This is a genomic window from Streptomyces sp. NPDC045778 (assembly GCF_056431945.1).
Window position 1 is genome coordinate 490,414 of the sequence record NZ_JBWKJZ010000001.1, and the last position, 56,604, is coordinate 547,017.

A 56,604-nucleotide genomic window follows, 5' to 3' on the forward strand; every position below is an offset into this window, starting at 1 on the left:
CGGGGACCGAGGTACCGCCCGGGGGCCGCAGCAACGCCCCCGCACCGACACGGCACCCCAAGGCCGGAGCAGCGCTCCCCGGACCGCCTCAGTGCCCGGGGCCCGCCGCAGCGCCCCGGAGCCGCCGCGCTCGGCCCCGCCCTGCGGCCCCGGCCCCCCGGCCGCACCGCGTTTCACCCTGCCCGCCCCATGGCGCAGATCACTTTCCTGCCCTACCGTCCTCCCGTCACCGCAGACACGCGACCGGGAGGACGGCCCGTGCGCACAGCCACCCCCAAGACCATCGCCCTCTGGAGCCTCGTCGCGCTGGTCGGCGCCGCGGGCTGGACCGTGCTCGCGCTCTCCCGGGACGAGGAGGTGTCCGCCGCCTGGATGGTGGCCGCCGCACTCGGCTCGTACGCCATCGCCTACCGCTTCTACGCGAAGTTCATCGCCCACAAGGTCCTGCGCGTCGACAAGCGCAGGGCCACGCCCGCCGAGCGGCTCGACAACGGCATCGACTACCACCCGACCGACCGGCGCGTCCTGCTCGGCCACCACTTCGCGGCGATCGCGGGCGCCGGACCCCTCGTCGGACCGGTGCTCGCCGCCCAGATGGGGTACTTGCCCGGCACCATCTGGATCATCGCGGGAGTGATCTTCGCGGGGGCCGTGCAGGACATGGTGGTCCTGTTCTTCTCCACCCGCCGCGACGGCAAGTCGCTCGGCCAGATGGCGCGGGACGAGATCGGCCCGTTCGGCGGCGCCGCCGCCCTGCTCGCCACCTTCGCCATCATGATCATCCTGCTCGGCGTGCTCGCCCTGGTGATCGTGAACGCCCTCGCCGAGTCGCCCTGGGGCACCTTCTCCATCGCGATGACGATCCCGATCGCCCTGTTCATGGGCTTCTACCTGCGTGTCCTGCGCCCCGGCCGGGTCAGCGAGGTCTCGCTCATCGGCATCGGCCTGCTGCTGCTCGCCCTGGTCGCGGGCCGCTGGGTGGCGGAGTCCTCCTGGGCGGAGGCCTTCACGCTCGCCCCGTCGACGCTGGTGATCTGGCTGGTGGCGTACGGCTTCGTCGCCTCGATCCTGCCGGTGTGGATGCTGCTCGCGCCGCGCGACTACCTCTCCACGTTCATGAAGATCGGCACGATCGTGCTGCTCGCGCTCGGCGTGCTCGTCACGCTGCCGACGCTCAAGATGGACCCGGTCACCGACTTCGCCTCGCGCGGCGACGGGCCGGTCTTCGCCGGCTCGCTGTTCCCGTTCGTGTTCATCACGATCGCCTGCGGCGCGCTCTCCGGCTTCCACGCCCTGATCTCCTCCGGTACGACGCCGAAGATGATCCAGAAGGAGACCCAGGTCCGGATGATCGGCTACGGCTCCATGCTGATGGAGTCCTCCGTGGCGGTCATGGCCCTGGTGGCGGCGAGCATCATCGACCCGGGCCTGTACTTCGCGATGAACGCGCCCGCGGGCGTGGTCGGCGACACCGTCCAGGAGGCGTCCCGTGCGGTCGCGAACTTCGGGTACACCATCTCCCCCGAGGACCTGGCGCGGGCCGCCAAGGACGTCGAGGAGAGTTCGCTGCTCTCGCGCACGGGCGGCGCGCCCACCCTCGCGGTCGGCGTGTCGGAGATCTTCTCCAAGGTCACCGGGGACTCGCTGCGGGCGTTCTGGTACCACTTCGCGATCATGTTTGAGGCGCTCTTCATCCTCACCGCGCTCGACGCGGGCACGCGCGTGGGCCGATTCATGCTCCAGGACATGCTGGGCAACGTCTACAAGCCCTTCAAGAACGTGAGCTGGAAGCCCGGCCTGGTGCTCACCAGCGCGGCCGTGACCGGCCTGTGGGGCTACTTCCTCTGGGTCGGTGTGCACGAGCCGCTCGGCGGCATCAACCAGCTCTTCCCGATCTTCGGCATCGCCAACCAGCTGCTCGCGGCCGTCGCCCTGGCCGTGTGCACCACGCTCCTGGTGAAGTCGGGACGGCTCAAGTGGGCCTGGATCACCGGGGTTCCGCTGGTCTGGGACGCGACGGTGACGCTCACGGCGAGCTGGCAGAAGGTGTTCTCCGCCGACCCGCGCGTGGGCTTCTTCAAGCAGCGCTCGATCTACCAGGACGCCATCGACGAAGGCAAGGTCCTGCCGCCCGCCAAGACCATGGACGACATGCACACCGTCGTCACCAACTCCACGGTGGACGGCGTGCTTTCGGCGGCCCTCGCGGTCCTCATCGTGATCGTGCTCGTGGACGCGGCCCGCGTGTGCGTCAAGCACGTGCGCGACCCGCTGTCCTCGCGCCTGAGCGAGGCGCCGTTCGTGGAGTCGAGGACCGTCGCGCCCGCGGGCCTCATCGCCACGAAGGAGGAGAAGGCGGAGCTGGTGGCCCACGAGCGCGCGAAGGCGGGCCGGCCGTGACCGGGCCGCTGCGCCGCGCGCTGCGCGCCCTGCGGTGGTACGTACGGGAGTTGACGGACGAGTCCGCGTACGAGCGGTACGTGGCACACGTCCGCAAGGAGCATCCGGCCGCGGCCGTGCCGACCCGCAGGGCGTTCGAGCGGATGCGGACTGACCGCCAGGAGTCGGACCCGCGGCAGGGCTTCCGCTGCTGCTGAGAGGCCCCTCGGCCCCTCTGTGGCCCGTCCGTTATACGGACAGGGGTTCCGTAGGCCAAGACCGTCGCTTAGATTTCCCGCACGTTAAACACGGGATAAGTGAGCGAACGGAGCCGCGGTATGCCAGATGCGCCTGAAGTGCCGGTTGCGCCTGAAGTGAGACAGCCGGTGGTCACGCCGGTCCGTGTGATCGTCGCCCTCTGTCTCGTGGCGCCCTTCGTGGCCATGCTCTGGGTCAGCTCCTACGCGAAGGCCGACCCGGCCTTCATCGGCATCCCGTTCTTCTACTGGTACCAGATGCTGTGGGTGCTGATATCCACCGCGCTCACGATGATCGCGTACAAGCTGTGGCAGCGTGACCAGCGCGACCGGAAGGCCGCCCGCGGCCAGGGAGGGGCGCGGTCATGAACGACGGCGTGAACGGCGTCGCGCTCGCCGTCTTCATCTTCTTCTTCCTCGCGGTCACGGTCATGGGCTTCCTCGCCGCCCGCTGGCGCCGGGCCGAGAGCGAGAGCCTCGACGAATGGGGCCTCGGCGGCCGCTCGTTCGGCACCTGGGTGACGTGGTTCCTGCTCGGCGGCGACCTCTACACGGCGTACACCTTCGTGGCCGTCCCCGCGGCTATCTACGCGGCCGGCGCCGCCGGGTTCTTCGCGGTGCCGTACACCATCCTCGTCTACCCGCTGATCTTCACCTTCCTGCCCCGGCTCTGGTCGGTCTCGCACAAGCACGGCTACGTGACCACGTCCGACTTCGTGCGCGGGCGCTTCGGCTCCAAGGGGCTCTCGCTCGCGGTGGCCGTGACCGGCATCCTCGCGACGATGCCGTACATCGCGCTCCAACTCGTCGGCATCCAGGCCGTCCTCGACGTGATGGGCGTCGGCGGCGGCGAGGACACCAACTGGTTCGTCAAGGACCTGCCGCTGCTGATCGCCTTCGGCGTGCTCGCCGCCTACACCTACTCCTCCGGCCTGCGGGCCCCGGCGCTGATCGCGTTCGTGAAGGACACCCTGATCTACATCGTGATCGTGGTGGCCATCATCTACATCCCGATCAAACTGGGCGGGTTCGACGACGTCTTCCACGCGGCGGGCGAGAAGTTCTCGGCGACGAACGAGGCGACCGGCAAGCCCGTCGGGGCGCTCGTCCCCGGTGACGCGGGGACGTGGACGTACGCGACCCTGGCGCTCGGCTCGGCGCTCGCGCTCTTCATGTACCCGCACTCGATCACCGCGACGCTGTCCTCGCGCAGCCGGGACGTGATCCGCCGCAACACCACCATCCTGCCGCTGTACTCGCTGATGCTGGGCCTGCTCGCGCTGCTCGGGTTCATGGCGATCGCGGCCGGGGTGAAGGTCGACAACGGGCAGCTGGCGATCCCGCAGCTGTTCGAGGACATGTTCCCCGACTGGTTCACCGGCGTGGCCTTCGCGGCCATCGGCATCGGCGCGCTCGTGCCCGCCGCGATCATGTCCATCGCGGCCGCGAACCTCTTCACGCGCAACATCTACAAGGACTTCCTCAAGCCCGACGCGACGCCTGAGCAGGAGACCAAGGTCTCCAAGCTGGTCTCGCTGCTCGTGAAGGTGGGCGCGCTCGTCTTCGTCCTCAGCATGGACAAAACGGTCGCCATCAACTTCCAGCTCCTGGGCGGCATCTGGATCCTCCAGACCATGCCCGCGCTCGTCGGCGGCCTGTTCACACGGTGGTTCCACCGGTGGGCGCTGCTCGCCGGCTGGGCGGTCGGCATGCTCTACGGGACGGTGGCCGCCTACGGCGTCGCCTCGCCGACGCAGAAGCACTTCGGCGGGTCCTCCAAGGAGATCCCCGGCATCGGCGAGATCGGCTACATCGGCCTGACGGCGTTCGTCCTGAACGTGGTCGTCACGGTCGTCCTCACCTTCGTCCTGAAGGCGTTCAAGGCCCCCGAGGGCGTCGACGAGACCTCTCCCGAGGACTACACGGCCGACGCAGGCGACCAGGGCGTGTCCGTGGAGCTGCCCAAGGTGGGGGCGGGCCACTGAGTTGAGGCGGTCCTGACGGACGGGGCCGGCCGGAGCGCGGCGTCGGACGCATGCGAAAGGATGTGCGCATGAGACGTTCCCGCCGCCTCCTGCCGGCCCTGTTCCTCGCCCCGCTCGCCCTCACCGGCTGCGGCTCGGACGACCTCACCGCCGGGTCGCCGCCGGACCGCGCCGAGCTGAAGGCCCGCGCCGAGGCGGCGCAGACCGTCGTGGAGCACGTGTACGTGACGGAGGCCGACGGCTTCGAGCTGGCCCGGCAGTCGGTGGGCGTCATCGGCGACGACGGCTTCCAGTCCACGTACGTGCGGGACGAGGGCGGCGGGCAGCTCACGCTCTCCGTCGACCGGGGCACCGTCACCGACGCCAACTGCCGTACGGTCCCGCCCGCCGCCAGGAGCTGCGAGAAGGACGGCAAGGGCTGGTACCGCGTCACGGGCTCCCGGCACGAGTACGTCCGCACGGAGAACGGGCTGCGGATCCAACTCGCCGCCGACCGCGGCGCCGTGAGCCGCGAGGTGCTGCGCGCCGCCGCCGAGGACGCCCACCGCGCCGACGACCGCGAGCTGGACGCGGCCCTGCCCGAGCAGGCCGACCCCGAGGGCCTGCCCACGGACGGCGGCGACACGGGCCGCCCGGCGGAGCGCGGCGACCTGCCGCCGAACGGGGACGGCGCCCCGCAGGACCCGCCGGGCGCGGGCGGCTGACCGACCGGGCCGGGCCCCCGGGCCGACCGGTCCAGCCCCCCCTGGGCCGACCGGTCCAGCCCCCCTGGGCCGACCGGTCCAGGCCGTCCGGCCGACCGGTCCAGGCCGTCCGGCCGACCGGTCCAGGCCCCCCCGCGCCGGCCCCCGCGCACCCCGCCCCAGGCCCGGGAAGCGGCCCCCTCCCCGGCCTCCCCCCTGGTGAGTTGACGCTCCGGCGCACCCCCGAGCGACCACCCCCCGTGAGGAAGCGGTCACCCCCTGACCAGCAACCGACACAACATCTAGGGGCGCCACCGAAACCCGGCACAAGATGTATGCTCGTCCTCGCTGTCGTCGCAGGGGAATCCGGTGCAAGTCCGGAACTGTCCCGCAACGGTGTACGTGTGCGCATTTGCGTACCCACAAAGTCCGAGGACCTGCCGACAGCGCGCCCGTGCCGCCCGGTCCGGGCGCAGACGTCCGGGCCTCGTGGACATGGGCTGATGGACGCGGTGTACGTACCGCTGCGCGCGGTCGCGCCCGTGTGCCCTCGCCTGCCTCGATGCCCAGAGCCGAGCGAGGGAGAGCACCACGTGACCATCGCGCCCGCCGAGCCCGCGTCAGCGCAGGCCGAAGCCGGTCAGCAGCACGCCGAGCAGTCCGCCCCGTCCACCGACGGGCCCGGCGCCGCCCTGCTGCGCACCCTGACCGACCTCACCGCCGACCTCCCCGACGCCGACCCCGGACGCGTCGCCGCGGCCGCGCTGCGCGGCCGCTCGGCGAAGGCCGACGAGGCCGAGCTGCGGGAGCTTGCCACCGAGGCGGCCGCCGGGCTCATCTCCGAGGACCCCGCCTACTCCCGGCTCGCCGCCCGCCTCCTGACGATCGGCATCCGCGAGGAGGCCGCGTCGCAGGGCGTCACGTCGTTCTCCGAGTCCGTCGCGGTCGGCCACCGCGAGGGCCTCATCGCCGACCGCACCGCCGCCTTCACGACCCTGCACTGCGCCCGTCTGGACGCCCTCGTGGAGGCCGCGCTCGCCGACGGCGCCGACCGCCGCTTCGGCTACTTCGGCCTGCGCACGCTGCACAGCCGCTACCTGCTGCGCCACCCGATCACCCGCAAGGTCATCGAGACGCCCCAGCACTTCATGCTGCGCGTGGCCGTCGGCCTCGCCGAGGACGAGTCGGTGCGGGCCCTGGACGAGGTCGCCGCGCTGTACGGCCTGATGAGCCGCCTCGACTACCTGCCGTCCTCGCCGACGCTCTTCAACTCCGGCACCCGCCACCCGCAGATGTCCAGCTGCTACCTGCTGGACTCCCCGCTCGACGAGCTGGACTCGATCTACGACCGCTACCACCAGGTGGCGCGCCTGTCGAAGCACGCGGGCGGCATCGGCCTCTCGTACTCCCGCATCCGCTCGCGCGGTTCGCTGATCCGCGGCACGAACGGCCACTCCAACGGCATCGTGCCGTTCCTCAAGACCCTGGACGCCTCCGTCGCCGCGGTGAACCAGGGCGGCCGCCGCAAGGGCGCCGCCGCCGTCTACCTGGAGACCTGGCACTCCGACATCGAGGAGTTCCTGGAGCTGCGGGACAACACCGGCGAGGACGCCCGGCGCACCCACAACCTGAACCTGGCGCACTGGATCCCCGACGAGTTCATGCGCCGGGTCGCCGCCGACCAGGAGTGGTCGCTGTTCTCGCCCGCCGACGTGCCCGAGCTTGTCGACCTGTGGGGCGAGGAGTTCGACACGGCGTACCGCGCGGCCGAGGCCAAGGGCCTGGCGCAGAAGACCATGCCCGCCCGTGATCTGTACGGCCGCATGATGCGCACCCTGGCGCAGACCGGCAACGGCTGGATGACCTTCAAGGACGCCTCCAACCGCACCGCCAACCAGACCGCCGAGCCCGGCCACACCGTGCACTCCTCCAACCTGTGCACGGAGATCCTGGAGGTCACGGACGACGGCGAGACGGCCGTGTGCAACCTCGGCTCGGTGAACCTCGGGGCCTTCGTGGCCGACGGGGACATCGACTGGGAGCGCCTCGACGCCACCGTGCGCACCGCCGTGACGTTCCTCGACCGCGTCGTCGACATCAACTTCTACCCGACCGAGCAGGCCGGGCGCTCCAACGCCAAGTGGCGCCCGGTGGGCCTCGGCGCCATGGGCCTCCAGGACGTCTTCTTCCAGCTGCGGCTGCCCTTCGACTCCCCCGAGGCGAAGGCGCTCTCCACGAGGATCGCCGAGCGGATCATGCTCGCCGCGTACGAGGCGTCGACGGACCTCGCCGAGCGCCACGGGCCGCTGCCCGCCTGGGAGAAGACCCGCACCGCGCGCGGCGTCCTGCACCCCGATCACTACGCGACGGAGCAGGCCTGGCCCGAGCGCTGGGAGGCGCTGCGGGAGCGCATCGCCAAGGTCGGCATGCGCAACTCGCTGCTCCTTGCCATCGCCCCGACCGCCACCATCGCGTCCATCGCGGGCGTCTACGAGTGCATCGAGCCGCAGGTCTCCAACCTCTTCAAGCGCGAGACGCTGTCCGGCGAGTTCCTCCAGGTGAACTCCTACCTGGTGCAGGACCTCAAGAAGCTCGGCGTCTGGGACGCGCAGACCCGCGAGGCGCTGCGCGAGTCCAACGGCTCGGTGCAGGGCTTCACCTGGGTGCCCGCGGACGTACGCGACCTGTACCGCACGGCCTGGGAGATCCCGCAGCGCGGCCTGATCGACATGGCCGCCGCGCGCACCCCGTACCTCGACCAGTCGCAGTCCCTGAACCTCTTCCTGGAGACGCCGACCATCGGCAAGCTCTCCTCGATGTACGCCTACGCCTGGCAGCAGGGCCTCAAGACCACGTACTACCTGCGCTCGCGCCCCGCGACGCGCATCGCCCGCGCCGCGGGAGGCTCCGCCGCCGCGGCCGCCCCCGTCCCCCAGCAGGTGACCGACCCCGAGGCGATCGCCTGCTCCCTGGAAAACCCCGAGTCCTGCGAGGCCTGCCAGTAATGTCCCAGTCCGACCTGCACACCACCACGACATCTGGTGAGAAGAACCTGCTCGACCCGGGCTTCGAGCTGACGCTCCGCCCGATGCGCTACCCGGACTTCTACGAGCGCTACCGGGACGCGATCAAGAACACCTGGACCGTGGAGGAGGTCGACCTCCACTCGGACGTGGCCGACCTCGCCAAGATGACGCCCGAGGAGCAGCACCTCATCGGCCGCCTGGTCGCGTTCTTCGCCACCGGCGACTCGATCGTGGCGAACAACCTGGTGCTCACCCTCTACAAGCACATCAACTCCCCCGAGGCGCGGCTCTACCTGAGCCGTCAGCTCTTCGAGGAGGCCGTGCACGTCCAGTTCTACTTGACGCTGCTCGACACCTACCTGCCCGACCCGGAGGACCGCGCCGCCGCCTTCGCGGCCGTGGAGAACATCCCCTCCATCCGTGAGAAGGCCGAGTTCTGCTTCACGTGGATGGACTCGGTGGAGAAGCTGGACCGCCTGGAGTCCCAGGCCGACCGCCGCCGCTTCCTGCTCAACCTGATCTGCTTCGCGGCGTGCATCGAGGGCCTGTTCTTCTACGGTGCCTTCGCGTACGTCTACTGGTTCCGCAGCCGCGGTCTGCTGCACGGCCTCGCCACCGGCACCAACTGGGTCTTCCGCGACGAGACGATGCACATGTCCTTCGCCTTCGACGTGGTCGACACGGTCCGCAAGGAGGAGCCGGAGCTGTTCGACGACAAGCTCCAGGAACAGGTCGTCGACATGCTGAAGGGCGCGGTCGAGGCCGAGCTGCAGTTCGCGCGCGACCTGTGCGGGGACGGCCTGCCGGGCATGAACACCGAGTCCATGCGCGAGTACCTCCAGTGCGTCGCCGACCAGCGCCTGACGCGCCTGGGCTTCGCGCCGGTGTACGGCTCCGAGAACCCCTTCTCGTTCATGGAGCTTCAGGGCGTTCAGGAACTGACCAACTTCTTCGAGCGGCGCCCGTCCGCGTACCAGGTCGCGGTCGAGGGCTCGGTCTCCTTCGACGACGAGTTCTGATCCCGCGGCCCGGGCCCGCGCTCGGCCTCCCGCAGCTGCCGGTCGATCCGGCGGTCGTGGGCGTGGCCGATCAGTGACGGCAGGGCCATGAGCAGGAAGACCAGGAGGACGGCCAGCGTGTCGAGTGCGTCAGTCGCGTTCATGACGACCACTCTCGCGCCGGCCGTCCTCCGGCGTGAGTGGCAGGACTGTCGCCCACCCTCGATTTCCTGCCAGTGGCGCGGCACACTGGCCGCATGCTGAGAAACGTGGCCGCCGTCGCCCTCGACGGCGTGCACCCCTTCGAACTCGGCGTGGTGTCCGAGGTGTTCGGCCTCGACCGCAGCGACGAGGGCCTGCCGGTGTACGACTTCGCGCTCGTCTCGGCCGAGGGCCCCACGCTCTCCACCCACGCCGGCTTCACCATCTCCACGCCGTACGGCCTCGACCGGCTCGAAGAGGCCGACCTCATCACCGTCCCCGCGGGCGACTCCTATGTGACGCGGGACTTCCCGCCCGTGCTGCTCGACGCCCTGCGCCGCGCCACCGAGCGCGGCACCCGGGTGCTCAGCGTCTGCACCGGCGCCTTCGTGCTCGCGGCGGCCGGGCTCCTGGACGGGCGGCGCTGCGCGGTGCACTGGCGGCACGCCGATGAGCTGACGCGCCGCTACCCGCGCGCCGTCGTCGAACCGGACGTGCTGTACGTCGACGAGGACCCGGTGATCACCTCCGCGGGCACCGCGGCGGGCATCGACGCCGCCCTGCACCTGGTCCGCAGGGAGAACGGCGCGGAGGTCGCCAACGCCATCGCCCGCCGGATGATCGTGCCGCCGCACCGCGACGGCGGCCAGGCCCAGTACATCGCGCGCCCGCTGCCGCGCACCCGCTGCGACACCGTGGGCGAGGTCCTGGCGTGGATGGAGCGCCACCTCGACCAGGAGCTGACCGTCGACCAGCTCGCGGCCCGCGCCCATATGTCACCGCGCACCTTCGCCCGCCGCTTCAAGGAGGAGACCGGCACCACGCCCTACCGCTGGCTGCTGCGCCAACGGCTGCTCAGGTCCCAGGAGTTGCTGGAGGCCACGGACGAGACCGTGGACGTGGTCGCCTGGCGCTCCGGCTTCCCGAACGCGGCCGCGCTTCGCCATCAGTTCATCCGCGCGCTCGGCACCACGCCGAACGCGTACCGGCGGGCGTTCCGCGGCCCCGGGGCCGAGCCCGCGGCCTGACGCGCGTGCCCGCACCGGCCCTGGGGCGGTGCGGGCACACGGACCCCGGCGTCAGCGCGCCGTGGCGCGCAGCACCAGATCCCGCGGATGCAGCGTGATGCCGACCTTGGTGCGCGTGTCGGTCCGCGCCACCGGGGCGAGCCGCCACTTGGCGGCGATCGTGGCCAGGATGATGGTGAGTTCCGCCAGGCTGAAGTGATCGCCGGGGCACTTACGGTTGCCCACGCTGAAGGGCATCATGGCGAACTCGGGGACGTCCGCCGCGCGTTCCGGATTCCACCGGTCCGGGTCGAACTCGAGATGCCGCTCGAAGGAACGCGGATCGCGCTGCATCGCGTACACGCTGTACACGATGTCCGCGTCGGCCGGAATGCGATAGCCGCCGAGGGTGGTCTCGGCCACGGACCGCCGCGTGAAAATCCAGGCGGCCGGTCGTATACGCATCGCCTCCGTGACGACATTGCGTGTGTGCGACAGCTCGCCGAGATCGGCGAAGGCGACCGGGCGCCCCCGCGTCACGGCATTTACCTCTTCAACCAACCGCCTTTCGTGCTCCGGGTGTTCGGTGAGCAGATGGAAGACCCATGCCAGTGTCGAGGCGACATTCTCGGCGCCCGCCACAACGAGCGAGACGACGTGGTCATGGATCTCCTGGTCGGTCAACGCCTGCCCCGATTCATCGCGGGCGCCGAGCAATACGGCCAGCAAGTCCTCTTCCGTGCCGTTTCCGTACCGGCGGCGTTCGGCGATGATCTCGTCGACGAGCGCGTGCAGATCGGCGAGCGCGCGCTCGAAGCGCCGATTGGCGGGCGTCGGCAGGCGGTACAGCGGCCCGACGGAGAGGACCATGCGGCGGTACAGGCCCTCGAAGACGGTGTGCAGCGACGCGCTGATGCGGTCCGCCTTCTCGCCGATCGAGTCGACCTCCAGGAGCGAGCGGGAGACGACGCGCACGGCGGTGCGGAACATCTCCGCGCTGACGTCCACCGTTTCGCCGTCACTCCAGCGCGCCGCCGTCGCCTGGGCCTCCTGCTCCATCACGCGCGCGTAGCCGGCGATGCGCTCGGGCCGGAACGCGGGCTGCATCATGCGCCGCTGGCGCCGGTGCAGCGAGCCGTTGCTGGTCGCCACGCCCTTGCCGAGCAGCACCTCCAGGGTGTCCCAGAGCGGCCCGCCGACGACGTAGTCCGGGCTCTTGAGCAGGGCGCCGACGAGCTGCGGGGCGCACACCGCGTACGCCGTCCTCGGCCCCAGCCGGATCCGGACGAGATCGCCGTGGTCCCGCAGGTCGGCCAGGAAGCCGAGCGGGTCGCGCACCAGGTTCCAGGCGTGGCCGAGAAGTGGCGCTCCACCGGGGACCAGGGGCGGCGCGTTCAGCCGCCGGGAAGCGGCAGGAGCGGTTATGGCGGACGCTGCGGATTCGACGGTCATTCCTGGCCTCCTGCCAGTTCGGGGCCTGCCAATTCGCATTCCGGGAGTTCGGGTCCCGGGGCGTCGGACACGTACGGGGGCAAGGATCGGTCGTCCCAGTTGTCGACGCGATATCTGCCGGATTCGTGATGGAACCAGTAGACGGAACTGAACCAGTTCCGCATATTGAAGACGCATGATTGCAGTGCGGCGCTCACCTTCCGACCCTCGGCGCTGCCGTCGAGCAATTCATCCGCCAAACTCAGGACTTCCGGCTGCACCGCGAGAAAATCACTTACACAGTCACTGACACGCCGGTGCACTTCCGCCACCGCCTGCTGCAAGGAAAGGCCTTCGTGGTGGATGAGGGAAATTCCGAGGTTGTGCACCTCGTCGCCCGCCAATTCCTTCGGCAGCGAGCAGAGGTCGTTGTACCAGGCGGAGAAATCCTGGGTGGCGAGTGCCGCCGCGCGATAGGCGGGGTGTTTCCGCACCGCGTCCGGCAGTTCCTGGCGCGCGGTGGGTTCGAGCAGGTCGATCCAGACCCAGTGCGCGAAGGTGAGCCGGCGCAGCTCGACGTACGCGTCGACGCTCGGCACGGTTCCGGTACGGCGGTTGCCGAACTCGTGGTCGTAGGCGTCGATCACCGGGTGGAAGTGCCGGGCGAAGCGCGCGTTCCACCGCGGTCCGAGGTGCGCGTACAGTCTCAGGACGCAGTCTGCGAAGCCCGCGACCAGAGGGTCCTTGTGGTGCAGCTGTGCGCGCGGGTCCTGGAGGGTCTCGTGCAGCCCGGCGCACAGGCGCCGCCAGCCCGCGGCCCTGCCGTGCACCGCGTCCCGGTCGTGCCGGTCGTCCCAGCCGAAGAACCAGGAGCTGAGGTCCGCGATGGCGGCGAGCAGCTCGTCGGGGGCGCCGATGTAGTATCCGGCGACCAAGTCCGTGTAGCACAGGCTGTCGGCATATGCCGCGACCTTGTCCGGGGGCATGAGGCGCTTTTCCAGGAGCCATGCCCGGGACTTCTCCTGAAGCTTTGGCCAATACGGATGCAGATGCCGGGGAAACTCCGACTCCACCACCGGAAGGGCCAGTGCGGGCGGCACCGATACCGCCTGTCGAACTGGTGACTGCGTCGACTCGGACGGCTTCCGACGTTGCCTCGGGACGCGTTCCGCTGCATATGCCGGAACCCGTGCCGCGTCACGTGTCGCCCAGTCGGACTGTGAAGTGCTGTGTGAGGAAGCAGGCACGAACAAACCCCTCTCGACCGCGCTGAGGCCCACGCCCCTCTTGCCGTGCCGGGCGCGCGCCGTTGCGTATCCCCGCGCTTTCCATTCAGCACCACAACTGACCGTTCAGGGAACACATTTGCGCCATTCACTACCCCAGCGTGCCGAGAACATCCCCTTACGTGACTGAATCTGGATCACGGGCGGCTGATCGTGGGCTAGTCCTGTCCGGTTCTGAGCGGGTACGCCAACGGCCCCTGGTCAGTGGGGTGTTCCCGACCAGGGGCCGCTGTCGTCACGCGCTCACCGTGCGCCTCAGTTGTGGCGCAGTTCAGTCATTCGGCACCACGGGGTAGCGCGGCGTGCCCTCCGCCATCTGCCGCAGCGCGTCCTTGCGCTCCCGCTTGGAGAGGCGGTCGATGTACAGGTAGCCGTACAGGTGGTCCGTCTCGTGCTGGAGGCAGCGGGCGAAGTAGCCCGTGCCGCGCACCTTGATGGGGTTGCCCTTCTCGTCCTGGCCGGTCACGACCGCGTAGTCGGGACGGGCCAGGGGCGCGTACGCCGTCGGCACGGACAGGCAGCCCTCGCCGGAGTCGTCCAGGACCCGCTGGTTCGCGGGCAGTTCCTGGAGGACCGGGTTGCAGACGACGCCCACGTGCCGCACGCCCTCGTCGTCCATGCAGTCGTACACGAACACCTTCAGGTCGACGCCGACCTGGTTGGCGGCCACGCCGACGCCCTGCGCCACGCGCTGGCTCACGAACATGTCGTCGATCAGCGCGGCCAGCTCGTCGTCGAAGGCGGTGACGTCCTTGCACTCCTTGTGGAGGACCGGGTTGCCGACGACCGTGATGGGCCGGTACGTGCCGCGCTCGCGGTAGGCCGTCTCCCGCGCCTCGCAGTCCTCGGTGTCGATGACGAAGCCCTCGTCGTCGACCGGGAGCACCCCGTCCGCGTAAACCTGCTCAGTGTCCTGCGCCATGTCCGCCGTATGCCTTCTTCCTGGGTCCGTGTACTGCCCGTACAGGGTACGGGCAGCTCCCCGCCGGGGCATCGGCGTCCGGGGCTAGCAGACCTCTTCGAGGTCCCGCCAGTCCCGGGAGTCCGGGCTGTCGGCGACCCACCCGTCGAGCAGGCCCCGCACCAGGCCCGCGGGTGCGGCGAGGCCGCACTCCCGCTCGGGGACCCACAGCGCTCCGGGGCTGCGGTGGCCGAGCGGCCCGGGGTGGCCCGGCTCGCTGTGGTCGTGCGGGTCCAGGTGCTCCCCGTCGCCCTCGTCGCTGGGCATCCGCGACTCCGAGCACATGCGGCACAGCAGCCGCACGGACGACGACCAGTCCTCGGCGGCGAAGCCGGCGTCCGCGGCGAGCTTCTCCAGGGCGTCCCGGTCCTCCTCGGTCGCGGCCTCCAGGAGGACGACCCAGGTGGGCACGGGGGACGGCGCCCACAGCTCGATCTCGTCGAAGACGGGGTACGCGTGTCCGGCGGCCGTGGTCCGCTCCCCGTGCGGCACGCCGTCGTGCAGCACGACCTCGCCCCAGCGCCGCCCGGAGGACGGCAGCGGGATGGAGAGCACCTCGATGCGGGCCGGGTCCAGCCTGCGGCCCCAGACGACCTCCGCCTCGCCCTCCGGCGAGAGCCGCACGGCCGCGCTGCCCAGGTCCATGCCCGTGGGCTCGCCCGTCGCGGCGACGCCGCCGGGCACCTTGAGGCCGTACGCCTGCCAGGCCCTGCGGGCGAGGGGCCAGTCCTGGAGGGCGGTCGCCGCGATGCCCACGTTCCACCAGTCGGGGGCGCCCGCCGAGCGGTCGAGCAGCGCCACGGCCCGCAGGCCCGCGGCCCGCGCCTGCTCCCAGTCGTGCCGGAACTTGTGCAGCAGGGCGAGGTTGAACCAGGACTCGGACAGCCAGGGTTCGAGGTCTGCGGCGCGCGTGAGCAGCGCGCCCGCGTCCTCGTAGCGGCCGTCGCCGATGAGCGTGAACGCCCTGTCGGTGGCCTGCCGCCAAGAGGCGGAGGGCCGGTGCCGTCCCTTGCCGAAGATCCTCACGATTCCCGCCTGCCAGCTCTTGTCGGGATGTCCCCGCCGCCACGCTGCCGCGCGGCCCCGCTTCTCTTTCGCATCCAACCACGTACGGTCGGACGGCCGCTCATTACCCATGGGTTACCCAGTGGGGCCCGAGGTCAGACGACCCGGCCACAGGCCCGCGCGGGACGCCCGGAACGCGGCCGGCGGCGGCCTCGGCCGGGCCCCCCGAACGTGTGGGGGCCCACACCGGATCCAGCCCTTCCGCGCCTGGGGGCGAGCGCGCGGCGCGCTCAGCACGGGCCCGGGGGGCGCGGCACCCCGCCGCGCGACGGGGCGGGCCCCGGGCCGCCCGCGAGCACCCGCGCCAAGGCCTCCACGACCTCCGTCTGGTACTCGCGCCCCGTCGCGATCCGCAGCCGCTCCAGGGCGGCCAGTGGTCCTTGAGGCCCGTGTTCCCGCGCCATCTCGTCGTATGCGTTCGCGGTCCGGACGATACGCGCGGTGAGCGGCTGCTCGCGGTACGGATCGGCCTGGCGCTCCACCACCACGGCGACGCCCGCGGCCACCCCGGTCTGCCGGACGACGGCGCCGCCGAGCAGGGCGATGCGCCGCTGCTCACTGGTGGGAAGCCGCGCGGTGGCGCCCGCGGGCACGGGGTCGACGAGGGAGAGCTGCCCGATGTCGTGCATCAGGGCCGCGTACTCGACGACGGTGAGGTCCGCCCCGGTGAGGCCCAGCTCACGGCCCATGGCCCGGCTGAGGTCCGCCACCCGCCGCGCGTGCCCGGCGGGGGTGTACCCGGCGATCTCGGTGGCGCGGGCCAGCGAGGCGATGGTCTGCCGGTAGGTGGCCCGCACGGCCGCGTACCGGCGGACGGCCAGCTGGGTGAGCAGCAGCGGGCCGCTGAACACCGGCAGCGCCCACAGCCCCGCCACGGCCACGGCGAGCGCCATCACGGCCCCCGTGGCGCACACGGCCGAGCCGATGCCGGGCATGCGCCGCAGCTCGTCCCGGAGCAGCGGCCCGAACGGCCAGCCCCGGCGGGCGTGCGCCAGGGCGGCAGCGAGCACGGCGTCGCACAGCGCGGTCAGCGCGAGCAGGGCCACGACCACGGCGGCGTACCACGAGCCGTAGCCCGCCCAGTCCTCGATCCTGCCCGAGTTGTACAGCGGCTGGAAGCACACGGCGGCGAAGGCGACGGTGAGCACGCGCCGGGTGAGCGCGTCGGGCGCGGGCCCGCGCCCGAGCGCGACGTGCGGCACGGCGCCGACGAGCCCCGCCGCCACGACCACGGCGATCACCTGGAGCACCCCGTGGTGGGTCGGCCGCCCGCCGCTCTCCCCCAGCAGGGCGTACGCCAGCGCGCCCGCGGCCCCCAGGGGCGCGGGCTCCCGCTCGCCGCCGCTCCCCCACCGGGCCAGCTCGCCCACGGCCATGAGCACGCCGAAGGCGAGGGCCGTCCTGGGCTCCTCGACCCCGCGCCACAGCGTGCCGCCGAGCGCCGTGAGCGCGGCGAGGAGGGCGGCGGCCCGGAGCACCGCGGCCACGGCGGCGGCGAGCCGGCCCGCGGGCTCGCGCGTCACCGGGCGGCCGGGCCGCGGGCCGCGGGGGCGCCGGACACCACGCCGCCGGCCCGGCCCGGTGCGGCCTGACCCGGCCCGTCAGGCCCTGGCCCGCCCGCCGCGCCCACCGCGGCGTTCTCACCGCCCCCGGCCGTGACCTCCGCGTCCCAGCCGCACCGGTCGAGGGCCCGCGCGAGGGCGCCGACCATGGCCGGGTCGAACTGGGCCCCCGCGCACCGCCGCAGCTCCGCGACGGCGGCCGCGACGGGGCGGGCGCGGCGGTAGGAGCGCGAGGACGTCATGGCGTCGAAGGCGTCGGCGACGGCCACCACCCGCGCGCACTCCGGGATTTGACGTCCCGTCAGGCCGTAGGGGTAGCCGCTGCCGTCGATGCGCTCGTGGTGGTGCAGGATCGCCGCCCTGGCCTCCCCGAGGAAGCCGATGCCGCGCACCATCTCGTGGCCGTACTCGGGGTGCAGCTCGATCACGCGCCGCTCCTGCGGGGTCAGCGGCCCCTCCTTGCGCAGCAGCCGGGTGGGAACGCCGAGCTTGCCCACGTCGTGCAGGATCCCGGCGAAGCGGAGCAGTTCCACGCGCCCGTCGTCCATGCCCAGCTCGCGCGCGATCATCACGGAGGCGCGGCCGACGCGTTCGCTGTGGCCCCTGGTGTAGCGGTCCTTGATGTCGACGGCCTGCACGAGCGCGCGGATGGTGGCCTGGTGGGCGGTGCGCTCGCGGTGGTACTGCGCGAGGACCCAGCACGAGACGCCCATCGGGAGCAGCACGAGCAGCGCGGCCAGCGGGCCGTACCGGCTGTTCCACAGGACGGCCATCATCAGCCCGGCGAGGCCGTGCACGGCGACGGGCGCGAGCGAGCCCGGCAGCAGCCCGCGCCAGGCGTGCCGCGGCGGCACCCGCTCGGCCGCCACCAGGATGCCGCCGTCGAGGGCGGCGATGACCACGGCGAAGCACAGCACGGCGACCGCCGCGGGCAGCAGCACATAGGGGAAGTCGGGCGGCGCGGAGGCCGCCGCGGGCCCGCCGAGCACGGCGTACGTCCACCCCGCCGCCCAGGCGGCGAGGGCCAGCTGAGCGGCTCGCCAGAGGCGGCGCAGCCACCGGGGCCGCCGTTCGACGCGGGCGAGCAGGGCGCCCGGGACGGCGACCAGGGCGGCCGCCGCGGGCGGCAGCAGGAACACAGCGGCGAGCAGCACCGGGTAGAAGGCGGGCACGGCCGGGCCTCCGCGGACGACGGTGCGCTCCCCGCCCGCGTACAGCAGGGCGAGCAGTGCGACGACGGGCCACGCCGTGCCGGGGCCGAACGCGGGCGCCGCGCAGGCGGCCCCGCCGAGCGCGGCGCACAGGACGTAGCCTCGGGCCCACACCGGCACCGACCGCATAGGGGTTCTCCTCCCGATCCAGGTCGGGAGACTAGAACGGGCCATGACCACGCCAGCCGCCGCGGGCGCGAATTAGCACCTTCGAGTGAGAAACCCCAGAAGAAACAAAGAGAAACGTTCAACTAGCGAGTGAACAACGGCCCCTCGGGGCTCGCGAAGGGCCCGCCGGGCGCCCGCTCAGGCGCCGGGGGCGCGGAGGCGCGGGGGGCGCGGGGGCCCGGGGGCGCCCACGCAGACGCCGAGGCGCCCGCTCAGGCGCCGGAGGTCCCGGGAGTCAGGTCCACCCCGTCGTCCGGCACGGCCTGCCCGGAGCGGATCAGGTCGATCCGGCCCATGACCTTAGCCCGCAGGTCGGCGGGTACGTCGTCATGGCCGCAGCAGCGCTTGACGAGCTTCTTCACCGCCTGTTCGAGGCCGTACTTCTCCAGGCAGGGGGAGCACTCCTCGAAGTGCGTCTCGAACTTCGTGCAGTCGCTGTCCGGCATCTCCCGGTCCAGGAACTCATAGAGGTGGTCCAGGACCTCACTGCAGTCAGTCTCGTGCGGCTCTCCGCAGCTCATGAGCCCGAGCCTTTCGCTTCGTTCGAGTCTCCGGCACCGGCCGGGACCAGGCCGCGGTCACGCGCGTAGTCCTCGAGCATGCCGCGGAGTTGGCGGCGGCCGCGGTGAAGACGGGACATCACCGTACCGATGGGTGTACCCATGATGTCGGCGATCTCCTTGTACGCAAAGCCCTCCACGTCCGCGAGATACACGGCGATGCGGAATTCCTCCGGGATCGCCTGGAGCGCGTTCTTCACGTCGGAGTCCGGCAGGTGGTCGAGCGCCTGCGACTCGGCCGAGCGCAGTCCGGTGGACATGTGCGACTCGGCGCGCGCGAGCTGCCAGTCCTCGATCTCCTCGGCGGCGCTGCGCTGGGGTTCGCGCTGCTTCTTGCGGTACGAGTTGATGAACGTGTTCGTGAGGATGCGGTACAGCCAGGCCTTGAGGTTGGTGCCCTCGCGGAACTGGTGGAACGACGCGTACGCCTTCGCGTAGGTCTCCTGGACCAGGTCCTCCGCGTCCGCGGGGTTCCGGGTCATGCGGAGCGCCGCCGAGTACATCTGGTCGAGGAACATCAGCGCGTCCCGCTCGAAGCGGGCCGTGCGCTCCGCGGCCGTCTCGGAAACCTCATCGGGACGCTCCGGCTGCTCGGAGTGACCGTGCTCAGTGCCTGCGTCGGTCCCAGTGACCGGACCCACCTCCTCCAACGACGTGGTGGGGCCGTAGCCGGTCCCACTGGTTTCGGAGGATAGACGACGACCTGCTTTGCGCGCCGCTCGAATAGGGGTCGCCTTGGGCGCACTCAGCACGCTCCACTCCAGGTCAGCGGTGTTGGAGCGGTTCGGGCAGATGGTCGATCCCATGCGGGCGGCCCCCTCTTCTACGAACACTGTTTGCGGTCTGTTCGCGACAACAGTGGTCACGCACTCAACATTCCCCGCGCGCCCGTCCAGGCGACGACGGTGTCCGTGATCCGCTTCACAGCCTCCTCCTGGCCGATGTCCGCCCGCTTGGGCACGGCGAAGGAGTGGTCGCCGAAGGGGATCTCGACCAGCTCGTACGCCCATCCGTCCCCCACGACCGCCGTCGTACCGTCGGGCCGCGCGCCGCCCCTCTCGACGTGGGGGAACTCGGCGGGCTTGCCGAAGGGGTCGTTGCCGCCCTGCACCACGAGCGTCGGCACCCCGGCGCCGAGCAGTTCGTCCGCGCGGGACTTCTCCGGCCTGCCCGGGGGGTGCAGCGGGAAGCTCAGCGCGAGCACGGCGGCCGCGCCGAGGTCGGCGGCGGTGCGGCAGGCGACGCGGGCCCCGGCGCTGCGGCCGCCCGCGATCACCGGCGGGCCCGGCTTCGCCAGGGCGGGCCACACGCCGCGCCAGCCGGTGTCGAGCGTCTTCGGCGCGGGCGCCACCTTCTTGCCGGCCACCCGCCAGGGTTGCTCCACCAGGGCGACGGTCACGCCGTGCGCGGGCAGGACGGAGGCGAGGGCCTTGAGGTCGCGCGCCTCGATGCCGCCGCCCGCCCCGTGGCCGACGGCGAGCACGAGGCGGGCCCCGGGCGCGGGGTGCCAGGTGATCCGGGCGGCCCCGGCCTCGGTCTCGACGATTTCGCTGTAGGTCTCGCTGTGGATCTCACTGTGCGTCACGTCAGAAGAGTGTGCCCTCTTCGGGGCCGTCCAGTTCCTTCAGCAGCTCCGGACCGTTGTTGCGGACGTTGCTGACGGCCGTCGAGACGGGAAACGCGCGCATGAGCCCGGCGGGCGGCGGCTCCAGGAGCGGACGCACGTCCTCCACGTCGGTGCGCGCCGGGTCGAGCCAGGCGTCCCAGCGGTCGGGCGTGAGCATCAGCGGCATGCGCGGGTGGATGTCGGCGAGCGAGGCGGGGCCGTTCTCCGGGGCGACGGCGAGCGGCGTGGTCTCCGCCTCCGTGGTGATCACCGAGCAGGTCACCCACCAGGCGAGCGGGTGCTCGTCGGGCAGCGTGCGGTCCCGCCAGAACTCGTACAGACCCGCCATCGCGAACACCGACCCGTCGGCCGGCAGCACGAAGTACGGCTGCTTGCGGGGCCGCTTCTTCTTGCCCTCGACCTCCAGGTCACGCTCGGCGCTGCCGGTCACCCACTCGTAATAGCCGTCGGCAGGCAGGATGCAGCGCCGCGTGGCGAAGGCCCGGCGGTAGGAGGGCTTCTCGTGCACCGTCTCGGCGCGCGCGTTGATCATCCGCGCGCCGCCCTCCGGTGTCTTCGCCCAGGACGGTACGAGTCCCCACTTCAGCTTCCGCAGCTGGCGAACCGGGCTCTTGTCCTCGGCGTCCTTAAGGGGACGGTCGAGCACGGCGTAGACCTCTTTGGTGGGAGCGACGTTGTAGTCCGCCTCCAGTGCCTCTTCCGGCTCGAACTTCTCGATCTCAAAGATTCCTGCGAGATCCTCGGGCCCACGACTCGATGCATACCGTCCGCACATACGTGCCACACTGCCACGCCGTGGCCGATGACAGGGAGCCGACCGAGCAATGCACACCACCGCCTCCGCCAGCCTGAGCGACCTGTGGGACCGCGTCGTCGGCACGCAGTCCGCGCCCGAACAGTGGCTGGTGATCGCCACGGGCGTCGTCGCGCTCGCCGCCGTCGTCCCGCACGGCGTGTGGCGCGTGGCCCGCAACGCCATCACCATCGCCCACGAGGGCGGCCACGGCCTGGTCGCCCTGCTCACCGGGCGCCGCCTGGACGGCATCCGGCTGCACTCCGACACCAGCGGCCTGACCGTCAGCCGCGGCAAGCCGTCGGGCCTCGGCATGGTCCTGACCGCCGCCGCGGGCTACACCGCTCCCCCGCTGCTCGGCCTCGGCGGCGCGGCGCTGCTCTCCCAGGGGCACATCACGGCCTTCCTGTGGATCGCCACGGCCCTGCTCGCCGCGATGCTGGTGATGATCCGCAACGCGTACGGGGCGCTCACGATGATCCTGGCCGGCGGCGCCTTCCTGGTCGTCTCCTGGCTGGCGAGCACCGACGTACAGGCCGCGTTCGCGTACGCGGTGGTGTGGTTCCTGCTCCTGGGGGGCGTGCGCCCCGCCTTCGAGCTCCAGGCGAAGCGGCGGCACGGGGGCGCCGGGGACTCCGACGCGGACCAGCTCTCCCGCCTGACGCACGTGCCGGCCGGCATGTGGCTCTTTCTCTTCCACGCGGTGTCGCTGTGCTCGCTGATAGGCGGCGGCCGCTGGCTGCTCACCGTGTGACCTGGCGTTCGAGCCGTGTACGGCATGTGCGCTGCGGCGACCGGAGCGCCCCGAAGGGCGCGGGGCCGTGTCGACATGCGGCTCCGCCGCGCGGGCGCGACCAGCCACGACGGCCCCGCGGACGACCGGCGTCCCGGCACGGCGACCCGGCGAAGCGCTCGGAGCTTTGCTGTTTCGCCTGGTTTTCACCACTTTTGATCAAGTTCTGTGGTCGTCGCCAGCCACTAAAGTGAAGGGCATGACCGTGAACCCGACGCACACCGCCCTCTGGCCCGCCCCGCACGCGAGCGGAGCCGTCGCCGCGACGGTCCACGTGCCGGGCTCCAAGTCGGTCACCAACCGCGCCCTCGTCCTGGCCGCCCTCGCCGCCGAGCCCGGCTGGCTGCGCCGCCCCCTGCGCTCCCGCGACACGCTGCTGATGGCAGGGGCCCTGCGCGCCATGGGCGTCGGCATCGAGGAGACGGTGTCGTCGTCCAGCTCCGCCGCGGGGGCCCCGGACGGCTCGGGCGAGGCCTGGCGCGTCATCCCCTCGGGCCTGCGCGGCCCGGTCACGGTCGACGTGGGCAACGCGGGCACGGTGATGCGCTTCCTGCCGCCGGTCGCCGCCCTCGCCGACGGCCCGATCCGCTTCGACGGCGACCCCCGCTCCTACGAGCGCCCGCTGCACGGCGTGATCGACGCGCTGCGCGCCCTCGGCGCCCGCGTCGACGACGACGGCCGCGGCGCGCTGCCCCTGACGGTGCACGGCGGCGGCGCCCTGGACGGCGGCCAGGTCGAGATCGACGCCTCCTCCTCGTCTCAGTTCGTGAGCGCGCTGCTGCTCTCGGGCCCGCGCTTCAACCAGGGCGTGGAGGTGCGGCACGTGGGCAGCACCCTGCCCTCCATGCCGCACATCCGCATGACCGTCGACATGCTGCGCTCCGCGGGCGCCCAGGTCGACACCCCCGAGGCGGGCGGCGAGCCGAACGTCTGGCGGGTCACGCCGGGCGCGCTGCTCGGCCGCGACCTCACCATCGAGCCCGACCTGTCGAACGCCCAGCCGTTCCTGGCGGCGGCCCTGGTCACCGGCGGCCGCGTGACGATCCCCGACTGGCCGACGCGCACCACCCAGCCCGGTGACGCGCTGCGGCAGCTGTTCACCGAGATGGGCGGCTCCTGCGAGCTGACCGAGCACGGCCTGACCTTCACCGGCTCGGGCTCGGTGCACGGCATCGACGCCGACCTCAGCGAGGTCGGCGAGCTGACCCCGGGCATCGCGGCGGTCGCGGCCCTCGCCGACTCCCCGTCCACCCTGCGCGGCGTCGCCCATCTGCGCCTGCACGAGACGGACCGGCTCGCCGCGCTCACCAAGGAGATCAACGAGCTGGGCGGTGACGTCACCGAGACCGCCGACGGCCTGCACATCCGCCCCCGCCCGCTGCACGGCGGGGTCTTCCACACCTACGACGACCACCGCATGGCCACGGCGGGCGCGGTCATCGGCCTCGCCGTACCGGGCGTACAGATCGAGAACGTCGCGACGACGGCGAAGACGCTGCCCGACTTCCCCGACCTGTGGACCGGGATGCTCGGGAACTGACGGGCGGACTGGAACCATGCGCCGCTACGGCAAGCACACCGACGAGGACGACGTCCGGGTCCGCCCCAACCGCAAGGGCAACCGTCCCCGTACGAACATCCGGCCCAAGCACGAGGACGCGGCCGACGGAATGGTCCTCACCGTCGACCGCGGCCGTCTGACCTGCCTGGTCGACGACCGGGTCGTGGTCGCGATGAAGGCCCGTGAGCTGGGCCGCAAGGCCGCGGTGGTCGGCGACCAGGTGGCCCTCGTGGGCGACCTGTCCGGCCAGAAGGACACCCTCGCCCGCATCGTGCGCATCACCCCGCGCACCTCGGTGCTCCGGCGGACGGCGGACGACGACGACCCGTTCGAGCGCGTGGTCGTCGCCAACGCCGACCAGCTCGCGATCGTCACCGCCCTCGCCGACCCCGAGCCCCGCCCGCGCCTGATCGACCGCTGTCTGGTCGCCGCGTTCGACGGCGGCCTCACCCCGCTGCTGATCATGACCAAGTCGGACCTCGCCCCGCCGGACAAGCTCCTGGAGCTGTACGGCGACCTGGACATCCCCTACGTCGTCACCAGCCGCGAGGAGCTGGAGAACGGCACGGCGGTGGCGCGGGTGCGCGCCGAACTCGACGGCAAGGTCACGGCGTTCGTCGGGCACTCCGGCGTCGGCAAGACCACCCTGGTGAACGCGCTGGTCCCCGAGGAGCGCCGCCGCAGCACCGGCCATGTCAACGCGGTCACCGGGCGCGGCCGGCACACCACCACGTCCGCGCTCGCCCTGCCCCTGGCGGGCGACGAGGGCTGGGTGATCGACACCCCGGGCGTGCGCTCCTTCGGCCTGCACCACGTGGACCCCTCGCGCGTCATCCACGCCTTCCCGGACCTGGAGCCCGGCACCGAGAACTGCCCGCGCGCGTGCAGCCACGACGAGCCCGACTGCGCGCTCGACGCGTGGGTGGCCGAGGGCCACGCGGACCCGGCGCGGCTCTACTCGCTGCGCAGGCTGCTCGCCACGCGGGAGCGGACCGACGGCGACTGACCGCCCCTCTGGGCCGCCCCGCGGGTCCGCTCGCGCGGGCCGGCCCCGCGCGGGCGGGCCTCCTGGGAGTGACCCGACCTTCGCGTTGTTTACGCCTCCGCCGCTTCGGTAAGGGCATAATCGCACCAAGATTCTTCCAAGCTTTGGCGAAGCAGTCACGGAGCGTACGAGTCGTACGGATGCGGGAGGCACAACCATGGCGTGGCTGCTGGTCATCGTCGCCGGGATCCTCGAGACGGGCTTCGCGGTCTGCCTGAAGCTGTCGCACGGCTTCACCCGCGTCTGGCCCACGATCGCCTTCGCCTGCTTCGCCCTCGGCAGCTTCGGCCTGCTCACGCTCGCCCTGAAGAAGCTGGACGTGGGCCCGGCGTACGCGGTGTGGACGGGCATCGGCGCCGCGGGCACGGCCATCTACGGCATGATCTTCCTCGGCGACCTGGTCTCCGCCCTCAAGATCGTCTCGATCACGCTGGTGATCGCCGGCGTCATCGGCCTCCAGCTGTCGGGCTCGGCCCACTGAGACCGCGCAGCACGACGCGGCGGACCAGCTGGAGGGAGTCCTCGTCCCGGCTCCCGGGCGCCACGACGTAGGACAGCGCGACGCGCACCGCGCTCTCGCAGGCCCGCGCCAGCTCCTCCGTCTCCGAGGGCCGGCCCCGCTCGGTCAGCGCGGCCATGACCCGGTCGCGCACCTGGACGAGCAGCTCGGCCGGGCTCGGCACGCCGGCGTCCGCGCGGCGCTGCGCGGGCACCGGCGAGCTGGACACCACGGCCCGGCTCGGCGCGGGCAGGCGCTCGCTCCAGAAGCCGGTGAGCACCGCCCGCACCAGGACGTTGTCGCGGGCGGCGCCGATGGTCCACGCGCTCACGGCGGCGAGCCGGTCCACGGGGTCGCGGGCCTGCGCGAGCGCCCGCTCCACCCCCCGCAGATACCCGTCGGTCTCGCGGCGCAGCAGGGCCCGCGCGAGGCCGTCCTTGCTGCCGAACTCGTTGTACAGGGTCTGCCGGGACACCCCGGCCACCGCCGCCACGTCGACCATCCGCACACCCGCCCACGGCCTGCGGGCCAGGGCGGTGTACGCCGCGTCGAGCAGTGATTCCCGCGCTGCAGGCATCGTCGCCTCCCGCTGCCCAGGGCCGGGCGGCCCGTGCGGTTCTGCTGGCCAGGTTTGACGCGCCACGGGGCACTGTCAAGGGGTACGGCGGACGCCGCCCGATACGCGCTGTGGCTCGCGCGAAACGAGATCGATACTGTTCACCCATGCCCGAGTACCACGATGATCTGCGCCTCGCCCACGTCCTCGCGGACGCCGCCGACGCCGCGACGATGGAGCGGTTCAAGGCCCTCGACCTCCGGGTGGAGACCAAGCCGGACATGACGCCGGTCACCGAGGCCGACAAGGCCGCCGAGGAGCTGATCCGCGGACAGCTCCAGCGCGCCCGGCCGCGGGACGCGATCCTCGGCGAGGAGTACGGCATCGAGGGCACGGGCCCGCGCCGCTGGGTCATCGACCCGATCGACGGCACGAAGAACTACGTACGCGGCGTGCCGGTGTGGGCCACGCTCATCTCCCTGATGGAGGCGGGCGAGGGGGGCTACCAGCCGGTGGTCGGCGTGGTCTCCGCGCCCGCGCTCGGCCGCCGCTGGTGGGCGGCGAAGGGCGGTGGCGCGTACACCGGCCGCAGCCTGTCCTCCGCGACCCGGCTGCGCGTCTCGGAGGTGGCCGGGCTCCAGGACGCGTCCTTCGCGTACTCCTCGCTCAGCGGCTGGGAGGAGCGGGGGCGCCTGGACGGCTTCCTCGACCTCACGCGCGCCTGCTGGCGCACCCGTGCGTACGGCGACTTCTGGCCGTACATGATGGTCGCCGAGGGCGCGGTCGACATCTGCGCGGAGCCGGAGCTGTCCCTGTGGGACATGGCGGCGAACGCGATCGTGGTGACGGAGGCGGGCGGCCGCTTCACCGGCCTCGACGGGGCCCCCGGCCCGCACAGCGGCAACGCGGCGGCGTCGAACGGGCTGCTCCACGACGAGATGCTCGCCTACCTGAACCAGAGCTAGGCCCGGCCTCACCCCCGCAGCCGAACCAGCGCTCGGACCGGCCCTGCGGCCGCAGGCGAACCAGGGCTCGGACGAGCCGCACGGCCGTAGGCGGACCAGGGCTAGGACCGAGCCGCGCGACCGTAGGCGGGTCAGGGCTCGGACCAGCCGCGCGGCCGGAGGCGGAACAGGGCTCGGACCAGCCGCGCGGCCGCAGGCGGACCAAGACCCGGACCAGCCGCACGGCCGCAGGTGGACCAGGGCTCGGACCAGCCTCGCCGCCGGAGGCGGAACAGGGCTCGGACCAGCCGCGCCGCCGCAGGCGGACCAAGGCCGGGACCAGCCGCACGGCCGCAGGTGGACCAGGGCTCGGACCAGCCCCGCGGCCGCAGGCGAACCAAGGCCCGGACCAGCCCCGCGGCCGCAGGCGAACCAGGGCTCGGACCAGCCTCGCCGCCGCAGGCGGACCAGGCCGGGCCCAGCCCCGCGGCCGCCTGCTTTCGAACCGGGCGCACCCGCCCCCTTGTTGACCCTCCGTTTCGCTGCGACTCTGAGAGTCCCCCCGCTTGTGAACTTGTGAATCCTTTCTCTTGGCAATGCGCTCCCCTACTCCAGGCATGCCAGGGCAAAGGGCTCACCAAGGAGGTGGCTCAAGCCCATGCTCGTCCGTGACGCCATGAGCACATTGGTCCTCACCATCGGCCCCGCGCACACCCTCCGTCAGGCGGCCCGGCTGATGTCGGCGCGCCGCGTCGGCGCGGCCGTCGTCCTCGACCCCGACACCTGCGGCCTCGGCATCCTGACCGAGCGCGACGTCCTCAACTCCCTCGGCCTCGGCCAGAACCCGGACTTCGAGACCGCGAGCGCGCACACGACGACCTCCGTCGTCTTCGCGGGGCCGGCCTGGACCCTGGAGGACGCCGCGGACGCCATGACCCACGGCGGCTTCCGGCACCTCGTCGTCCTGGAACACGACGAGCCGGTGGGCATCGTCTCCGTACGCGACATCATCCGCTGCTGGGCGCCGGGCCGCCGCCGCCCCGCCCCGGTGGCCGAGTTCACGGCCGGCTGAGCACCGCCCGGACACGGCGAACGGGCCGGACCCCCGAGGGGATCCGGCCCGTCACCTACGGCAAGGGCCTGGGTGTTTAGCCGCGCAGGGCCTGGACCGCGGCCTCCAGGCGCTTGCCGAAGTCTTCGTCCGCCCGGCGGAAGTTGCCGATGGCGCGCTCGGCGATGTCGGCGCGCGAGACGCCCGCGATGGCGCCCGCGAGGTTCCCGATCAGCCGGTCGCGCTCGTCGTCCGACATCAGCCGGTACAGGTTGCCCGCCTGCACGAAGTCGTCGTCCTCGGCGTGCACGGGCGCCGCGTGGTTGCCCGTGCTCCCGGTGACGGCGGTCGGCTCCCACAGCGGCCGGTCTGTCTGGGCCGGACCGCCGAAGGAGTTGGGCTCGTAGTTCTTGGCGCCCTTGTGACGGCCGTCGTACAGATAGCCGTCGCGGCTGTACGAGCGGGCCTCCGTGGCGTGCGGACGGTTCACCGGCAGGTGGTCGGCGTTGATGCCGACGCGGTAGCGGTGGGCGTCGGCGTACGCGAACAGGCGGCCCTGGAGCATCTTGTCCGGCGAAGGCCCGATGCCGGGGACGAAGTGCGCGGGCGAGAAGATCGCCTGCTCGACCTCGGCGAAGACGTTCTCCGGGTTGCGATTGAGTTCCAGCTTGCCGATCTCGATCGGCGGGTAGTCCGCGTGCGGCCACACCTTGGTGAGGTCGAACGGGTTGAAGCGGTAGGTCGCCGCGTCGGCCACGGGCATGATCTGGACCTGCACGGTCCAGCTCGGGAACTCGCCGCGCTCGATGGACTCGCGCAGGTCGCGCTGGTGCGAGTCGGGGTCCTTGCCCGCGAGGACCTCCGCCTCCTGAGCGGTCAGGTTCTTGATGCCCTGGTCGGTCTTGAAGTGGTACTTGACCCAGAAGGCCTCGCCGGCCTCGTTGCTCCACTGGAAGGTGTGCGAGCCGAAGCCGTCCATGTGGCGGTACGACGCCGGGATGCCGCGGTCACCGAACAGCCAGGTCACCTGGTGCGTCGACTCCGGGCTGAGCCCCCAGAAGTCCCACACGTTGTCGGCTTCCTGGGAGCCCGTGTACGGGTCGCGCTTCTGGGTGTGGATGAAGTCGGGGAACTTGATGGCGTCCCGGATGAAGAAGACCGGGGTGTTGTTGCCGACGAGGTCGTAGTTGCCCTCCTCGGTGTAGAACTTCAGCGAGAAGCCGCGCGGGTCGCGCACCGCGTCGGCCGCGCCGAGGTTGCCCGCGACCGTGGAGAAGCGCAGGAAGACCTCGGTCTCCTTGCCGATCTCGGAGAGGAACTTGGCGCGCGTGTACGGAGTGACGTCCGCCGTCACCGTGAAGGTGCCGTAGGCGCCCGCGCCCCGCGCGTGCACCACGCGCTCCGGGATCCGCTCGCGGTTGAAGTGCGCCAGCTTCTCCAGGAGGTGCTGGTCCTGGAGCAGCATGGGACCGCCGACGCCCGCGGTCTCGCTGTTCTGGTTGTCGGCCACCGGCGCTCCGGCCTCGGTGGTGAGGGGTCCCTGCGTCACGTGCGCCTCCTGCGTCATTACCTGCGAGTCCTGTCCCGTGGCGGATGCCGATCCCTTGGCCCGCGCCGAACTCGATCCTACGATAGACATTGTCTAAGTCAAGTGGCCTTCCAAAGTCACACTCGGTCGGGACCTAGGTCCCCTGCCTGTTAGGCTGGATTCATGAGCGACCTGTTGGAACGACTGCGCGGACGCGGCTGGCGGATGACCTCGCAGCGGCGCGTCGTGGCCGAGGTCCTCGATGGGGATCACGTCCACCTGACGGCGGACGAGGTGCACGCGCGTGCCGTCGCGAAGCTGCCGGAGATCTCCCGGGCGACCGTCTACAACACCCTGGGCGAGCTGGTCTCGCTCGGCGAGATCCTCGAGGTCAGCACGGACCGCAGAGCCAAGCGGTACGACCCGAACGCGCACCGGCCGCACCAGCATCTGGTGTGCTCCCGGTGCGGTGCGATCCGTGACGTCCACCCGACGGGCAATCCGCTGTCGGTCCTTCCCGACTCCGAGCGCTTCGGCTTCACGATCTCGGACGTGGAGGTCACGTACCGGGGCGTGTGCCCCACGTGCGCGGCCGGCGCCTGAGCGGACGACGACGCGGGTGAGGCCCGGACGCCATGGCGTCCGGGCCTCACTCTTGCTCTCCACCCGCGCCCCAGGGGCGCGGAAACACCGAAGGCCCGGAACCTGATCGGTTCCGGGCCTTCGGCCTCTAGTAGCGGGGACAGGATTTGAACCTGCGACCTCTGGGTTATGAGCCCAGCGAGCTACCGAGCTGCTCCACCCCGCGTCGGTGAACCCAACAGTACGCCACGCCCACGACCAGCGCAAATCGCTTCCCGTACGAGGCGCAGGGCCCTTCCGGGCCCTACGCCGACAGCTCCTGCCGCAAGGCCTCGCCCAGCCGGGCCGCGCGCTCGGCGACCTCCGCGGGGCCCAGTTCCACCGCTCGCGAGGCCCATCGCTGCCCCTCCGCGAGCTGCCCCCGGCGGGCGTAGAGCAGGGCGAGCCGCAGCGCGGCCCGGCCGTGCCCGGCGTCGGCTGCGCGCGTCCACCACAGGGCCGCCTCCGGCTCGCTGCCCTCGCGGGCGAGGAGCAGGCCCAGATTGAACGCGCCGTTCCGGCTTCCGGCCTCCGCCGCGAGGCGGTACCACCGCGCGGCCTCGACCACGTCGCCGCGCCCGGCGGCGAGCATCCCGACCCGCACCTGGGCCCGCCGGTGGCCCTGCTGGGCCGCGCGCTCGTACCACTCCTCGCACTCCGACTTGCGCGCCGCGGGCTCCCCGAGCGCGGGCGCCGCCGCGGCCGGACGGCGCGCGTCGAGCACGGTGCCGAGCCGGTACGCGGCCTCCGCGCTGCCGCCGCCCGCGGCACACCGCAGGTGCCGCTCGGCCTCCCGCTCGTCGCCCTCGCGCAGCCGGGCCGTGCCGACCTGGAGCGCGGCGTCCGTGTGCCCGGCCGCCGCGGCCCGCTCGTACCAGCGCAGCGCCGCCGCCTCGTCGCCCCGGCTCGCGTACAGGATGCCGAGGTTGAACGCGGCGTCCACGCTGCCGGCCTCGGCGGCCTTGGAGAACCAGGGCTCGGCGCCGAGCGCGTCGCCGCCCTGGAGCAGCAGCACCGCGAGCGCGTTCGCCGCCTCGCGGTGTCCGGCGTAGGCGGCGCGGCGGTACCACTGGTCGGCCTGCGCGGTGCGCTTCTGCTCGGCGCACAGCAGGCCCAGGTTGTACGCGCCGTTCACGTCGCCCGCGTCGAGGGCCGCGCGGTACCAGCGCTCGGCGGTCTGGGTCTCGCCGCGCTCGGCGTGCAGCGCGCCGAGCGCGTTGGCCGCGTTGCCGTCGCCGTCCTGGGCGGCCTTGAGCCACCACACGGCGGCGTTCGTCTCGTCGCCCGCGTCGCGCAGCAGGAAGCCGAGGGCGCAGGCGGCCTTGGCCTCGCCGTCCTTGGCCGAGGTCAGATACCAGCGGCCGGCTTCCTTCAGCTCGCCGCGCTTCTCCAGGATGGCGCCGAGGTGCAGCGCGGCGCGCCGGTGGCCGCGCGCGGCGGCCTGACGGTACCACTGCTCGGCCTCGCGCAGCGGCGAGCGGCCGGCCGCGGTGCGGGCCTCGGTCTCGCCGGGGGGCTCCTGCTCGGCGCGCCGGTCCAGGGCGCGCGCCAGGCGGTAGGCGGCCTCGCGGTGCCCGCGCTCGGCGGCGGTGCGCATCCAGCGCTCGGCGCCGACGTCACCGCGGTGCTCCAGGAGGTCGGCGAGCGCGTACGCGCCGAGGGTGTGGCCCTGCTCGGCGGACTGGCGCAGCCAGTACTCGGCCGCGGGCTCGTCGCCGCGCTCGCGGTGGTGCCGGCCGAGCGCGTGGGCCGCGGCGGCCGAGCCCGCGACGGCGGCGATCCGCCACCATCCGGCGGCGTCGTCCACGTAGCCGCGCTGGTGCAGGAGGACACCCAGGTTGTTGGCCGCGGCGCGGTCACCGGCGGCGGTCGCCGCGCGCAGCAAGGATTCGGCACCGTCGAGATCACCGCGACGCAGCAACAGGCTCCCCAGGACGCTCATCGCGTCCACGTCCCCGGCCTCGGCCGCGAGCCGGTGCTGCATCTCTTCCGCGGCGGCCCCCGGGTCATCCCGGTCGGCCGACGGCGTAAAACGCCCAGTCTCCAACAGAGTTGCCTTGTCCCCCATAACGTCCATCGTCGCACCACCTGCAACCTGGGTACACCTGGTATACCGCAGCCAGTGAGGTCACTTCAGCGTTTTGTCGACATGCCCACAGAGAGATAAGTGAAACACAGCTTCCCTCAACTCCCCCCGCCCGGACCACTCTTCGCACGAACCCCACATCACTGGCATGGGACACCGGCATGGGTGCGGCGCGGAGGGGGCGCGCCGGGCATGACGAAGGCCCGGATCCTGTGATCAGGATCCGGGCCTTCGTCGTGAGTAGCGGGGACAGGATTTGAACCTGCGACCTCTGGGTTATGAGCCCAGCGAGCTACCGAGCTGCTCCACCCCGCGCCGTTGTGTACGTCACCGTATCACGGCGCGGGGCGGCCTCCGCGCGCTGCCTGCGCGCTCAGGGCGTCCCGGGCGTCCCGGGCCTGCGGCTATCCGCCGCCCTTGTCGCCCTTGTCACCCTGTCCGCCCTTGTCGTTCTTCTTCGAGGCGTCGGACTGGGCGTCCTCGGCGCGCTCAAGGGCCTCCTGGAGCTTGGCCTGGGCCTTGCCGTAGGCCTCCCAGTCGTCGTCCTTGAGGGCCTCCTTGCCCTCGTCGATCGCCTTCTGGGCGTCGTCGATGGCCTTCTGGAGGTCGGGGTTGCCCGAGGCCGGCGGCTTCTCCTTGTCGGGCTTCTCCTTGTCACCGCCGCCCGGTTTGTCCGGTGGCTCGACGGGAGTGGCCCCTTCGGTCCCGAAGACCACGTTGAGCGCCTTCTCCAGGGTGCTCTCGAAGGCGATCTTGTCTCCGTAGGTGACGAGGACCCGCTTCAGGAGCGGGTACTTGAGCCCACCGCCCTTGACGTAGACCGGCTCCACATAGAGCAGGCCGCCATCCAGGGGCACCGTCAGCAGATTGCCGTAGTCGACCTGCGAGTCGCCGCCCTTCAGAAGTCTGATCTGCTCCGCGATGTCCTTGTCGGAGTTGAACTGACTCTGGACGAGCTTGGGGCCGTCGACGGTTCTGTCGGTCGGCATCTTCAGGATCTGGATCTTGCCGTAGTCCGGTGATCCCGCGTCCGCGTTGACCGCCATGAAGGCGCTCAGGTTGTTCCGCTTGTTGGGCACGAAGGTCGTCGTCAGCGAGAAGTCCTGCTTCTTGCTGTTCGGCATCTTCATGCTCAGGTAGTACGGCGGGACGGCGCTGGACGTCTGGTTCGTCGGGTCGCTCGGGACCTCCCACACCTCGCTGCCGCTGAGGAACGTGTCGGCGTCCTTCACGTGGTAGCGGGTGAGCAGCTCGCGCTGGACCTTGAACAGGTCCTGCGGGTAGCGCAGGTGGTCCATCAGGGCCGGGGAGATCTCGCTCTTGTCCTTGACGGTGTCCGGGAACGCCTTGCGCCACGTCTTCAGAATGGGGTCCTTGGTGTCCCACTCGTACAACTTGACGTCACCGGTGTACGCGTCGACGGTCGCCTTCACCGAGTTGCGGATGTAGTTGACCTGGTTCTGCTGGGCCACCACCTGGCGCTGGTTGTTCCGCGCCGTCAGGGAGTCCGCCGTGGTGTCGCCGAGCGTGGTGCGCGACGCGTACGGATAGCCGTTCGTCGTCGTGTAGGCGTCGACGATCCACTGGATCTTGCCGTCGACCACCGCCGGGTAGGCGTCGCCGTCGATCGTCAGCCAGGGGGCCACCGCCTCGACGCGCTCCTTGGGCGTGCGGTTGTACAGGATCCGCGAGCCCTTGCCGATCGCGCCCGAGTACAGCATCTGGGGCTCGCCGAACGACACCGCGTACGCGGCCCGGTTGATGGGGTTGGAGAGGTTGACGCCGCTGCCGCCCTGGTAGCTGGTCGTCTTCTCGCCGCTGTCGTCGGAGTAGTCGATCTCCTTCTGGGGACCGCCGACGATCGAGTACTGCGTGGTCTTCTCGCCGTAGTAGATGCGCTGCTGGTACCGCGGCAGGCTGCCCTTGGACGGCAGGTCGGACTCGGTGAAGACCGGCTCGCCGGACCCCTTCGCCTCCGTGCCCTTGGCCGCGACGACGCCGTAGCCGTGGGTGTAGCGGAAGTGGTCGTTGATCCAGTTGTTCTTCTGGACGCCCTTGAGGTCGAGTTCGCGCAGGCCGATGACGGTGTCCTGCTCCTTGCCGTCCTTGTCCTTGTAGCGGTCGACGTCCAGGTTCGACGGGAAGCCGTAGTAGGCCTTCATCTGCTGGAGCTGCTGGAACGTCGGCGAGACGATGTTCGGGTCGAGCAGGCGGAAGCTGGCGGCGTCCGCGGCGGCGTCGCGCAGCTTCGACGTGTCCGCGGTGTTGCTCACGCCCGGGTACTTCTTCACATCGGTGCCGCCGATGCCGTACGCCTTGCGCGTCGCTTCCAGGTTCTTCTCGACGTACGGGGCTTCCTTCGCCTGCTCGTTCGGCTGGACCTGGAACTTCTGGACGATGGCCGGGTACAGGCCGCCGATCAGGATGGCGGAGAGCACCATCAGGCCGAAGCCGATGACGGGCAGCTGCCAGGTGCGCCGCCACAGCGTGGCGAAGAACAGCAGCGCGCAGATGACGGCGATGCAGAACAGGATCGTCTTCGCCGGCAGATAGGCGTTGGCGTCGACGTACCTCAGGCCCGTCCAGTTGTCGGTCGCCTTGAAGTCACTGGACTTCACCGCGAGGCCGTACCGGTCGAGCCAGTACGCGACGGCCTTGAGCGCCACGAAGATGCCGATGAGCACCGACAGGTGCCCCGTCGCCGCGGCCGTGGCCCGGCCGCCGGGGCTGGTGATGCGCAGGCCGCCGTACAGGTAGTGCGTCAGCGCCGCGGCGATCACCGAGAGGACCGTGGCCGCGAAGCCGAAGCCCAGCAGGAAGCGGTACCAGGGCAGGTCGAAGGCGAAGAAGGAGACGTCCAGGTGGAACTGGGGGTCCTTCTGGCCGAAGGGCACGCCGTTGACCCACATCAGCCAGGTGCGCCACTGTCCCGCCGCGGAGGCGCCCGCGATCAGGCCGACGAGCGCGGTGATGCCGATGAGGAGCCACTTCTTGTACGGCGCGATCGCCATGCGGTACCGGTCGAGGCTCTGCTGCTCCATCGACATGGCGCTCAGCGGCGGGCGCAGCCGGTGCGCCAGCCAGATGTTCACACCGACCGCGGCCGCCATGAGGAGGCCGAAGACGAAGAACAGGCCGATCTTGGTCGACAGGGTCGTCGTGAAGACCGATGAGTAGCCGACCGAGCGGAACCAGAGCCAGTCCGTCCAGAACCCCGCGAACATGACGAACGCCATGGCCAGCACGGCCAGGACGCCGAGCGTCAAAAGCAGGGTCCGGACACGACGGGACGGTCGGCCCACTCTGATCCGTGGCCCCGTCGGGCCTCCGCCGCGGTCCGGCATCTGGAAAGCCAAGGTGCGCACCTCGAAGTTCGCTGTAGCTGTAGCTCTGGCTGAATCAGGCCCCGCGATCGTAGAGCCCACTCATGCAACTTACCGACGCTTTACTCAGTTCCCGTTCCGGGGTCTGAACCAGGCAGGATATTGGGCATGCCCAACGTTTCCCCCTCCGGCCCTCCGATGGCCGCGAGCCCCCTGACCCGTGCCGTGCTCGAAATCGACGAATATGTCGCGACCCTCGGCTGGGATCAGCCCGCCCGTCTCTTCGCTCTCGTGGACACCGCGCGCCTGCGCGCCCAGGAGCCCGGCCTCGCCGACCGCCTCGGCCTTCCCGACGACGGCTCCGCCGCGCCGCTCACCCCCATCGAGCAGGAGGAACTGCCTGCCGGTGCCGCGCTCGACGAATTCCTCGGCACCATCGCCTGGCCCGATTCGGTGGCCGGCTGCGCCCTCACCGTGGAGCGTCTGATGCTCCCGCCGTCCGCGGAGGCATCCGTTCCGCAGGATCTGAGCGAGAAGCAGCTCGCCGCGTGGGTGGCGAAGCACCCCGAGCGCCAGGAGGTCCGCATGACGGTCGCGGTGCTGCGTGACGGCGCGCGCGAATCGGCCCTGCGGCTGCGTGAGAAGGACTCCGCCACGGAGGTCCTGACGGGCTCCGACCTGGTGCCGGGGCTCGCGGACGCGCTGACCGCGACGTTCGCGGAGTAGCCGCTTGGCGGACGCGTGACGGAATCCGACCGTGTACGTGGCCGGGGCCGGGGTCGAGGGCCCCGGCCGCGGCCGTTCCCGGGGGCTCAGCCCTTGGCGCACTGCGGCAGGCCCGCGGTGTCTCCCTTGCGGATCTTGTCGAGGGACTTCACGGCGTCGGCGATGGTGTCCACCTTGATCAGCGTGAGCCCGTCGGGGACGTCCTTCGCGGCGGTCGCGCAGTTGTCCTTGGGCGTGAGGAAGTACTCGGCGCCCTTGTCGCGCGCGCCCACGGTCTTCATCTCGATGCCGCCGATGGGGCCGACCTTGCCGTCGTCCTCGATCGTGCCGGTGCCCGCGACGAACTTGCCGCCGGTGAGGTCACCGGGTGTGATCTTGTCGACGATGCCGAGTGCGAACATCAGGCCCGCGCTCGGTCCGCCCACGTCGGCGAGCTTGATGTCGATGGTGAAGGGGAAGGTGTGGTCGGTTCCGGCCTGGATGCCGACGATCGCCCGGGCCTTGCCCTCGTCGTCGGACTTCGCCGTGGTGATCTTGATGTCCTCGGTCCTGGTGGGCTTCTTGCCGGCCTTCTCGGCGGCGGCCGCTTCCTTGACCGGTACGACGGTGAACGTGACGGTCTCGCCGGGCTTGTGCCGGGTGACGAGCTTGGCGACGTCCGTGGTCTTCTTCACGGCCGTGCCGTCCACGCTCCGGATGACGTCGCCCGCGTGCAGCCGGCCCTCGGCCGGGCTGTCCTTGACGACGCTGCCCACGACGACCTGGGACTTCACGGGGATGTCCAGCTGTTTCAGGGCGGCGACCTTCGCGCTCTCCTGGGACTGGCTGAATTCCTCGGCGTTCTCCCGGGACGACTCCTGCTCGGTCTTGCCGTCCGGGTACAGCGTCTCGTGCGGTACGACGATGTTGTCGTGCGAGAGCCAGCCGTAGACGGCCTCGGCGAGGTTCATCTTGTAGTCGGCGCTGGTGACGCGGACCGTCGTCATGTTCAGGTGGCCGCTCGTCGGGTAGGTCTTGCGGCCCGAGATCTGGAGCACCGGCTCGCCGTCGTGGTCACCCAGGGTGTTCACCGTCGGCCCCGGGGACATCTCCGAGTACGGCACTTTGATGAGCACTCCCGCGCAGAGCAGCGCGATGAGCATCAGGGTGGAGGCGAGCAGCGTCGCCGTGCGGCGTGGCATGGAACGACAGTACGGGACGGTCCTGTGAGGGCACCCCCGGGGCCGGTCCGTACGGGCCGGGCGGGCAGGCCGCTGGGCGGTCCCCCGGGTGTGGCGGGACCGCGGTTCAGACGGCGTCGGTACCCGAGTGGGTCTTCTCCATCGCCTTGCGGAACGCCGCGTAGCCGTTCAGCTCGCTGATGTCGCCGGTCTTTCCGCTCTCGCGGTTGCGATGGGCCAAAAGAGCCCACAGACCTGCGCCGACCGCCGCCAGAAGTGGAATGAGCAACCAGGCAAGTGATGCCATGTCGACCTCCCGACCCCATGAGCGACCACAACTGACTGATCAGCAGATTAACCCGCCGCTCCGACAACGCTCACGGCAGGGGTCCGGTTACGCAACCGGAGCTGTGCGGACGTACCACCCGCGGCGTTCCGTACGCGTACCCACCGGGAGGGCTAGCAGGCCCCGACCCACTCCTCCTGGCCGTCGCTGAACGTCTGGTGCTTCCAGATGGGCACCTCGTGCTTGAGGTCGTCGATCAGCTTGCGGCAGGCCGCGAAGGCCTCGGCCCGGTGCGGGCAGGAGACGGCGACGACGACCGCGAGGTCACCGACGGTGAGGTCACCGACGCGGTGCACGGCGGCCAGGGCGCGCACGGGGAAGTCCGCGACGACCTTCTCCGCCACCCGCCGCAGCTCGGCCTCGGCGGTGGGGTGGCTGGAGTACGCGAGCGCGTCCACGTCGGCGCCCCCGTCGTGGTCGCGCACCGTGCCGACGAACAGGGCGGTGCCGCCCGCGGCGTCGTCACCGACGGCCTGGAAGACCTCGTCGAGCGACAGCGGCGTGTCCCGGATCGCAAGCAGCCGGATCGGCGCGTCGGCGGCCTGCTCGCCCGGGTGGTCGATCGGAGTACGTGCCATGGGGCCATGGTGCCGCACGCGACGGACCCGACGGAATAGCGCTATCCCCCAGGGCCCCCGCGGCCCACTTGGCCATCCGTACGACCCGGCGCAGGGCCCTTGGCGGCTTCCCCTCGCCGGGCTGTGCCCGCGACGGCGAGCGCGGGGACAGGGGCGGCTCAGGGGCCCGGAGAGGCCGTCAGAGCCGCCGCCGCGCCTTCCGGGCCCGCCGCACCAGGGCGGCCGTACCCAGGAGGGCCACGGTGGCGCCCGCGGCCCCCGCCGCCGTCGCGTCCTTGCGCCCGAGGCGCCGCCCGGCGACGGTCCGCCGTCCCGCGACCTCCTCGAGCAGCTCCGCGAGGACCTCCTCGTTGGTCCACTGCGGCCGCCATCCCGCGTCGTGCAGCCGGCTGCCGCTGACGACCCAGGGGTACATCGTGTAGGCGAGGTCCCCGGCCGGGGACGGCGTGAGGCCGATGCGGTGCAGCCGCGCGGCCGCCCCGAGGGCGACGGCGGAGGGCAGCTCCATGCGCCGGATCCCGCTCAGCTCCTCGACCTCCTCCTGTTCCAGCCACCCGTCGCAGCCGACGGCCAGCTCGCCCTCGACCTTCTCCAGGACGGCGTACTCCAGGGCGCTGCACAGGTCGTCGACGTGGCAGAACTGCCACGCGGGCCGGGACCCGGCGACGACGAGGAGCCGGGGCGACTCGAAGTAGCGGGTCAGCGCGGTGTCGGTGCCGCCGACGAGGACGGCGGGCCGCACCACGGTGACGTTCAGGCCGGGGTGGGCGCGGGGCGCGCGCCGGGCGAGCCGCTCGATCTCCAGGAGGTCGCCGACGCCGGTCGCCTCCGCGGTCGCCCGCAGTTCGGCGTCTTCGGAGAGGGGCAGTTCGTTGTCGGCGAGTGCTCCGTAGACCATCGCCGATGTGCACAGGACGACCCGGTGCACCCCCGCGGCGGCGGCCGCGGTCAGCACGGTCTGCGTACCGCGTACGTTGTACGCCGTGCGGGCCGCCCCGTCGGTCTCCAGGTCGAGGTCGAGCGCGAGGTGCACGACGACGTCCACGCCGCGCAGCTTCTCGGCGATCGCCGGGTCGCGGACGTCCAGGATGTGCCACTGGGCGGCGGCGCACTCGCCGCGCCGCTCGTCGATGGCCACGACCTGCTTGATCTCGTCGGACTCGGCCAGGCGCTCGGTCAGCAGCGCGCCCACGCCCGCCGCGGCGCCGGTCACGGCGACGACAGGCCCGCGCACCGGGGCCGGGGTCGAAGGGTTTCGCGCTGCGCGAACCTGCGGATCTGGGGAACTCACCGGGCGTCTCCAGCGGTTGTCTTCAGTACGTATGCGAATGACGCGTACGTACCAGGTGGCATCCATCCTGCCGCAGCCCCCGAGGCGGCGAAGCACCGAGGCCCGATCCCGTCACGGTGTCTACCCTGGGGGGTGTTGTCGGGCAGCCGCCGCCGGACCCAGATCCGGTGGCCTTACGAGCCGAGGAAACCCGTGAGTGACACCCCATTCGGATTCGGCCTTCCGCCGGAGGAGCCGGAAGACGGCGACGAGGGCAAGAAGAAGGACACCCCCGGAGGGGGCCAGGGTTCCGGTGGCCCTGGGAACCCGTTCGGTTTCGGTGTGCCCGGACTGGGCGGCCCCGGCGGCGGGGACAACCCGTTCGCCGCGATGTTCGGTTCCATGAACCCCAGCGACCTGGGCGCGGCCTTCCAGCAGCTCGGCCAGATGCTGTCGTACGAGGGCGGTCCCGTGAACTGGGACATGGCCAAGGACATCGCCCGCCAGACCGTCGCCCAGGGCACGGCCGACGGCACCAAGGACGCCAGCGTCGGCCCCGCGGAGCGGACGGCCGTCGAGGAGGCCGTGCGCCTGGCCGACCTGTGGCTGGACGACGCCACCTCCCTGCCCTCCGGCTCCGGCACGGCCGTGGCCTGGAGCCGCGCCGAGTGGGTCGAGGCGACCCTGCCGGCGTGGAAGGAGCTGGTCGACCCCGTCGCCGAGCGCGTCGGCGTGGCCATGGGCGATGTCCTGCCCGAGGAGATGCAGGCCATGGCCGGCCCGCTGATCGGCATGATGCGCTCCATGGGCGGCGCCATGTTCGGCCAGCAGATCGGCCAGGCCGTGGGCGTCCTCGCGGGCGAGGTCGTCGGTTCCACGGACGTCGGCCTGCCGCTGGGCCCGGCGGGCCGAGCGGCTCTCCTGCCGGTGAACGTGACGGCGTTCGGCAAGGACCTCAGCGTCCCCATGGACGAGGTGCGGCTGTATCTGGCCCTGCGTGAGGCCGCCCACCAGCGGCTCTTCGCGCACGTGCCGTGGCTGCGCTCGCATCTGTTCGGCGCCGTGGAGGGCTACGCCCGCGGGATCAAGGTCGACACGAGCAAGCTGGAAGACGTCGTCGGCCAGTTCGACCCGCAGAATCCGGAGCAGCTTCAGGAAGCCCTTCAGCAAGGCATGTTCCAGCCGGAGGACTCCCCCGAGCAGAAGGCCGCCCTGGCCCGCCTGGAGACGGCTCTGGCGCTCGTCGAGGGCTGGGTGGACGCGGTCGTGCACGCGGCGGCGAAGCCGCGCCTGTCGTCGGCGGACGCGCTGCGGGAGACGCTGCGGCGCCGCCGGGCCACCGGTGGGCCCGCCGAGCAGACGTTCGCGACGCTCATCGGTCTGGAGCTGCGCCCGCGCCGCCTGCGCGACGCCTCGCGCCTGTGGGCCTCCCTCACGGACGCGCGCGGCGTCGACGGCCGTGACGGCCTGTGGGCGCACCCGGACATGCTCCCGACGGCGTCCGACCTGGACGACCCGGACGGCTTCGTGCACCGCGAGCAGCTGGACTTCTCCGAGCTGGACAAGATGCTCGGCGAGGCGGCGCACGGCGGCACGTCGGGCAAGCCGGACCTCACGGAGGGGGACGACTTTGCGGCGGGCGGCGCCCCTGAGGGCGGCTCCTCCGAGGGCGGCTCCTCCGAGGGCGGTTCCCAGGGCGGCTCCACCGAGGGCAAGGGCGACGACGGCAAGTGACTCTGCGTGACGACGCGGTGCTCGTGCTGAAGGCGTACGAGCACCAGGACGACCTGCGGCAGTACTACTTGGACCATCTGTCGGCCCACCCGGACGACGGCATGTGGAAGGCCTGCACGGACGGGCACGTGACCGCCAGCGCGCTGGTCGTCGACCCGTCCCGCGGGCGCGTGCTCCTCACGCTGCACAAGAAGCTGGGCATGTGGCTCCAGATGGGCGGGCACTGCGAGCCGGGCGACCGCACCCTCGCGGAGGCGGCCCTGCGGGAGGCCACCGAGGAGTCCGGCGTCCAGGGCCTCACCCTGCTGCCGGGCGGCCCGGTGCGCCTTGACCGCCACCCGATCCCGGGCCCCTGCACCCAGCACCTGGACGTGCAGTACGCCGCCCTCGCGCCGTCCGGCGCGGTGGAGGCGATCAGCGACGAGTCCCTGGACCTGCGCTGGTTCGCGTACGACGAGGTGGCGGGCGTGGCCGACACGTCCGTCGTGCGCCTCGTGGAGGCGACGCGGGAGCGCCTGCCGGTGTGACGGCCTCCTGACAGGCGGCATGGGTAAGGGGCGGTCGCCATGGCGACCGCCCCTTACCCATAGCAGTCGGAACCGACAGGGATCGGAACCCACAGGGGTCGGAACCCATAGGCACTCAAAGGGATCGGGCTCAGTTCCAGACGTTGCTCTGGTTCTGCCCCCGGGCGCCCTGCTGGCCCACGCCGAACTGGGCGCGCGCGCCCTGGCCGATCTGGGCGTGCTGCGGCGGCAGCAGCTCGCTGGGCTGGACGAGCGCGTAGCCCTGGCCCATGAAGCTGAGTTCCCAGCCCTCGCCGGTGTTGCCGCGGCGCCGCCACACGCCCGAGGAATGCGTCTGTGCCTGCATCTGCACCCGCAGGCCGCTGGACCAGGCGACGATCGCGTCCGCGTCGGCGTTGACGTACCGGTCCGGGGTGACCTGGAGCATCAGCGGCTGCCCGGAGGTCATCAGGGCGACCTTGCCGCGGCCGGTGATGTTCAGCTGGTACTTGCCGGAGCCGGAGATCCCGTACTGGCTGTCCACCGCGATCACCTGGTGGGACAGCGAGGAGTCCATGGCGAGGACGTAGGAACTGTCCACCGTGAGGCCGTCCTGCTCCACGTCCACGACGTGGATGTACTGGGCGAGGTTCGCGAAGTAGACGGTGCCCTGGCCGTGGCAGCGCATGAGGTCAAGGCCCTCACCGGTGTGCGCCCGGGCCCGGCGCTGCCCGCCGGACTGGAACTCGGCGTCGAACTCGACGAGCCCCTGGTAGGCGACCATGGCGCCCTTGCGGGCGAGCACGTCGTCGTGGCCTGTCAGGGCGACCCGCAGCAGCTGCGGGTTCTGGACGGTGTAGCGCTCCTGGGTCTGCTGCTCGGAGTGTGCGAAAAGCGAGCTTTGCATGGTGGTGCTCCCCCTCAGCTCCGGATCCGGAGGCGGTCGGTGCTGTCCTCACTGGGCTGTACGACGACGATGCCCTCTCCGGAGAACCCCATCTGGTAGGCCTCTCCGCTGCCGCGCCCGATGAGGGAGCCGGCCTTGAAGCTGCGCTTGCCCTTCACCTTCAGGTTCGGCGACCAGGCGATCAGGGCGTCGGGGTCCACGTACGTCTCGTCCTCGCCGCGGCCGCAGTCGACGACGACGGGCGTGCCGCGCGAGGTCAGCGCCACCCAGCCCTGGCCGGACACCTTGATGTTCCACAGGCCCTGGCCCGCGAACTTCGCGAGGCCCTTGACCCGCTCGACGCCCCACTGGAGGTTCGCGTCGAAGGCGAGGAGGTTGGTGCCGTTCACGGAGAGCGCGTCGCCTGCCAGGTTGATGACGACGACGTCGGCCCCGTAGTCGGCGAGGTAGAGCAGGCCGTCTCCGGAGCACTTCATCAGGGGGGCGCCTTCGCCGGTGATCCAGTCGCGGGCGATCTGGCGGACGGCGGGCGGGTTCGGCTCGTACTGCACGAACCCTTCGTAGGCGACCATCGACCCCACGCGCGCGAAGAGGTCGTTTCCGGTCTGCATGGCGACCTTGACCATGTGGTGGCCGTGGTTCTCCATGCGGGCGGCGACAGGGGCCGGGGCATAGCCCGCGAGCGGCTGGTTCATGACGGGCTCCCTCAGACCTCGTACGGCTGGACGACGATGAAATTGCCGGGCGCGCCACGGAACTGGAGGTTCACGCTCTCCCCCGTGGAGCCCGCTGAGGCGTTGCCGCGCAGCCTGACCTGGCTGGACACGATCGCCTGGGCGGCGGCCGACCACGCGACGACCGCGTGGCAGTCGGCGAAGGTGGTCGGGGTCACCGGCAGCACGACGGGCGTGCCGTGCGTCTTGACGACGACGGTGCCGCTCCCCTGGAACTGCATGACGAACAGCGCGCCTCCGGGGATGCCGTGCCCCTCGATGCGGCGCACCTCGTGCTGGAGGGACTCGTCGAAGGCGAGGACGTTCTCCGCGGAGACGCAAAGGGCGTCTCCTTGGAGTTCGATGGGGTGCAGGTGGGTGCCCTCTTCGGCGAGGAACACCTGGCCGCGGCCCGTGCAGCGCATCAGCTGCATCTCCTGGCCGGTGGCGTTGCCCACGACGCGGCCCGCGAAGCCCGCGCCCTTGTAGCTGAACTCGACCTTGCCCTGATAGAGCACCATGCTGCCCTGCCGGGCGAGCACGGGCTGGCCGCCGACGTTCAGGTCGATGCGGACCATCTTCTCGTTCTGCTGCGTCCAGCGCTGGCCCGTGCCCGCCTCGCGGTACTTCTGCAGCGCGGCGGCCACACCGGCGGCCTGCGGCGCTCCGGCGGCGCTCGGCGCACCGTGCGCGAAGGGCGGCGGCGCCTGGCCGGGAACCGGGGCCGGGGGCTGCTGGCCGTAGCCGGGCGGAAGCGGCGCCGACGGCTGCTGGTCGTACCCAGGAGGGGGCGGCGCGGACGGCTGGCCGTATCCGGGGGGCAGGGGTGCTGACGGCTGCTGGCCGTAGCCCTGCGGCTGCCCGTACGGGGCCGGGGCCTGGGGCGGGACGGGGGCCGGGGGCGGCACCGGGCCGCCCGGCTGGCCGAGCGGGGCCACGATGGTCTGCGCGGAGTGCACGGATGGGGCGGCGGGGGCCGGCGCGGGGGGTGGGGTGTGCGGTGCGGGGGCCGGGGGCGGCGCGGGGGCCGGAGCCTGGGCCGCTGGGGCCGGGGCCGACGGGGCCGGAGCCTGGGCCGCTGGGGCGGGGGCCGCTGGGGCCGGGGCCGAGGGGGCCGGGGCGCCGAACGCGGGCGGCTGCGTGGCGCCGCCGGGCGGGGCGAAACCGGGCACCCCGGCGTGGCCCTGCGGCTCGGGCGCCGCGGGCTCGTCCTCGGCAACCTCGCCGCCGAAGTTGCGCAGCAGCGCGTCCAGGCCGCCGTCGAAGCCCTGCCCGATCGCGGCGAACCGCCACACGTCCTTCAGGTAGAAGTCACCGAGCATCAGCGCCCGCTCGGTGGAGAACTCCGAGCCGCTGAAGGCGTACCGGGCCACTTCCTCGCCGCCCGCGACGATCCGGATGTAGCCCGAGGCGATCTGCGACATCTGCCCGGCGCCGTCGATCGCGGCAGTGAACGACAGCTTCTGGATCTGCGGCGGGATCCGGTCCAGGGTGACGCGGAAGGACTCGTTGTCCCCGGCCTGCGCGCCCAGGAGCTGAAGCGACTCCTCCGGGGACTTCGGCTGGTTGAAGAAGATGAAGTAGCGGTCGTCCGACAGCCGCTCGTCCGCGTCGAGACCGAAGCAGCTGATGTCGAAGGTCAGCCCCGGGGCAGCGATGTGCACACCGACGTACAGATCGGTCCCCGCGGTGAGGTCACTGATCTTGGCCTTATGGCCGCGTTGGAATTCCCTGGGCATACGTAACGACCGTCCCCCATCCCGAAGGTGAATGCGTCGCGCCAGGCTAACCGCAAAGTCCGACAACGGACGAAGCCGGTACAGACCCGGTACACAACCACCTCGGGGAGGCGCGGGCCGCCCCACGCGCCCTGCCGCGCCGAGGCGCCGGTCACTCCTCCCGGGCGGCGGGAAGGTGCGGCAGCCGGTCCGCGGCCGCCACCCCTTCGAGGTAGCCCCGGGCGCGCTCCGTCCGCGGATACGCCTCCAGGAGCTGCCAGAAACGCGGCCCGTGCCCCGGCACCAGCAGATGCGCAAGCTCGTGGACCAGTACGTAGTCGACCACGTACTCCGGCATGCCCTGCAACCGGTGCGAAAGGCGGATGCTGCCCTCCGCCGGCGTGCACGAGCCCCACCGGGTGTTCTGATTCGTCACCCAGCGCACGGACGTGGGGCGCGCCCTGCCGTCGAAGAACTGCTCCGAGAGCCGCCGCGCCCGCTCGGCCAGCTCACTGTCCCCAAGGACCCGCTTGCTCTCCTGCGCGGCCAGTTTGTCCAGCATCACGGTCACCCAGCGCTGCTCCTCCGCCTCGGACATGCGTGCGGGGATGAGGACGACCGTGCGGTCCCCCTCGCGGTACGCCGAGACCGTTCGCCGTCGGCGGGCACTCCGCCGCACCTCTACCGCGGTCGCCGCCGCACCGGGCGACGGCGGGCTGGTCGCGCTGCGCTGTGGACTTCCGGCGCGGTGCAGTGGGTCGGCGGGCACGCCTTGACGTTACCCGTTCGGCGAGCGGGAAGTCCCGCCTCCGGGACGGTTCGATATCGATCCCCTCCCCGTCCGCTCGATTAGCTCGATTAGTACGACAAACACTCACCGCCTGTGGACAACCCCGAGCACGCTCCGAGCCGGACGGGCATGCTGACGGTCGAGCGCACCCTCTCGAACCGCGCCTCGCCACGAGACTCGAAACGCGGCTCGAAACGCGGCTCGAAACGCGGCTCGAAGCGCGGCTCCAAGCGGCTGATCGACGGTCGCGGCGCGCTCGGCGCACGACACACAACTTGGAACGGGCACGACACGGCAACACACGGGGGAACGCATGCATCCGATCCTCAAGCCAGCACTGCGACGCGGCTGGCGCGATCTCAACACCGTCCAATGCGGGGTGACGCCCGCGCACGCCCGGGTGCTCGGCCCCGTGGACACCGCGACAGGCAGCTTCCTCACCCTCCTCGACGGCACACGCGGATTGCCCCTCCTGCGCGCGGAAGCCAAGAGAATGGGCCTGCCCGAGGGGCATGTGGACGCACTGCTCCAGCGCCTGGAGCAGGCCGGCCTGCTGGACGACGCGACTGGCGGCGGCCCGGCCGCCGACGCCCTGCGCGCCCGCCCGGACGTCATGGACCGGCTGCGCCCGGATCTGGCTGCCCTCTCGGCCGTCACCCCACGTCCGCACGACGGCATCCGCAAGCTGGCCGCCCGCCGGGCCACACGCGTGCGCGTGCAGGGCACCGGCCGTGTGGGCGCGCTCGTGGCGTCGGTCCTGTCCGGCGCGGGGGTGGGGCAGGTGGACGTGCGAGACGGAGGCTGCGTCGAGCCCTGGGACGTCGCCCCGGGCGGACTGCCTGCCGAGTCCGTCGGTCAGCGCAGGGACGTCGCGGCACGGCGGGCCGCGCGCCACGCCGCGCCGGGTCGCCCACCACGGCACCCCGAGGACAGGGCGGACGGTGAGCACCCCCTGTCCCTGGTCCTGCTCACCCCGCGCGACGGCCTCGACGCCTACGCCCCGGCGCCGTCCGGGGCGGAGCCGCTGCTCGCCGCCGGCATCCCGCACTTGTACGCGGGCGTGATCGAGGGGACCGGCGTGGTGGGGCCCCTGGTGCTGCCGGGCGTGAGCGCCTGCGGGGGCTGCCTGGCCCTGACCGAGTCGGACCGCGACGCCGCCTGGCCGCGCATGCTGGCGCAGTGGCACTCGGGGCACCGGCGTCAGGTGCCCGCCTGTGACCTGGCCCTTGCCACCACCGTGGCCGGGCTCGTGGCCGCCCATGCCCTGGCCTTCCTGGACGGCGCGGCGCCCTCGCTCACGGGCGTGCGCTGGCTGGCGGAGGCCCCGCGCTTCGCCTGGCGCGCCCAGCGCGTACCGGCGCACGCCACATGCCCCTGTGGGGCGAGTGAGCGCGTTAAGGGGGAGGACACCTCCGTGGATCGAGAGCCACACGAGACAATGACCGGTGTAACCGCCTGAGAGGGCGCGGCTGTCTGGGAATTGGAGGGGCGCATGTCTGATCTTCCCCGGAAGGCGGTCACCCGTACCGCCAAACTGGCCGCGCTGCCGCTCGGCTTCGCGGGCCGCGCGACCTGGGGGCTCGGCAAGAGAATCGGCGGGAAGTCCGCGGAAATCGTCGGCCGTGAGCTGCAACAACGCACGGCGGAGCAGTTGTTCAAGGTCCTCGGCGAGCTGAAGGGCGGGGCGATGAAGTTCGGGCAGGCCATGTCCGTCTTCGAGTCCGCCCTGCCGGAGGAGGTCGCCGGGCCCTACCGCGCGGCGCTGACGAAACTCCAGGAGGCCGCGCCGCCGATGCCGACCCGCACCGTGCACGGCGTGCTCGCGGAGCGGCTCGGTGAGGACTGGCGGGAGCTGTTCCAGGAATTCGAGGACAAGCCCGCCGCGGCGGCCTCGATCGGCCAGGTGCACCGGGCCGTGTGGGCGGACGGCCGCGATGTCGCGGTGAAGGTGCAGTACCCGGGCGCCGGCGAGGCACTGCTCTCGGACCTGAACCAACTGGGCCGCTTCGCCCGCGTCCTTGGCCCGCTCATCCCGGGGATGGACATCAAGCCCCTCATCGCGGAGCTGCGCGACCGCGTCTCCGAGGAGCTGGACTACGACCTGGAGGCACAGGCCCAGCGCGCCCACGCCGAGGAGTTCGCGGACGACCCGGACGTGATCGTCCCCGACGTGGTGCACCAGTGCGAGCAGGTCCTGGTGACGGAGTGGATCGACGGGGTACCGCTGGCCGACGTGATCACCGACGGCTCGCAGGAGGAGCGCGACCGCGCGGGCCAGCTCCTCGCCCGCTTCCTGTTCTCCGGCCCGGCCCGCACGGGCCTGCTGCACGCCGACCCGCACCCCGGTAACTTCCGCCTGCTCCCGGGAGAGAAGGGTGAATGGCGGCTCGGCGTCCTGGACTTCGGCACGGTGGACCGGCTGCCCGGCGGACTGCCCCCGACGATCGGGCGCTCCTTGCGGATGACGGTCGAGGGCCAGGCCGACGCGGTCTACGAGATGCTGTGCGAAGAAGGCTTCATCAAGGACTCCGTCGACCTGGAGCCGGAAGCGGTCCTCGACTATCTGCTGCCGATCATCGAGCCCGCCCTGGCGGACGAGTTCACATTCACGCGCGGCTGGATGCGCAGCCAGGCGACACGCGTGGCCGATCCCCGCTCCCCCGCCTACCAGTTGGGCAAACGACTCAATCTGCCCCCGTCGTACCTGCTCATACACCGCGTGACGCTCAGCACCATCGGCGTCCTGTGCCAGCTGGGCGCGACCGTGCGGATGCGGGACGAGCTGGAGGAGTGGGTCCCCGGCTTCCTTCCGGACGAGCCGGTGGAACAGGGCGAGGAGCAGGAGCCGGGCGACGGCCGAGAGCTGGACGAAGCGGCGGCTGAGGCATGACCTGACGCGGGGAGGGCTGGGGGTGGGGAGGGGGCGGGGGGGGGAGGGGGAGCCCCCCCCGGAGCGTCGATCACCACCAGGCCGAGTCGAGTCTCCCCTCGATAGCCCGAATGTTGTCCCGCGCACAGGCGTCGCAGAAGTAGTGGCGGATGCCGTTCTCCACGGAGCAGGTCCAGGTGGGGGGCCGGCCGTTGGCGACCGTGCCGCAGCGGGAGCACACGAAATTCTCGGTGTCCGCAGGCTGAGAAGGCTGCTGGTCCACTCGGCGACCTTATCGCCGTCGCCGGGTGTTCGGCGGGCACAACGCACCGCGGGGGCCGGTCCGTTCGGACCGCCCCCCGCGAGGTTTGCCGGGAAGCTCGGTGGGAGCTTCCGCTGCCGGGTGGCAGCGTGGCACCGCTTTTACTGCATGACCGCCATGGCGAGCGCGCGGCGGGCGCGCAGCGAGGCGCGCTCGGCGCGGCGCTGCATGCGGCGGGCCGCGATCAGGCGGGCGGCCGGGCGTTGCTGCTCGGCCTCACGCAGTCGCTCGTGCATATGCGCACGGGCCATGGCTTCTGGGATGAGTTGCATCTCTCGGGTCCTGTTCTGGCGCGAGCCGGTCGCGCCGGTGGTGGTGAAGTCTGAGGTCGCGGAGCCGGTGGGCTCACTCGCGGGTGCCTTCATCGGGGCCTGCTTCTTCGGGTCGTGCGTCAGGGGGCGGTCGATCGTTCCGGCGGTACTCATGCCACTACCGGGTTCTTCCGCGGACGGCCACGCGGGCGCTTGCGGGCTACGACGACGCCCTGGACGAACAGCTCACCGCCCCAGACACCCCACGGCTCACGCCGCTCCTTGGCGCCGGCGAGGCAGGCCTCCATCAGCGGGCAGGTGCGGCAGAGCGACTTGGCGTACTCGACGTCGGCCGGGGACTCCGCGAAGAAGACCTCCGGGTCGTAGGCACGGCAGGGGACGGGCACGCCGAGGTTCTCGATGGCGTCGTCGAGCGCGGTGAGCGCGGTGAGGGGAGTCAAGGTCGGGTCCTCCGTGGGTGCGGGCGGGGGGAGCGTGTCTGAAGGCGGTACGGACGGGGCGTGCGCTTCGAGTTGCACGGTGGTGTTCTTCCTCGTCTGTCGTTCCGGCCTGGGTCGGCCGGTTGGCGGCTGGTACCGGGTCTTGCGGTGGCCCCTTCGCTCTGTCTCCCTGTTTTGGGGAAAACAGAAGGGCCGCGGATCCCGGGTGGGGTTCCGCGGCCCTGAAGGCGCCGGTCTGATCGAGATCAGACTGGATCACTCCAGGGTTCGAGCCCACGGAAGGCCCACATCGTGTGGTGCTGCGTCGTCTGCTTCCGGAATCCGGCACCGGCTGCCGCGAAGGCATAGGCCTGCGCCTGTGCGATCGCTACTGCTGCTTCCGGTGCCTGGGTCGGTCGCTCATTGCCCTCGCGGATCTGGAGACCCGTGGCAGGCAGGGAGGCAGTCGGGCGAACGGCGGCGTTGCCGACGGACAGACCGGTGCCCTGGTTCGAGAAGCCGAGCAGGCAGGAGGCGACGACCGAGCGATCGGTCATTTTGACGGTGCTGATGAAGCTGGCGTTGGTGCTGATCACTGGAATCGCCTCCTCTCGGCGTCTAGGGGATCGGCCGGGACCGATCCTTCGGACTGACAAGTACAGCACGGAACCGGGGCTCCGGAGAAGCCCGCCGTTTCCGTGTTAAGAACCTATGGGGCTTGCTGGCGCCTACGCAAACTATTTTTTCGACGAGTTTGAATCAGTTCGCCTCGCCACCGTCGGCAACCTCCTGACCTGCGCAAATGGCGAGGACGTCGGCGCCGTAGGTGCGCACCTTGCGCTGGCCGACGCCGGGGATGCGGGCGAGCTCGCCCTCCTCCTCGGGCGCGGACTCGGCGATGGCGATCAAGGTTTTGTCCGTGAAGACGCAGAACGGCGGCTGTCCGATGCGGCGCGCGTGCCCCGCGCGCCACTCCCACAGGCGCTCGTAGAGTCCTTCGTCCATGTCCGACGGGCAGTCTTCGCAGCGCATGAGTTTCATCTCACCGGCTTCGGTGAGGGTGCGGCCGCAGACGCGGCAGCGGGCCGGGGTGCGGCTGGTGCGGCGGCGGGCTCTGGGGCCGCTGGCCTCGGTGCCGCCGGTGCCGCGCTCGATGCCGCCTGTGCCGCCCGCGGCGCGCGCTCCGGCGGTCGCGCCCGAGCCGGGGCGCAGTCCGTCGAGGAAGCGGGTGGCTCGGCGGTTGGGGCGGCCGCCGGGTGAGCGGGAGACCGCCCAGGACAGGGAGAGGTGGGCGCGTGCGCGGGTGACGCCTACGTAGAGGAGGCGGCGCTCCTCCTCGACCTGTTCGGCGGTTTTGGCGTAGGTGATCGGCATCATGCCTTCGGCGAGGCCGACCAGGAAGACGGCGTCCCACTCCAGGCCCTTGGCGGCGTGGAGGGAGGCGAGGGTGACGCCTTCGACGGTGGGGGCGTGCTGGGCGGCGGCGCGCTCGTCCAGTTCGGCGACGAGGTCGGCGAGGGTCGCGGAGGGGGTGGCGCGGGCGAAGTCCTCGGCTAGGCGTACGAGGGCGGCGAGGGACTCCCAGCGGTCGCGGACGGCGCCGGATCCGGCGGGGGGCTCGGTGGTCCAGCCCTTGGTGGAGAGGACGGCCCGGACCTGGGAGGGGAGGTCGACGACGTCGTCGAGGAGGGTGTCGTTGCCGCCGAAGCGGGCGGCGCCGCGTAGGGCCGCGCCGGCCTCGCGGACCTCGGTGCGTTCGAAGAAGCGCTCGGCGCCGCGGAGCTGGTAGGGGATGCCGGCGTCGGCGAGGGCCTGTTCGTAGATCTCCGACTGGGAGTTCGTGCGGAAGAGGATCGCGATTTCGCTGGCGGGGGTGCCGTCGGCGATGAGGGCGCGGATGCGGCGGGCGGCGCCTTCGGCTTCGGCGGGTTCGTCCGGGTACTCGGTGTAGATCGGTTCGGCGGCGGGTTCGCGCTGGGAGACGAGTTCCAGGCGGTGGTCGGCGGCGCGGCCGCGGGCCTGGGCGAGCAGGCCGTTGGCGAGGCGGACGACCTGGGGGGTGGAGCGGTAGTCCCGGACGAGTTTGACGACGGTGGCGCGGGGGTGGCGGGTGCGGAAGTCGAGGAGGTGGTCGGGGGTGGCGCCGGTGAAGGAGTAGATGGTCTGGCTGGCGTCGCCGACGACGCAGAGGCTGTCGCGCTCGCCGAGCCACAGTTCGAGGAGGCGCTGCTGGAGGGGGCTCACGTCCTGGTATTCGTCGACGACGAAGTGCTGGTACTGGGAGCGGACCTGCTCGGCGATGTCGTGGCGGTCCTGGAGGATGCCGACGGCGAGGAGGAGGACGTCTTCGAAGTCGATGACGGAGCGGTCTCGCTTGAGGTCTTCGTAGGCGGCGTAGAGCTGGGAGATCTCGGCGGGGGCGCGGGGGGTTTCGCGGCCTGCTCGGGCGGCCGCCGCGGCGTAGTCGGCGGGGACGGTCTGGGTGACCTTGGACCATTCGATTTCGCCGGTCGCGTCCCGCAGTTCGTTGCGGTCGAGGCGGATGCGGCAGGCGGCAGCGGCGTCGGCGACGAGTTGGATCTTGCGTTCCACGAGTCGGGGCAGGGGGCCGCCGACGGCCTTGGGCCAGAAGTACTGGAGCTGGCGCAGGGCGGCGGAGTGGAAGGTGCGGGCCTGGACGCCGTGGGCGCCGAGCTGGCGGAGGCGGCCGCGCATCTCGCCGGCGGCGCGGTTGGTGAAGGTGACGGCGAGCACGCTGGCGGGCTGGAGGATGCCCGCGCGCACTCCGTAGGCGATGCGGTGGGTGATGGCACGGGTCTTGCCCGTGCCCGCGCCGGCGAGTACGCAGACCGGCCCGTGCAGGGCCGTGGCGACCTCGCGCTGCTCGGGGTCGAGCCCGTCGAGCACCGCGTCGGCCGAGTCCGGGACCCGCGGGAAGAGGGGGGAGTGCGTTGCTGCTGTCACCCTCCAATGCTGCCAGTTCCCGTGGGACGCGTGAGCGGGGTTATCCACAGGGAGGCAGCCGCAGTCGTATTAATCCCCGGGGAGAGGTCTTGGGGGTGCGGGAACGCGTCGCGGAGGTACTGGGAAGCGTCGCGGAGGTGCGGGAAGCACCGCGGAGCTGCCGGGACGCCCGTGGGTGTGCTGGGCCGCGTCGCGGGGGGGGTGAGGGGACGTGTCGTGGTGGCGCCGGGTCGCGTCACGGAGGTGCGGGGACGCCTCGCGGAGGTACTGGGAAGCGCCGCGGAGGTACCGGGACGCCCGTGGTGGTGCCGGGACGTGTCGTGGGGATGCCGGGCCGGGTCACGAGGCGCGTCGCGGAGGTGCGGGAAGCACCGCAGGGGTACCGGGACGCGCGTGGTGGGAGGGGTGTGGGGGTGGGAATGGGGGCGGGGTCGCGTACGTTCGACTGAGTGCGATGACGCACCCCGAAGTGCGATGACGCACACCGAAGTGCGATGACGCACACCGAGCCGTGAAGGAGCGCGAGAGACATGCCGGGCACTGTGACGATGTACAGCACCACGTGGTGCGGCTACTGCCGCAGGCTGAAGAGCCAGATGGACCGCGAGGGCATCGCGTACACCGAGGTCAACATCGAGCAGGACCCGGAGTCCGCCGCGTTCGTCGAGAAGGCGAACGGGGGGAACCAGACGGTTCCCACGGTCCTCGTGGTTTCCGACGCTGGCACTGAGTCCGTGATGACGAACCCGTCGTTGGCTCAGGTCAAGCAGGCCATGGCAGCTTGAGTCCCCCTCCACGCAGAAGGCCCCTGTCCGCAAGATCGGACAGGGGCCGAGTCATGCTGTCGGGCATGGACGGCTTCACTCTGGCGTACGGCTGAAGCTCTCCATCGTGGCCTTACTGGTCGAGCGGTCCATGAGCCGAAGCTCCCAAGGGCCGCTGTTGATGTCGAAGTCCTTCCCGAACCCCACCCACTTCCCCGCCATCCTGCGACCGGTCGGCTCCACCAGCATCTGAATCGCCCCGTGATAGCGGGCACCCTGGTAGTAACCGTCGGTGGCGGTCTGCTCCACCCACGATCCCGTCACCACGTTGCGATCAACGGTCAGGTCCAGGGAAAGGGGAGAGTCCGGGTTGGACGAGGCGCCCGGCAAGGACTCCACGCTCAGACGGTTCCCCCGGTGCAGCACGAGGACGTAGTGCTTGCCTTCGAAGGTCTCGTCCCTGCTCGATGAGAAGAACTCGTACCGGGACAGCCACACACCCGAGTAGCTCGCCCCCTGAGGCTCCGCTTGCGGAGCGCCTTCGGCCTGTGTCACGCCCTCGGGGCTCGGCTCCATGTCATGACCCCCAGAACCATCCTCACGAACCCGTGCGGATGGCACCGGGAGCGCGAACCCCAAAGCCTCGGCAGGCCGTCCTGTGGCCTTCTCCAGAGCCCGTGCGTACACCGGGCGACAAGAGCGTGTCACTCCTGACTCCCACCTCTGCACGAGCCGCTTGTTCGCCTCGTTCGGCTCCCCCAGTTGTTCACCGGCCTTGCGGACAGCCGCAGCGAATTCGTCCTGGCTCATACACATGCCGATACGGACGGCACGCAGCGTGTCATTCGGTACCTGCGTCGTCATCGTCGCCATGAGGCCACGGTAGATCCGGCGACTCTGGAATGACACCGGTTTGACGCCTTCGAGTGACGCCTGACCGACGCCCGCAGGGACGTCGCGGTGACCGAAGCCGATCAAGACCATGGGGTGCATGCCTTCCAGGACGCAGACCTATCCGGACCCCATCCCTATCGAGCTGCCCGTCGGCTACCGCGCTTGGCTGCTCGACTGTGCACCTGCCCCGGGGTGTGCTCAGTGCGCGTCGGCTTGGGCCGACCGTGCCCGAGCCGTCGCGGCTGACGATCTTCGAGCGGCCAGTAGGGCCAGCACTCAGGTTCGCGATCACGCTTCCGGCGGGACCGTGGTGAGGAACGCCGACGGGTCACCGGTCATGCGCTCGGAACCTCTGCTGAACGAGTCGGAGTGGCTGGCACTCCAGGAAGCCGTGACCCTGGTCAAGTACACCAAGGGGCCCGCCAAAGTCTCTCCTGTGCGTGGGTGGCTCTTCTGTGACGGCTCCGACTACGAGCACCCGCTCTACTGGGTCCGGGGCGGCAAGGGAAACCAAGCCGCCCGCATCCGGTGCCAGGGCAACAAGAGCAAGGGCCGCGTCCGGTGCGAGGGGCACACCATGCCCGCAGAACCGCTCTACGGTCTTGTAGAGGCCACGCTCAAGGCCCAGATCGGCGATCGTCCCGTGATGGAGCGTCGGGCCGTTCAGGACGACTCCAGGGCCGTTCAAGTAGCGCTTGTGGATGCTCAGATTGAGCAGTTCACCGCAGAGCTCAAGGCCGGTCGGTTGTCAGCAGTCGAGTACGGACGACATGTCGCGAAGGCCGCTGCCGACCGTGAGGCACTGACCAGCGCTCCGGAGACAGCTCCCGTCAGTGAGTGGCGCCCAACCGGTCGGACCTACGGGGAATGGTGGGACAGCGCGAGTCGTGAGGAGCGGCGGGAGAAGCTGATCTCATGGGGTGTGAAGGTCATCGCTGGCCCTGACGGTGTCAGGTTCGAGTACGGCCAGAACTTCCCCTCGCAGGCGTTCGTGATGGAGATCGGCTTTACCGGCACGCCGCCGGAGGGCACTCAGTTGATCTCCGTAGGCGTGACCCGCAGCGTGGAAGTGACCGACCTCCGTACTGGGGAGGTGGCCACCGTCCCTCTCCTCTGGGGGGACCGAGTGAGTCTGGCCGCCTGAGAGACGGTGGGAAAAGTAAGAACCGTTCCCACCGTTCTCTTCCCGGACGGTTCGACGCTGACGAACCCCTCGTTGGCGCAGGTGAAGCAGAAGCTCGCCTAGGCCCCGGGGGGCGGGTCAGGCTGCGGCGCCGGGGCGTGGCAGGGGCTCGCCGTACCAGAGTTCGATCAGGCGGGCCGCGATCGAGATGCCGTAGGGAGGCAGGACCTCTCCGGACTCGAACGCGGCCCGCAGGTCGTCCCGGGAGAACCAGCGGGCTTCGTGGATCTCCTCGCCGTCGACGTTGATCTCCGACGAGGTGGCCTTGGCCATGAAGCCGAGCATGAGGCTGGACGGGAACGGCCAGGGCTGGCTGGTGACGTATTCGACGTCGCCGACGGTGACGCCGGCTTCTTCCCAGACTTCGCGGCGTACGGACTGTTCGATGGATTCGCCGGGTTCGACGAAGCCGGCGAGGGTGGAGAAGCGGCCTTCGGGCCAGTGGACCTGGCGGCCGAGGAGGGCGCGGTCCTTGTCGTCGGTGACGAGCATGATCACGGCCGGGTCGGTGCGCGGGTAGTGCTCGGCGCCGCAGGCCTGGCAGCGGCGGATGTGGCCGGCGGCCGCGATGACGGTGCGTTCGCCGCAGCGTGAGCAGAAGCGGTGCATGCGCTGCCAGTTCTCCAGGGCGACGGCGTGCACCATCAGGCCCGCGTCGCGGGGGGAGAGGAGCAGGCCTGCCTCGCGGAGTCCGGCGGCGCGTGCGGAGGCGTCCATGCGGCCGGGCAGGGTGTCCTTCTGGAGGGCGAAGTAGCTCACGCCGTCGTCGTCGGTGCCCAGGAAGTAGCGGTGGGCTTCGGTGAGGGGCGCTTCGAAGGTGGGGGTCATCACCAGTTCGGTGCGGCCGTCGGGTGTCTCGTCGATGAGGACCTGGCCGCCGGAGACCACGAAGACGCGGGTCGTGGGGTGGCTCCACGCGGCGGCGAGCCAGGGCTCGTCGAGGCGGTGGTGGGCCGCGCGGTCGATGCCGCTCGGCGCGGTGAGCGAGACGGGGCGGTCTGCGGCGCGGTCGGTCCAGGTGGTCACTGGTGCTTCCAACTCCCCCGGTGGAATGGGTGGTTCAGCGAGCAGGTGTCTTCGGTGTGCTCAGGGTGCATCGCGCCAGTGCTCCGCGAGGTCGCCCCAGAGGTAGGCGGTGGTCTCGACGCCTTTGAGGAGGAGGTCGAGTTCGACCTTCTCGTTCGGCGCGTGCCAGCCGTCGGAGGGGATGGAGATGCCGAGGAAGAGCACGGGTGCCCCGAGGACGTCCTGGAGGTCGGCTG

The 56,604-nt window shown here is 71.4% G+C and carries 53 protein-coding genes, 2 tRNA genes, 1 pseudogene and 1 riboswitch (1 of these 57 only partly in view); of the genes and pseudogenes, 23 read left to right on the forward strand and 33 right to left on the reverse strand.

Going from position 1 to position 56,604, the window contains the following annotated elements:
* Positions 1–258 precede the first annotated feature (258 nt).
* The 7 genes from AC07GB_RS02160 (at position 259) to AC07GB_RS02190 (ending at position 9,349) form a co-directional block, all read left to right on the forward strand.
* Positions 259–2,400, forward strand: a complete 2,142-nt coding sequence (locus tag AC07GB_RS02160; protein ID WP_478841302.1) for a carbon starvation CstA family protein — start codon at positions 259–261, stop codon at positions 2,398–2,400.
* Entirely contained in the window at positions 2,397–2,597 is a 201-nt protein-coding gene (locus AC07GB_RS02165) for a YbdD/YjiX family protein (RefSeq protein WP_478841303.1), read from the forward strand. Before AC07GB_RS02160 ends, AC07GB_RS02165 begins: the two co-directional genes overlap by 4 nt.
* A 168-nt stretch (positions 2,598–2,765) precedes the next feature.
* A complete protein-coding gene (locus AC07GB_RS02170) occupies positions 2,766–3,005 on the forward strand; it encodes a DUF3311 domain-containing protein (RefSeq protein ID WP_478841304.1) in 240 nt (79 codons plus the stop codon).
* Complete coding sequence (gene mctP, locus AC07GB_RS02175; protein ID WP_478841305.1) at positions 3,002–4,621, forward strand: monocarboxylate uptake permease MctP; 1,620 nt, start codon at positions 3,002–3,004, stop codon at positions 4,619–4,621. The genes AC07GB_RS02170 and mctP overlap by 4 nt, the downstream gene beginning before the upstream one ends.
* A 68-nt stretch (positions 4,622–4,689) precedes the next feature.
* Positions 4,690–5,325, forward strand: coding sequence for a hypothetical protein (locus AC07GB_RS02180; protein ID WP_478841306.1), 636 nt, complete (start codon positions 4,690–4,692; stop codon positions 5,323–5,325).
* 327 nt (positions 5,326–5,652) lie between these two features.
* Positions 5,653–5,751: riboswitch (adenosylcobalamin-variant (AdoCbl-variant) riboswitch) on the forward strand.
* A 146-nt stretch (positions 5,752–5,897) separates the two neighbouring features.
* Positions 5,898–8,309, forward strand: a complete 2,412-nt coding sequence (locus AC07GB_RS02185; RefSeq protein WP_478841307.1) for a ribonucleoside-diphosphate reductase subunit alpha — start codon at positions 5,898–5,900, stop codon at positions 8,307–8,309.
* Complete coding sequence (locus AC07GB_RS02190; RefSeq protein ID WP_478841308.1) at positions 8,309–9,349, forward strand: ribonucleotide-diphosphate reductase subunit beta; 1,041 nt, start codon at positions 8,309–8,311, stop codon at positions 9,347–9,349. The genes AC07GB_RS02185 and AC07GB_RS02190 overlap by 1 nt, the downstream gene beginning before the upstream one ends.
* Here AC07GB_RS02190 and AC07GB_RS02195 read toward each other — a convergent pair.
* Positions 9,262–9,492 carry a hypothetical protein gene (locus AC07GB_RS02195; protein WP_478841309.1) on the reverse strand — a complete coding sequence of 77 codons (231 nt, stop codon included), beginning with the start codon at positions 9,490–9,492 and terminating at the stop codon, positions 9,262–9,264. The genes AC07GB_RS02190 and AC07GB_RS02195 overlap by 88 nt on opposite strands.
* 93 nt (positions 9,493–9,585) lie before the next feature.
* Between AC07GB_RS02195 and AC07GB_RS02200 the strand changes: the two genes are divergently transcribed.
* Entirely contained in the window at positions 9,586–10,557 is a 972-nt protein-coding gene (locus AC07GB_RS02200; protein WP_478841310.1) for a GlxA family transcriptional regulator, read from the forward strand.
* 51 nt (positions 10,558–10,608) lie between these two features.
* Here AC07GB_RS02200 and AC07GB_RS02205 read toward each other — a convergent pair whose 3' ends face one another.
* From AC07GB_RS02205 to AC07GB_RS02250, 10 genes are all read right to left on the reverse strand, one after another.
* Positions 10,609–11,988: a bifunctional albaflavenone monooxygenase/terpene synthase gene (locus AC07GB_RS02205; protein ID WP_478841311.1), complete on the reverse strand. Its 1,380-nt coding sequence runs from the start codon at positions 11,986–11,988 to the stop codon at positions 10,609–10,611.
* On the reverse strand, positions 11,985–13,067 hold the full coding sequence (locus AC07GB_RS02210) for a terpene synthase family protein (RefSeq protein WP_478841312.1): 1,083 nt from the start codon (positions 13,065–13,067) through the stop codon (positions 11,985–11,987). The genes AC07GB_RS02205 and AC07GB_RS02210 overlap by 4 nt, the downstream gene beginning before the upstream one ends.
* Before the next feature lie 457 nt (positions 13,068–13,524).
* On the reverse strand, positions 13,525–14,175 hold the full coding sequence (gene def, locus AC07GB_RS02215) for a peptide deformylase (protein ID WP_478841313.1): 651 nt from the start codon (positions 14,173–14,175) through the stop codon (positions 13,525–13,527).
* 84 nt (positions 14,176–14,259) lie between these two features.
* Positions 14,260–15,240 carry a tetratricopeptide repeat protein gene (locus AC07GB_RS02220; protein ID WP_478841314.1) on the reverse strand — a complete coding sequence of 327 codons (981 nt, stop codon included), beginning with the start codon at positions 15,238–15,240 and terminating at the stop codon, positions 14,260–14,262.
* 269 nt (positions 15,241–15,509) lie between these two features.
* Positions 15,510–16,766 (reverse strand): HD-GYP domain-containing protein, encoded by a 1,257-nt coding sequence (locus AC07GB_RS02225; protein WP_478841415.1) that lies wholly within the window; start codon positions 16,764–16,766, stop codon positions 15,510–15,512.
* A 32-nt stretch (positions 16,767–16,798) separates the two neighbouring features.
* The gene (locus AC07GB_RS02230) at positions 16,799–18,181 is read right to left on the reverse strand and encodes an HD-GYP domain-containing protein (RefSeq protein ID WP_478841315.1); all 1,383 of its coding nucleotides are present in this window, start codon (positions 18,179–18,181) and stop codon (positions 16,799–16,801) included.
* 251 nt (positions 18,182–18,432) lie between these two features.
* The gene (gene rsrA / locus AC07GB_RS02235; RefSeq protein WP_478841316.1) at positions 18,433–18,741 is read right to left on the reverse strand and encodes a mycothiol system anti-sigma-R factor; all 309 of its coding nucleotides are present in this window, start codon (positions 18,739–18,741) and stop codon (positions 18,433–18,435) included.
* Positions 18,738–19,421, reverse strand: coding sequence for a sigma-70 family RNA polymerase sigma factor (locus AC07GB_RS02240; RefSeq protein ID WP_242722705.1), 684 nt, complete (start codon positions 19,419–19,421; stop codon positions 18,738–18,740). Before AC07GB_RS02240 ends, rsrA begins: the two co-directional genes overlap by 4 nt.
* Before the next feature lie 221 nt (positions 19,422–19,642).
* Positions 19,643–20,365, reverse strand: a complete 723-nt coding sequence (locus AC07GB_RS02245) for an alpha/beta hydrolase family protein (RefSeq protein WP_478841317.1) — start codon at positions 20,363–20,365, stop codon at positions 19,643–19,645.
* 1 nt (position 20,366) lies between these two features.
* A complete protein-coding gene (locus AC07GB_RS02250) occupies positions 20,367–21,182 on the reverse strand; it encodes an SOS response-associated peptidase (RefSeq protein WP_478841318.1) in 816 nt (271 codons plus the stop codon).
* A 49-nt stretch (positions 21,183–21,231) separates the two neighbouring features.
* Here AC07GB_RS02250 and AC07GB_RS02255 point away from each other — a divergent pair, with 49 nt between their 5' ends.
* From AC07GB_RS02255 to AC07GB_RS02270, 4 genes are all read left to right on the forward strand, one after another.
* Positions 21,232–21,954, forward strand: a complete 723-nt coding sequence (locus AC07GB_RS02255; protein ID WP_478841319.1) for a M50 family metallopeptidase — start codon at positions 21,232–21,234, stop codon at positions 21,952–21,954.
* A 238-nt stretch (positions 21,955–22,192) separates the two neighbouring features.
* Positions 22,193–23,533, forward strand: coding sequence for a 3-phosphoshikimate 1-carboxyvinyltransferase (gene aroA / locus AC07GB_RS02260; protein WP_478841320.1), 1,341 nt, complete (start codon positions 22,193–22,195; stop codon positions 23,531–23,533).
* A 16-nt stretch (positions 23,534–23,549) separates the two neighbouring features.
* Positions 23,550–24,560: a ribosome small subunit-dependent GTPase A gene (gene rsgA / locus AC07GB_RS02265; protein ID WP_478841321.1), complete on the forward strand. Its 1,011-nt coding sequence runs from the start codon at positions 23,550–23,552 to the stop codon at positions 24,558–24,560.
* Between the two features lie 196 nt (positions 24,561–24,756).
* On the forward strand, positions 24,757–25,080 hold the full coding sequence (locus tag AC07GB_RS02270) for a DMT family transporter (protein WP_478841322.1): 324 nt from the start codon (positions 24,757–24,759) through the stop codon (positions 25,078–25,080).
* Here AC07GB_RS02270 and AC07GB_RS02275 read toward each other — a convergent pair.
* Complete coding sequence (locus AC07GB_RS02275) at positions 25,046–25,675, reverse strand: TetR/AcrR family transcriptional regulator (RefSeq protein WP_478841323.1); 630 nt, start codon at positions 25,673–25,675, stop codon at positions 25,046–25,048. The genes AC07GB_RS02270 and AC07GB_RS02275 overlap by 35 nt on opposite strands.
* A gap of 146 nt (positions 25,676–25,821) precedes the next feature.
* On the opposite strand from AC07GB_RS02275, the gene hisN reads away from it, so the two are divergent.
* The gene (gene hisN / locus AC07GB_RS02280) at positions 25,822–26,619 is read left to right on the forward strand and encodes a histidinol-phosphatase (protein WP_478841324.1); all 798 of its coding nucleotides are present in this window, start codon (positions 25,822–25,824) and stop codon (positions 26,617–26,619) included.
* Between the two features lie 637 nt (positions 26,620–27,256).
* On the forward strand, positions 27,257–27,670 hold the full coding sequence (locus AC07GB_RS02285) for a CBS domain-containing protein (RefSeq protein WP_478841325.1): 414 nt from the start codon (positions 27,257–27,259) through the stop codon (positions 27,668–27,670).
* A gap of 76 nt (positions 27,671–27,746) precedes the next feature.
* Here AC07GB_RS02285 and AC07GB_RS02290 read toward each other — a convergent pair whose 3' ends face one another.
* Complete coding sequence (locus tag AC07GB_RS02290; RefSeq protein WP_478841326.1) at positions 27,747–29,198, reverse strand: catalase; 1,452 nt, start codon at positions 29,196–29,198, stop codon at positions 27,747–27,749.
* A 162-nt stretch (positions 29,199–29,360) separates the two neighbouring features.
* Between AC07GB_RS02290 and AC07GB_RS02295 the strand changes: the two genes are divergently transcribed.
* Positions 29,361–29,780, forward strand: a complete 420-nt coding sequence (locus AC07GB_RS02295; RefSeq protein ID WP_478841327.1) for a Fur family transcriptional regulator — start codon at positions 29,361–29,363, stop codon at positions 29,778–29,780.
* Positions 29,781–29,911: 131 nt separating this feature from the next.
* Here AC07GB_RS02295 and AC07GB_RS02300 read toward each other — a convergent pair.
* The 4 genes from AC07GB_RS02300 to AC07GB_RS02315 form a co-directional block, all read right to left on the reverse strand.
* Positions 29,912–29,985, reverse strand: a tRNA-Met gene (locus AC07GB_RS02300).
* Between the two features lie 78 nt (positions 29,986–30,063).
* Complete coding sequence (locus AC07GB_RS02305) at positions 30,064–31,875, reverse strand: tetratricopeptide repeat protein (RefSeq protein ID WP_478841328.1); 1,812 nt, start codon at positions 31,873–31,875, stop codon at positions 30,064–30,066.
* 250 nt (positions 31,876–32,125) lie between these two features.
* Positions 32,126–32,199, reverse strand: a tRNA-Met gene (locus tag AC07GB_RS02310).
* Positions 32,200–32,288: 89 nt separating this feature from the next.
* Positions 32,289–35,228 carry a UPF0182 family membrane protein gene (locus AC07GB_RS02315; RefSeq protein ID WP_478841416.1) on the reverse strand — a complete coding sequence of 980 codons (2,940 nt, stop codon included), beginning with the start codon at positions 35,226–35,228 and terminating at the stop codon, positions 32,289–32,291.
* 147 nt (positions 35,229–35,375) lie between these two features.
* On the opposite strand from AC07GB_RS02315, the gene AC07GB_RS02320 reads away from it, so the two are divergent.
* Entirely contained in the window at positions 35,376–35,933 is a 558-nt protein-coding gene (locus tag AC07GB_RS02320) for a PPA1309 family protein (protein WP_478841329.1), read from the forward strand.
* An 86-nt stretch (positions 35,934–36,019) separates the two neighbouring features.
* On the opposite strand, the gene AC07GB_RS02325 is transcribed toward AC07GB_RS02320, so the two are convergent.
* The 4 genes from AC07GB_RS02325 to AC07GB_RS02340 all read right to left on the reverse strand — a co-directional run bounded on the left by AC07GB_RS02325 (position 36,020) and on the right by AC07GB_RS02340 (position 39,308).
* Positions 36,020–37,114 carry a YlbL family protein gene (locus AC07GB_RS02325; protein WP_478841330.1) on the reverse strand — a complete coding sequence of 365 codons (1,095 nt, stop codon included), beginning with the start codon at positions 37,112–37,114 and terminating at the stop codon, positions 36,020–36,022.
* Between the two features lie 106 nt (positions 37,115–37,220).
* Positions 37,221–37,400 carry a hypothetical protein gene (locus tag AC07GB_RS02330; RefSeq protein ID WP_030683279.1) on the reverse strand — a complete coding sequence of 60 codons (180 nt, stop codon included), beginning with the start codon at positions 37,398–37,400 and terminating at the stop codon, positions 37,221–37,223.
* 152 nt (positions 37,401–37,552) lie between these two features.
* Positions 37,553–38,017, reverse strand: a complete 465-nt coding sequence (locus tag AC07GB_RS02335; protein WP_478841331.1) for a molybdenum cofactor biosynthesis protein MoaE — start codon at positions 38,015–38,017, stop codon at positions 37,553–37,555.
* Positions 38,018–38,195: 178 nt separating this feature from the next.
* Positions 38,196–39,308, reverse strand: coding sequence for an SDR family oxidoreductase (locus AC07GB_RS02340; RefSeq protein ID WP_144320819.1), 1,113 nt, complete (start codon positions 39,306–39,308; stop codon positions 38,196–38,198).
* Positions 39,309–39,500: 192 nt separating this feature from the next.
* Here AC07GB_RS02340 and AC07GB_RS02345 point away from each other — a divergent pair, with 192 nt between their 5' ends.
* Both AC07GB_RS02345 and AC07GB_RS02350 read left to right on the forward strand, forming a co-directional pair.
* Entirely contained in the window at positions 39,501–41,021 is a 1,521-nt protein-coding gene (locus AC07GB_RS02345) for a zinc-dependent metalloprotease (protein ID WP_478841332.1), read from the forward strand.
* Positions 41,018–41,548 carry an NUDIX hydrolase gene (locus tag AC07GB_RS02350; protein WP_478841333.1) on the forward strand — a complete coding sequence of 177 codons (531 nt, stop codon included), beginning with the start codon at positions 41,018–41,020 and terminating at the stop codon, positions 41,546–41,548. The genes AC07GB_RS02345 and AC07GB_RS02350 overlap by 4 nt, the downstream gene beginning before the upstream one ends.
* Positions 41,549–41,678: 130 nt before the next feature.
* Here AC07GB_RS02350 and AC07GB_RS02355 read toward each other — a convergent pair whose 3' ends face one another.
* The 4 genes from AC07GB_RS02355 to AC07GB_RS02370 form a co-directional block, all read right to left on the reverse strand.
* A complete protein-coding gene (locus AC07GB_RS02355) occupies positions 41,679–42,434 on the reverse strand; it encodes an AIM24 family protein (RefSeq protein ID WP_478841334.1) in 756 nt (251 codons plus the stop codon).
* Between the two features lie 14 nt (positions 42,435–42,448).
* A complete protein-coding gene (locus AC07GB_RS02360; RefSeq protein ID WP_478841335.1) occupies positions 42,449–43,129 on the reverse strand; it encodes an AIM24 family protein in 681 nt (226 codons plus the stop codon).
* A gap of 11 nt (positions 43,130–43,140) precedes the next feature.
* Positions 43,141–44,886 carry a TerD family protein gene (locus AC07GB_RS02365; RefSeq protein WP_478841336.1) on the reverse strand — a complete coding sequence of 582 codons (1,746 nt, stop codon included), beginning with the start codon at positions 44,884–44,886 and terminating at the stop codon, positions 43,141–43,143.
* A gap of 151 nt (positions 44,887–45,037) precedes the next feature.
* Positions 45,038–45,634 carry a M48 metallopeptidase family protein gene (locus AC07GB_RS02370; protein ID WP_478841337.1) on the reverse strand — a complete coding sequence of 199 codons (597 nt, stop codon included), beginning with the start codon at positions 45,632–45,634 and terminating at the stop codon, positions 45,038–45,040.
* A 334-nt stretch (positions 45,635–45,968) separates the two neighbouring features.
* On the opposite strand from AC07GB_RS02370, the gene AC07GB_RS02375 reads away from it, so the two are divergent.
* A complete protein-coding gene (locus AC07GB_RS02375) occupies positions 45,969–47,114 on the forward strand; it encodes a ThiF family adenylyltransferase (protein WP_478841338.1) in 1,146 nt (381 codons plus the stop codon).
* 33 nt (positions 47,115–47,147) lie between these two features.
* On the forward strand, positions 47,148–48,545 hold the full coding sequence (locus tag AC07GB_RS02380) for an ABC1 kinase family protein (RefSeq protein WP_478841339.1): 1,398 nt from the start codon (positions 47,148–47,150) through the stop codon (positions 48,543–48,545).
* A gap of 70 nt (positions 48,546–48,615) precedes the next feature.
* On the opposite strand, the gene AC07GB_RS02385 is transcribed toward AC07GB_RS02380, so the two are convergent.
* The 5 genes from AC07GB_RS02385 to AC07GB_RS02405 form a co-directional block, all read right to left on the reverse strand.
* A complete protein-coding gene (locus tag AC07GB_RS02385; RefSeq protein ID WP_478841340.1) occupies positions 48,616–48,807 on the reverse strand; it encodes a hypothetical protein in 192 nt (63 codons plus the stop codon).
* 140 nt (positions 48,808–48,947) lie between these two features.
* Positions 48,948–49,271 carry a hypothetical protein gene (locus tag AC07GB_RS02390; protein ID WP_478841341.1) on the reverse strand — a complete coding sequence of 108 codons (324 nt, stop codon included), beginning with the start codon at positions 49,269–49,271 and terminating at the stop codon, positions 48,948–48,950.
* A complete protein-coding gene (locus tag AC07GB_RS02395) occupies positions 49,268–49,636 on the reverse strand; it encodes a WhiB family transcriptional regulator (protein WP_030359819.1) in 369 nt (122 codons plus the stop codon). The genes AC07GB_RS02390 and AC07GB_RS02395 overlap by 4 nt, the downstream gene beginning before the upstream one ends.
* A 167-nt stretch (positions 49,637–49,803) precedes the next feature.
* Positions 49,804–50,133 carry a hypothetical protein gene (locus AC07GB_RS02400; RefSeq protein ID WP_478841342.1) on the reverse strand — a complete coding sequence of 110 codons (330 nt, stop codon included), beginning with the start codon at positions 50,131–50,133 and terminating at the stop codon, positions 49,804–49,806.
* A 163-nt stretch (positions 50,134–50,296) separates the two neighbouring features.
* Positions 50,297–52,501: an ATP-dependent DNA helicase UvrD2 gene (locus AC07GB_RS02405; RefSeq protein WP_478841343.1), complete on the reverse strand. Its 2,205-nt coding sequence runs from the start codon at positions 52,499–52,501 to the stop codon at positions 50,297–50,299.
* A gap of 530 nt (positions 52,502–53,031) precedes the next feature.
* Here AC07GB_RS02405 and AC07GB_RS02410 point away from each other — a divergent pair.
* On the forward strand, positions 53,032–53,286 hold the full coding sequence (locus AC07GB_RS02410; protein ID WP_478841344.1) for a mycoredoxin: 255 nt from the start codon (positions 53,032–53,034) through the stop codon (positions 53,284–53,286).
* Positions 53,287–53,361: 75 nt separating this feature from the next.
* Here the strand turns inward: AC07GB_RS02410 and AC07GB_RS02415 are convergent, their stop codons facing one another.
* Positions 53,362–54,129: a helix-turn-helix domain-containing protein gene (locus tag AC07GB_RS02415; protein WP_478841417.1), complete on the reverse strand. Its 768-nt coding sequence runs from the start codon at positions 54,127–54,129 to the stop codon at positions 53,362–53,364.
* A gap of 337 nt (positions 54,130–54,466) precedes the next feature.
* On the opposite strand from AC07GB_RS02415, the gene AC07GB_RS02420 reads away from it, so the two are divergent.
* The gene (locus AC07GB_RS02420; RefSeq protein WP_478841345.1) at positions 54,467–55,303 is read left to right on the forward strand and encodes a hypothetical protein; all 837 of its coding nucleotides are present in this window, start codon (positions 54,467–54,469) and stop codon (positions 55,301–55,303) included.
* A 9-nt stretch (positions 55,304–55,312) separates the two neighbouring features.
* Positions 55,313–55,405, forward strand: a pseudogene (locus AC07GB_RS02425) (thioredoxin domain-containing protein); the annotation flags it as partial.
* Between the two features lie 15 nt (positions 55,406–55,420).
* Here the strand turns inward: AC07GB_RS02425 and nudC are convergent.
* Positions 55,421–56,368, reverse strand: coding sequence for an NAD(+) diphosphatase (gene nudC / locus AC07GB_RS02430; protein ID WP_478841346.1), 948 nt, complete (start codon positions 56,366–56,368; stop codon positions 55,421–55,423).
* A 60-nt stretch (positions 56,369–56,428) separates the two neighbouring features.
* A protein-coding gene (locus AC07GB_RS02435) for a dipeptidase (protein ID WP_478841347.1) crosses the window boundary here: on the reverse strand, positions 56,429–56,604 show its 3' end. The gene runs 1,246 nt beyond the window's last position; only the last 176 of its 1,422 coding nucleotides appear in the window; the start codon falls outside the window, past its right edge — the gene reads right to left on this strand; the stop codon is at positions 56,429–56,431.

Coding starts and splice junctions, on each gene's coding strand:
- AC07GB_RS02295 (WP_478841327.1), top strand. CDS start 29,361: ATGAGCGACCTGTTGGAACGACTGCGCGGACGCGGCTGGCGGATGACC.
- AC07GB_RS02365 (WP_478841336.1), bottom strand. CDS start 44,886: ATGCCCAGGGAATTCCAACGCGGCCATAAGGCCAAGATCAGTGACCTC.
- AC07GB_RS02325 (WP_478841330.1), bottom strand. CDS start 37,114: ATGCCACGCCGCACGGCGACGCTGCTCGCCTCCACCCTGATGCTCATC.
- AC07GB_RS02410 (WP_478841344.1), top strand. CDS start 53,032: ATGCCGGGCACTGTGACGATGTACAGCACCACGTGGTGCGGCTACTGC.
- AC07GB_RS02330 (WP_030683279.1), bottom strand. CDS start 37,400: ATGGCATCACTTGCCTGGTTGCTCATTCCACTTCTGGCGGCGGTCGGC.
- AC07GB_RS02230 (WP_478841315.1), bottom strand. CDS start 18,181: ATGCGGTCGGTGCCGGTGTGGGCCCGAGGCTACGTCCTGTGCGCCGCG.
- hisN (WP_478841324.1), top strand. CDS start 25,822: ATGCCCGAGTACCACGATGATCTGCGCCTCGCCCACGTCCTCGCGGAC.
- rsgA (WP_478841321.1), top strand. CDS start 23,550: ATGCGCCGCTACGGCAAGCACACCGACGAGGACGACGTCCGGGTCCGC.
- AC07GB_RS02255 (WP_478841319.1), top strand. CDS start 21,232: ATGCACACCACCGCCTCCGCCAGCCTGAGCGACCTGTGGGACCGCGTC.
- AC07GB_RS02360 (WP_478841335.1), bottom strand. CDS start 43,129: ATGAACCAGCCGCTCGCGGGCTATGCCCCGGCCCCTGTCGCCGCCCGC.
- AC07GB_RS02180 (WP_478841306.1), top strand. CDS start 4,690: ATGAGACGTTCCCGCCGCCTCCTGCCGGCCCTGTTCCTCGCCCCGCTC.
- AC07GB_RS02275 (WP_478841323.1), bottom strand. CDS start 25,675: ATGCCTGCAGCGCGGGAATCACTGCTCGACGCGGCGTACACCGCCCTG.
- AC07GB_RS02375 (WP_478841338.1), top strand. CDS start 45,969: ATGCATCCGATCCTCAAGCCAGCACTGCGACGCGGCTGGCGCGATCTC.
- mctP (WP_478841305.1), top strand. CDS start 3,002: ATGAACGACGGCGTGAACGGCGTCGCGCTCGCCGTCTTCATCTTCTTC.
- AC07GB_RS02250 (WP_478841318.1), bottom strand. CDS start 21,182: ATGTGCGGACGGTATGCATCGAGTCGTGGGCCCGAGGATCTCGCAGGA.
- AC07GB_RS02320 (WP_478841329.1), top strand. CDS start 35,376: ATGCCCAACGTTTCCCCCTCCGGCCCTCCGATGGCCGCGAGCCCCCTG.
- rsrA (WP_478841316.1), bottom strand. CDS start 18,741: ATGAGCTGCGGAGAGCCGCACGAGACTGACTGCAGTGAGGTCCTGGAC.
- AC07GB_RS02305 (WP_478841328.1), bottom strand. CDS start 31,875: ATGGACGTTATGGGGGACAAGGCAACTCTGTTGGAGACTGGGCGTTTT.
- AC07GB_RS02200 (WP_478841310.1), top strand. CDS start 9,586: ATGCTGAGAAACGTGGCCGCCGTCGCCCTCGACGGCGTGCACCCCTTC.
- AC07GB_RS02315 (WP_478841416.1), bottom strand. CDS start 35,228: ATGCCGGACCGCGGCGGAGGCCCGACGGGGCCACGGATCAGAGTGGGC.
- AC07GB_RS02380 (WP_478841339.1), top strand. CDS start 47,148: ATGTCTGATCTTCCCCGGAAGGCGGTCACCCGTACCGCCAAACTGGCC.
- AC07GB_RS02355 (WP_478841334.1), bottom strand. CDS start 42,434: ATGCAAAGCTCGCTTTTCGCACACTCCGAGCAGCAGACCCAGGAGCGC.
- AC07GB_RS02335 (WP_478841331.1), bottom strand. CDS start 38,017: ATGGCACGTACTCCGATCGACCACCCGGGCGAGCAGGCCGCCGACGCG.
- AC07GB_RS02390 (WP_478841341.1), bottom strand. CDS start 49,271: ATGAGTACCGCCGGAACGATCGACCGCCCCCTGACGCACGACCCGAAG.
- AC07GB_RS02270 (WP_478841322.1), top strand. CDS start 24,757: ATGGCGTGGCTGCTGGTCATCGTCGCCGGGATCCTCGAGACGGGCTTC.
- AC07GB_RS02190 (WP_478841308.1), top strand. CDS start 8,309: ATGTCCCAGTCCGACCTGCACACCACCACGACATCTGGTGAGAAGAAC.
- AC07GB_RS02285 (WP_478841325.1), top strand. CDS start 27,257: ATGCTCGTCCGTGACGCCATGAGCACATTGGTCCTCACCATCGGCCCC.
- AC07GB_RS02195 (WP_478841309.1), bottom strand. CDS start 9,492: ATGAACGCGACTGACGCACTCGACACGCTGGCCGTCCTCCTGGTCTTC.
- def (WP_478841313.1), bottom strand. CDS start 14,175: ATGGCGCAGGACACTGAGCAGGTTTACGCGGACGGGGTGCTCCCGGTC.
- AC07GB_RS02205 (WP_478841311.1), bottom strand. CDS start 11,988: ATGACCGTCGAATCCGCAGCGTCCGCCATAACCGCTCCTGCCGCTTCC.
- aroA (WP_478841320.1), top strand. CDS start 22,193: ATGACCGTGAACCCGACGCACACCGCCCTCTGGCCCGCCCCGCACGCG.
- AC07GB_RS02415 (WP_478841417.1), bottom strand. CDS start 54,129: ATGACGACGCAGGTACCGAATGACACGCTGCGTGCCGTCCGTATCGGC.